This window comes from Acidocella sp. (assembly GCF_035535915.1).
Lineage (GTDB): Bacteria > Pseudomonadota > Alphaproteobacteria > Acetobacterales > Acetobacteraceae > Acidocella.
Window position 1 is genome coordinate 1 of record NZ_DATLPB010000063.1, and the last position, 57,295, is coordinate 57,295.

The window sequence follows — 57,295 nt, forward strand, 5'->3', positions numbered from 1 at the left end:
CAGCAAATCCGCCGCCGTACGTGCCGTCACGCCAGCCACAAAAAACTCAGCCAGACGATCTTGCTGTTTTTCCGTTAAACGACAGTACCTTAGGTCCATAAAACCATCCTAGATCCGCTCAGGATCTGGGACAGCCCCAAAAACTTTGCTATGCTGGGCCGTGGGCGTTGGCGCTGACAAAGCCCATGGCCCGGCATAACAAAAGTTTTTGCGGCGCTTTTTTCAAAAAGCGCCTGCTTTCTTTTCTTTACTTTTCCTTTCGCCCCAGTTCGAGCGCGCGGGCATAGACCTGTTTTTTCGGCAGGCCGGTGGCGGTTGCCACCGCTGCGGCCGCGTCCTTCAGGCTCATCTGACCGAGTGCGCTTTCGAGGGCATCGTCCAGCGTTTGCGCGGTGGCCGGCTCGGCGGTGGCGGGGCCGATCACCAGGGTAATTTCACCGCGCGGCGCTTCGGCGCTGTAATGGGCGGCCAAAGCGGGCAATGTGTCCCGCTTGACCTCCTCATAATGTTTGGAGAGTTCACGGCACACGGAAGCGGCGCGGGGGCCGAAAATTTCCGTGGCGTCGGCCAGGGTTTCGGCCAGGCGGTGCGGCGCCTCGTAGAAGACCAGGGTCGCGGACAGGCCGGCGGCCTCGGCGTTGCGCAGGCGCTCCAGAGCGGCCCGGCGCGGCCCGGCCTTGGGCGGCAGAAAGCCCACGAACAGGAAAGGCTGCGGCGGCAGGCCGGAGAGGGTGAGGGCGAGGACCGCGGCGTTTGGGCCGGGAATGCCGCTGACCGGCAGGCCAGCTTCAATGGCGGCGCGGACCAGACGGTAGCCGGGGTCGGAGACCAGCGGCGTGCCGGCATCGGAAATCAGCGCGTAATGGGCCCCGTCGCGCATCGCCGCCAGCAACTGGGGGATCCGCGCTTCCTCGTTATGCTCGTGCAGCGCGATCAGCTTCGTGCGTATGTCATAAGCGCGTAACAGAACGCTACTGGTCCTTGTATCTTCACATAAAATCGCGTCGGCGGCGGCTAGCGCCTCTTGCGCGCGGGGAGAAAAATCTTTGAGGTTGCCGATTGGAGTGGAAACCAGCACAAGAGCGGCCGCCGCCAATCGTGACCCCGCAGAGGAGGGCCTCATCGTTGATTCATGAGTCTTCGGTTCGTTCATCGTTTTATCGGCCAGCCTGGATTGTGCTCGGCACGCTGGCGCTTGCCGGCTGCGCAGGTCAAGGCCCGGCGCAGTTTCTGGGTGTGGCGCCGCCGAGCGGCGGCGTGGCCCATCCGGAAAACGCGGCGCCGGCGATCGGCAAAACCAGCGGCAATGTAGCATTGCTGGTGCCGCTGACCGGCCCGCTGGCGCCCTATGGCCAGGCCCTGGAAAATGCGGCGAAGCTCGTCTTCCCCGCAGATGCGTCGCCAAGCCTGGATGTGCGCGACACCGGCGGCACGCCGCAAGGCGCCGCGGCGGCGGCGCAGGCGGCCATCGCCGCGGGGGATGGGATCATCCTGGGGCCATTGACGTCGCCGGAGGCGCATGCCGTGGCGCCGATTGCCACGGGCGCCGGGGTGAACGTGCTGAGCTTCACCAATGACTCCAGCGTCGCCTCCCCCGGAATCTGGCCGCTGGGCATCTCGCCGCGACAGCAGGTGGACCGGGTGATGGAAGTGGCGGCGGGTCAAGGCCGCACGCAAATGGCGGCATTGCTGCCCGACACCGATTTCGGCCGGCAGCTGGGCAGCGACATCAGCGCGGAAAGCGCCCGCTTAAGCGAGCCGAGCCCGCAGATCGTGTTCTTCGACCAGGATTTCAACAGCGTGAATCATGCGGTGCGGGAGGTTTCCGACTTCTCCTCGCGCGGCGAGCAGATTGAAAACGAGATCCGGCAGGCGCGGAATCTGGACACCGCGGCCGGGCGGGAGCAGGCGCGCCAGCTCGAACACCAGCAGATCCCGCCGCCGCCGTTCAACACCCTGTTCATCGGCGCCACCCGTGCCGACACGCTGGCGGAGTTTGCGACGTTCCTGCCGTATTACGATGTGAACCAGCCGCAGGTGCAGTTTCTGGGGCCGGCTTTGTGGGCGCCGCTGGCGACGCAGATGGCGCATCAATCCGTGCTGCTGGGGGCCATGTATGCGGCGCCGGACCCGGCAGCCGCGGCGGCGTTCAATACGAAATATCAGGCGACCTATGGCGCGGCGGCGCCATCGATCGCCAATCTGGGCTTTGACGCCGCGGCGATCGCCAAACTGGCGGCCTCCCAGGGCAACTACACGACGTCTGTGCTGACCGCGCCGGCCGGCTTCACAGGTACCGACGGCACCTTGGTGTTGGCGCCGAATGGCCAGGTGCAGCGCGGGCTGGCGGTGTTCCAGGTGGCCCCCCAGACACCTGCCGTTGTCTCTCCTGCGCCCACGCAGCTTAGGCCGCCGGTCGGCTGATGGATGAGGGGCAGTTCGAGCGGGCCTGGCCGGCGACCTTTGCCAGCTTTCTTGCGCTAGGCGCGCTGCCCACGCTTGTCTTCGGGCTGCTGGTGGCGTTCGGAGAACTGCACTGGCTGCCCGGATTGATCGGCTGGGCCTTGTGCACCGTGGTGGCGGCGGGATTCGGCGCGCTGCTGGGGCGGGAAGTGCTGACGCTGACCCGCCTGGTCCGCGCCCTGCGCGGCAGTGAAGACGACGTGCAGAGGGCGGCGGACACCGCGCTGCTGGTGCCGGGCATCCGCGCGCTCGGCGAGGAGGCGATCCGTCTGGTGCATGCCGAGCATGCCGCGCGCGCGCGGATCATGGGCAGCGCCGCGGAGGACCGCGCGTTGGTGGAACGCCTGCCGGACCCGCTGTTGAAGCTGGATGCCGGCGGCAACCTGGTGTGGCGGAATGCCGGCGCGATGGCCGCGTTCGGCATGGAGACCGCGGCGTTGCTGCGGCACCCGGCGTTGCGCGAGGCGCTGATGGAGGCGCGCGACGGCCAGCCGGTGCGCAGCAAAATCGCCGTGTCGGCGCCCGTGCCGCGCGACCTGGACATAACCGTGATCCCGGTGGGCGGCCCGGTTTACGTGCTGCTCTCCGACCGCACGCGCGAGCGCAGCCTGGAGAAGATGCGCGCGGATTTCGTCGCCAATTCCAGCCATGAGCTGCGCACGCCGCTGGCCAGCCTGATCGGCTTCATCGAGACGTTGCGCGGGCCGGCGGCTGACGACCCGGCGGCACAGCAGCGGTTTCTCGGCATCATGGCCGAGCAGGCGGCGCGGATGCAACGCATGATCGCGGATCTGCTCAGCCTGTCGAAGATCGAAATTTCCGAGCATCAGCCGCCGGTGGAATTGCTGGAGCTGCGGCCGCTGCTGGAACGGATCGTCGCCGGGATGGAGCCGATGCTCAAGGAGAATTCCACGCGGATGGAGGTGGCTATTCCGCCCGATCTGCCGCTTGTGCCAGCCGATGCCGACCAGCTGGTGCAGGTTTTCACCAACCTGCTCGACAATGCCCTGAAATACGGCAAGCCCGGCGGTTGCATCCGGCTCGTCGCCACGCATGCGGCGAGCGATCCGCGCTTCGAGCCCGGCGGCGTTCTGGTCAGCGTCAGCGATGAGGGCATGGGCATCGCGCGCGAGCATATTCCCCGCCTGACCGAGCGATTCTACCGCGTGGATAAAGGCCGTTCGCGCGCCGTGGGGGGCACCGGGCTTGGCCTTGCCATTGTCAAGCACGTGGTCAACCGGCATCGCGGGCGGATGGTGATCGAAAGTGTCGAGGGCAAGGGCACGACCGTGACGGTGTGGCTGCCGTCGCGCGGCACCAAGCTGATCGGGATGAATTCGGCGGCATAAGGAAGTGGCCGCTTTTTGAAAAAAGCGGCGCAAAAACTTTTGTTATGCCGAGCCATGGGCATTGTCGCCGATACCGCCCATGGCCCAGAGTCATAAAGTTTTTTTGCTACTTTTTGTTCACAAAAAGTAGCGCTTTCTTTTTGCTTTTTACTGCTGCCCGGCTTCGTTCAGCTGCGGCGTGTCGCGCTGATGCCAGACCGGGTAAGCCGCCGGCACATCGCTCGCCTCATCGAGGTGCTTCATCTGGTCTTGGGTGAGAGTCCAGCCGACCGCGCCGATATTCTCGATCAACTGCGCCTCGTCACGCGCGCCGATGATCACGTTGCTCACCGTCGGGCGCTGCAGCAGCCAGTTGAGGGCGACTTGCGGAATGGTCTTGCCGGTTTCTTTTGCAACTTCGTCCAACGCATCGACGATCCGGAACAGCCGTTCCTCCTCGTAATGCGGGCCGGTGCCGGCGATGTCGTGCGCGCGGGTGCCGGGCTTGGCCGGCTGGCCGCGGCGGATTTTGCCGGTGAGCTTGCCCCAGCCGAGCGGGCTCCAGATCAGCGCGCCGATGCCCTGGTCGCGGCCGAGGGGCAGCAGTTCCCATTCATAATCGCGGTTCAGCAGCGAGTAATAGACCTGATGTGCGACATGGCGCGGATAGCCGTAGCGATCTGAGACGGCGACGGATTTCATCATATGCCAGCCGGAGAAATTCGAACCGCCGATATAGCGCAGCTTGCCGTCGCGCACGAGCTGGTCGAGCGTAGAGAGCGTCTCTTCGACCGGTGTGTTGTAATCCTGGGCATGCAACTGCAACAGGTCGATTGTCTCTACTTGCAGGCGCTTGAGGCTTTTTTCTACCGCCTTGATGAGATGCTGGCGCGACGAGCCGAAATCGTTGGCGCCGTCTCCGGTGGGGAAGGTGACCTTCGTGGAAATGAGCAGGTGTTCGCGCTTGCCCTTGATCGCCTGGCCGAGAATTTCCTCCGCCATGCCGTCGGAATAAATATCTGCTGTGTCGAACAGGGAGACACCATGGTCGAGGCATATATCGACCAGACGTTCCGCGCCCTTCACATCGGTCGAGCCCCAGGCTTTGAAAAATTCGTTAGAGCCGCCGAAGGTTGCGGTGCCAAAGCTCAATACCGGCACGCGCAGCCCGGAATGGCCAAGCCGACGATGTTCCATGTTCTGCTCCTGATAATTTCTTGTAACCTGCGAGATATGGTTGTTTGCGCCTCTTTCCAGAGCCGATGAGCGACGAAAAGGGCGGAGGGCGCCCGGGACCATTTCCGGCGCTGCTGTTTTGTTAGTTCTGTCGCCAGAATGAGAGGGCGGAGAGGAGGTCGGTGCCCGGACGTCCGCCGTGCCGCCCCTTATCAAAGTCATTGCTGGGCGGGGCGCGGGTCTGGTAGCAATGGGGCATTGCTTCGCGGCGCGTGGCGGAGCGAATGGTGGAACATGCCGGATCGGGAAAATTATATTTTTACCGAGACGCTGAAGGACGGGACCCGCGTCATTGTCCGGGCGGTGCGACCGGATGATGGCCCTAGAATTCGGCGTGCATTCGCAAATCTTGAGCCGGATACGATCTATCTTCGGTTTTTTAGCCATAAGTTGCAGATCACCGATCAGGAATTGAAACGCGTTACGGACGCCGATTTTCTCTACGATGTTGCGCTCGTGACAACGATCGGGACGGGTGATGCGGAAATCGTGATCGGCGGCGCGAGCTATGCGGCGCCACGCATGGAGGCCCCGCCGAGCACCGCGGAAATTGCATTCACGGTCGAAGAGGACTTCCAAAAACGCGGGGTGGGGGGACTGCTGCTCCGCCATCTCATCAGCATAGCCCGGCAGAACAAGCTGAAAGAATTGACCGCCGAGATTCTCGCCACGAACGGTCCCATGTTGGCGGTGCTGCGGCGGAGCGGTTTGAAGAGTAAAGTCCGGCGTGCGGCGGGCGTCGTTCATGTGACGCTGTTTCTTTAGCGCAACCCCGCCGAGAGCCTATGTCGTCCACTCTCATGCCGATCAGAATTACATTTCCGGTGTGATGCGGCGGCTCTATTGAGCCGGCGGCGCTCCTGAATGCCCCGCCGTGTAACCCTCCTGGTACGATTGCTGCTCACTGTTCTTGACGTGATTGTAAATCGCCCCGCCGGCGAGGCCGACGCCCGCGCCGATGAGGGTTCCGAGCCCCGCATTTCCGGCGACCGCCCCGAGGATGGCGCCGCCGGTGGCGCCCGCCGCCGTGCCGCCAAGGAGCCTGTTCTGGGTCGGCGTGAGATTCTCGCAGCCGGCCAGCATCAGGATGCAGATTGAGAGAGCGAGCAGTGCCTTCATCGCAACCACCTCCCTATAAGATCGTCTACTGGCTGCAGGGGTAGGTTGCAGCCAGGAACCCGGCGACTCCATCCGTAGCGGGCATCGACGTGCGTGAGGGGTCGGCTGACACCCATTGCACGAATTCGGAGAGCGCCCGGTTCCGCGAAACCCCCTTTGCGGGAAGACAGAACAATGGCTTGGCGCCGGGATTGACGGCGTCTTGCTCCTGCAGCACGCGCTCCACGCCCACGGCAAAGCCATGACAGAAATTCACCGCCGGCGCGGCCAACGGATCAGACGGTGCGGCGGTGCACAGGGCCACGAGCTGACCGGTGGTGCGGACCAGAAAATCGTCTGACGATACCGCGGCCATGCTGCGCATGGGGACGAGAGTGGCAAAGGGGAGTGACAGAAGAAAGACAAATTGACCCAGTTGTCGCATTGTTTAATCCTCCCTGATAATGTTACGACGCTGTGAATTTCGATGCAATCAGAAACTGTTGCGCGCGAAAAATTCTAACGTTTGTCCGAAGTGAAACGAATCTGATCAGTGACAGGTTTGAGCCGAGACTGAATTTTAGCCCCCTATGCTCCCGGGACCCTCTGAGATCCGACGTCTCTCCGCGTTGGACCGAGGGAGGTGTCGAGCTGATTTATCAAACCAAGGTTGTATACCGATATTGTGCCTATGGAATGTATGGAGCCGATCACGCGCCTGGATTCATACAATCTACAATGTGGTTGCGTATGGCGAAGAGCACGACATCCACAATCGAGTTCGCGCCGATTTTGCGCATGATCGCAAAGCGGTGCGTCTCAACGGTCTTCACCCCGATGCCGAGACGGCGGGCGACCTCCTTATTGGGCCGGCCTTCGGCAAGGAGTTGAAGGACCTCACGCTCGCGCCCGGTGAGCGAGGCGCCACGTTCAGGTGACGAAGGCATCTCCTGCGCCATGGCATGCAGATAGCCGCTGAGAATGGTTTCACTCACATGCGCGTTAAAATAGGGGCGATGGGCGGCGAGCGAGGCGACGGCTTCGATAAGAGTCTGCGCCGGGTCTGACTTCAGCAAATAGCCGCGCGCCCCTGCGGCCAACATGCTTCGAACCAAATGCTCGGAATCGTGCATGGTGAATACGAGGATTTCCGTGGCGGGACTGACCTTACGTATCTGCAGGGCGGCGTCGACCCCGTTGAGTTCCGGCATGCTGATATCAAGAATGGCGATATCCGGCTTCATCTCCTGGCAGAGGTTCACGACTTGGCGGCCGTTCTGCGCCTCACCGCAGAGCACCCAATGCGCGTGCCCATCGAGTATTTTCCGGAGCCCCTCGCGAACGATGTCGTGGTCATCGGCGATAAGAATACGGACCCGCCTGGGCACGTCCTGATGCGAACCGGATGGTCTTTCGTTCATGACATCGCCGTCCATGTTGCGCGTTGCCTGCCGGGTTCGGGAAAGTCGCACTGGTAGTGCGTTTGCGCGCGCCGGATTAATGGTGACGCCGCGATCGTTGGCCATTGATCTGGCTCCGTTTCAAGGCAAAGCGGTGTTCGCGGCTCCCGTTAAACCCGCGGCAGGAAATACCGCGCGCAAAATGGTGCCATGCTTGTTGCATTGGATCGACAGGCTGCCACCATACCGAACCGCCCGCGCGCGCATGCTGCCAATGCCTACGCCGGGTCGCGTTGAAAGTTTCTCTTTCATGGAGACTGCCGGGCATTGTCGTCCGTAATCCGCGATTTCCAGAACCAGCTTGTCATCATCTGGCTTCATGGTCACGACAGCCGCATCGCTGCCCGAGTGCCGGTATACGTTCGTCAATGCCTCTTGTACGATCAGAAGCACCCCTTGTTTCGCGTCGGGCGACATTGGCGGAAGCCCCACGGCAACGTCACAGGCGACCTGGATCCCCGTGCGCTCCACGAAGCCATTCAAAAACGAGCGGACGAGTTTGGCCAGCCCGGCATCGCCGAGGTCGGGCGGGTAGAGAAGGTAGCTGAATGCCCTGATCTCGCGGAGTGAGCGTTCAAGATGCTCCAATGCTTTCACACCGCATTCGGAAACGTTTCCCGATTTCACGATGTCACTGAGTGCCCTCTCGAGATAGAGTTTTGACGCCACAAGATGCTGTGCCGTGGTGTCGTGGATCATGCGGGCAATCCGCTGGCGTTCGGCATCCGTGACCTCGAGCAACGCCGAGGAAAGGCGGCTTATATCGCATTGCGCCTGGCGGAGATCGCTTATGTTTCGATGGATGATGGCAACGTGGCCGGGAAGATCTCGAATGCTGGAGGCATTCATCTGCAGCCAGAGTTCGCTACGCCCATCGGTGATTTTGTGCAGGATCGACAATGACTGACGTTCACCGGAAAATAGCTCGCGCAAGTTTTTTGCCGTGGCGGAAAGATTCGGTAATGACCCGTCGACAACGCCAAAGTGCCGCAGAAAAGCGTGATCATTATCGGTGTCTGACGCGTTTCGGGCGTCGACAAGGGTTGCCCAATGGGCGTTTTGCAGCACGATTCGGCTGGACTGATCGGCGATGGCGAATGGATCGGAAACGGCGTTGATGGCGCTCAAGACCGGAATTTCTGACTGTTCCGCAGGTGGCACTCTCCGAGGCCGTGGAGAGAGATAATGAGTTGCGGCATTGTCGCGAACCTGGATGACTGGCGTCCGTCGGAGCGACATTGGCCATGACCTCCGCTGAATATCGACTGCGGTAAGTTGTTGCCCCGAAATGAGTTCCGGTAATTGATCTATGTCAACTTCCTGCTACCCAGTTCGCCGCAACGAAGCTGGAGCATCACGGCGTTTTTACGAGCCTTTCGGCACTACCACTCGGGTGGACCGATGCCCATATTGTGCCAGAATCCAGTCGTCGGGATTGCGGGATTGGGCCGGCCCTCCGGTGGCAACAAATTTCCCCAATTGGTCCGCTGCCTCATCTCTTCGCTGGTGGCCGGGCTTACAAATCCTTGGTTATCCGCGATCTCCCACCCGCCGCCCAGAGCCCGGTAGATTTGGGCAACGCTGGATGCGCGCGTGCCCATCGCGGCCGCGAGGTTCGTTTCTGCTTGCAGCAGGTTCTGCTCGGTCGTCAGTACGGTCGTAAAATCCACAAGCCCTTCATGGTACTGAATGAGCGCCAGGTTCAGCGCGCCCTGCGTCGCCTTGACGCTGCGCCGCAGGAAATTTTCTTGCTGCCCTGCGAAGACAAAGCTCGCGATTGCGTTCTCGACCTCTTCCTGCGCCGTCAACACCGTGTTCTTGTAGTCGATCAGGCGTGCCTGCAGGCGCGCGTCCTGGACCCGGACATTGTTGGTAATTTGCCCGTAGTTGAGGATGTTCCAATGGAAGGAGGGACCGAACGAGAAGCTTACCGCCTTATAGGTGAAGAAGTCGGAGAGGCTTGCGGGGGGCGCATCGGTGGCCGCGAGGCCGACCGAGCCGAAGAGCGAAAATGCCGGGTAGAGATCTGCCTTGGCGATGCCGATCTGGGCGCTCTGCGCCGCGGCCAACAGTTCCGCCGCGCGAACGTCCGGGCGTCGGCGCAGAAGGTCGGCGGGCATGCCGACGACCACGTTATCGGGAGGCGTGGGCAGCCCTGATGACTCGTCCAGGATCGGGTCCAGGGTTTGCGGCGCCATCCCCAGCAGCACCAGCAGCGCGTTCTTTCCCTGTGCCAGCTGTGTCGCGAGTTGCGGCAATTGCGCCTCGGTCGAGGCCAGCACGTCCTGCGCCTGGTAGACGTCCAACCGCGTGGTGCTGCCCTCGTCGAAGCGAGTTTGCGCAATGCCGAGTGCGTGGCGCTGTGTTTTGATATTGGACTGGGCGATCGCGATCTGCGTTTGCAGAGTCCTGATCCCGATATAGGTGGTGGCGACGTTTCCGAGCAGACTCACCAAGACATCGTCATAGCCGGCGACCGAGGCGAGATAGGCGGCGGTCGCCGACTCCACGCCGCGCCGGAATTTTCCCCAGAAATCGAGCTCCCAGACCAGTTCAGGGCCCAAGGTCGCCCGCCAGAAATCTTCCGACGGCGCTGCCGCTGAGTAGATATCCTGGTGGCTGAGACGGTTGTAGCTCAGACTGCCGTTGATCGCCTGCACCTGCGGGTAGACATTGCCAGTGGCGATGCCGAGTTCCGCGCGCGCCTCAAGCACGCGAGCCCCAGCCGATTGCAGGGTGAGGTTCTGCGCATAGGCCAGCGCTTCAAGTTGGCGCAGGGCGGGGTCGTCGAAGACGTTCCACCAATTGCGAAGGTCGGGCTCCTTTGCCGACATTGGCTGTCCGCCCGCATCGAGATAGGCCGGGGCCACGGGGGTCTCGGGTGTTTTGAAGTTTGGGCCGACCAGCGTGCAGCCGGAACAGGAGGTGGCAATCGCGGCGGACGCCATGAGGAACTGGCGGCGCGTCACCAAACGGGTGCGTCTCAACCCGCGTGTCTGGACATGGTCCGTGCCCATGCTCTGGCGCCGGCCAACCGGCAATGCTGTCATCGTGATCTCCCCTGTCGACGGGCTGATCGACCCGCCGTTTTCGTGAAATCCGTCATTGAGCGGCCAGAAAGGAGCGGAATCTCACGAAACTGGCGACAAAAAAGAAGAGGCCAATCGCAAAAACAATAAGGAAATCCGTCCAGACCACCGTGAGTCCCGCGCCGCGGAACAGAATGGCTTGCGCGAAGGAGACGAAATGCGTGGAGGGAAAAATCTGCACCGCGGTCTGCATCCAGGGCGGCATGCTTTCAACGGGCGTGTTGCTCCCTGAAAGTAGGTTCATGGGTAACACGAGCAGGATGAACATGAGGCCAAGCTGAGGCATCGTGCGCGCGACGGTGCCGAGAAAAATCCCCAGTGACGTGGCAAAAAACAGATAGAGCAATGTTCCGAACAGAAACAAACCGACGGAACCCATGGCATGAAGGCCAATGACGCCGCGCAACATTCCATAAATGCAGGCGGCGGTAACCGTGATGATGATCAGTGCATTCGCCAGCACCTTGGACACCATGATCTCCGTTGGCCCCAAAGGCATCACCAGAAGATGTTCGAGCGTTCCATGCTCACGTTCGCGCAGCAACGCGGCACCGGATAGCAAAACCGAAAGCATCGTGATGTTGTTGAGCATACCCATTGTGCCGGTGAACCAGGATCCGATCAGCCCCTGATTGTAGGCGGCGCGAATCTGGACGGCGACGGACGGCCTTGCCGCGGGAGCGACGCTCTCGAGGAATTTGCTGACCTCGGTTTGGATGATGGTGTTGAGATAGCTGGCGCCGAGACCAGCCTGCATCATCGCCGTGGCGTCGACCAGCACCTGGACCGTTGCCGACCGATCGGCCCGTATGTCGGCTTCGAAATCGGGTGGAATATCGACGACGAAAGTGAAACGCGCACGATCCATCGCCGGATCGATTTCGTCACGCGCGAGGGCAACGGGGTTCTGAAAAAGCGGCGGCATGATCGCGTCGGTGATGCGATGCGCGAGGGCGGAGTGGTCCTCGTCGACCACCGCGATGGACGCATCGGCCAGTTCCTGCGATATGCCGGTGGCTTGGCTGTAGACGGCGAACGTAAATGAGTAAATCACGAAAATGACCATGAATGTGTCGCGCCGAAGGCTGATCATCTCCTTCCATGTCAGTTGCAGGATGTTCCGAATGCGCGACAACGCTATTTCTCCTGTTTTGGAAGAAGGGCCATCGCCAGAATCAGAAGGACCGGCCAGATCACCGCCATCCAGAAAATGAACGGCAGGACATCGATGAATGACAGGGATTTCGTGAACGCCCCGACGCTGACTTTCATGAAATAGGTGGTCGGAAATATCGTGCCGATCACGTAGCCAGTGCCTTTGAGCGTGGAGACTGGCTGGAGCATTCCGGAAAATTGTGTGGCCGGCAGCATCGTCGCGATGGCGGTTCCGAATACGGCGGCCATTTGTGTCGTGGTTATGCAGGATGAAAGGAGGCCGATTGCGGTGGTGGAGAATACATAGACAATGGCGCCGACCATAATCCCCAGCAGGCTCCCTTTCAGGGGAACGGCGAAGATCGTCACCGCCATGAGGACCATGACGAGGAAATTGACCAGCGCGAGAATGACGTAGGGGATCTGTTTTCCCAAAAGAAATTCGATTTTTGTAACGGGTGTCCCGTATAAATTGGTAATGGTGCCGAGCTCCTTTTCGCGAACTACGGACAAGGCCGTGAGAATGGAGGGTACGAAGATGAGCAGCAGCGCGATGGTCGATGGCACCATCGCATCGACGCTGCGGAAGGCCTGATTATAGCGGAATCGGGTTGCCACATCGACCGCCGGTGAATGGTGGCTGCCGCCATAGCCGGAGAGGTCCTGCAGGAATTGCTCGTTCAGCCGGGTGATGTAGGATATGATCGTGAGCGCAAAAAACACGTTGGATCCGTCAACGGTCGCGGCGACGTCGACCGGATGGGACTGTCGAATATTGCGTGAGAAATTTGGCGGTATCTCCACGGCGAACGTTATGGCGTGCGCGCGGAGCGCGCGGTCGAGGTCGGCTTGGCTGTGGAGTGGCGGCCGCTGGATGAAATAGGACGAGCCGGCATACCCGTCTATATACAGCCGGCTCTCCGGTGTCTGGTCGAAATCCAGCACGGCGTATTTGACGCGGTCCACATCCAACGTGATGCCGAAGCCGAAGACCAGCATGAGGATCAGCGTACCCGCAAGCGCGATCGTCAGACGGATCGGGTCGCGCGCGAGTTCCACGGCTTCACGCCAGCCATAGGCGAGAATGCGTTTGGGAGAGAAAACCGGATAATGGCGCGACGCGGTGTCCTCTGCCGCCTGAAAGGCGGAGGACGCTGAGGGAAGCGTTTCTTGCGCCCCGCCTTTTTGCATATAGGCGATGAAGGCATCTTCCAGCGTGGTTGCGTTCTGCTCCTGCTGAAGCTTTTCCGGCGTGTCACAGGCGATCACACGACCGGCATGCATGAATGAGATGCGGTCGCATCGTAAGGCCTCGGACATGAAATGCGTTGTGACAAAGATGGTTACGTGCTGATCCCTGGAGAGCGTAATCAGTTGCTTCCAGAACATGTCCCGCGCGACCGGATCGACCCCCGAGGTCGGCTCGTCGAGGATGAGGATTTGCGGCTCGTGCAGAACCGCGACGGCCAGTGAGAGCCGTTGCCGAACGCCGAGCGGCAGGGCATCCGGCAACTCGTCCAGATGGGGCAGCAATCCGAATTGTCGTGTGACGGTGTCCAGGCGCTTGGCGCCGCGGGCGCCGCGTATATCGAAAATCTCGGCGTGCAAATGGAGATTTTGTCGGACCGTAAGTTCACTGTACAGGGAAAAAGCCTGGGACATGTAACCGATGCGCCGCCTTGTTTCGATGTCTTTCGCCTCAAGCTTCTGCCCGAACAGCAGCGCTTCTCCTGAACTTGATGGCAGCAGGCCGGTCAGCATTTTCATCGTCGTGCTTTTGCCGCAGCCATTGGAGCCGAGGAAGCCGAAGATTTCTCCCTGGCGAATCGAGAATGACACTTTGTCGACGGCCGTGAATGTACCGAACCGGCGCGTCAGCTCATGCGCCTCAATCGCCACCGGTGCGTCGGCGGGAATGGGTTCCACCGCCGCTACGGCCTGCCGCAACGCTTCGGTGCGCTCTGTCGGAAGCAAAGCAATGAACGCGCGCTCCAGCGTGTCGGTGCCGGTTTTGGCTTTGAGTTCGGAAGGTGCGCCGTCCGCGAGAATTTTGCCGCCATCCATCATGACCACACGCTCGAACCGATCGGCTTCATCCATGTCCGACGTGGCGACCACGACCGTAAGGCCCGGGCGGGCGGCCATGATTCCACCGACGAGCTCCCAGAACTGGCGGCGTGACAGCGGGTCGACACCCGTCGTTGGTTCATCCAGGAGGAGAAGATCCGGATCGTGGACCAGCGCGCAGCACAGGCCGAGCTTCTGTTTCATGCCGCCGGACAATTTTCCCATGAAGCGGCTGGCAAATTGGGCGAGTCCGATGGCGCCGAGCAGCTTGGCGATCCTGGACTCGCGCTCCGCACGATCCTGGCCGAACAGGCGTCCGAAAAAATCGACGTTTTCCCGAACGGTCAAGGCAGTATAGAGGTTTTTTCCAAGCCCCTGCGGCATGTAGGCAATGCGCGGCATCACATTCCGCCTTTGGCGCGGATCGGTCATGTCGGCGTCGAGCGCCACGAGCTTTCCATGCTGGATTTTCTTCACGCCGGCGATCAAGGCCATGAGGGTGGATTTGCCGACACCATCCGGCCCGATCAGCGCCACGGTGGAGCCGGAGGAAACGGTCAGGCTGACATCATCCACCGCCATGATGTTCGCATACACATGTCGGATGGCCTGAATCTCGATCGCGGCAGAAGATGACGGCGGGGTCATTCGGTGGCGGCCTCTGCCGTGAGATCGGATTCCAGCCAATGCGGCCATTTTACGTTTGAATCGAGCTTTACATAGGCCACGCCGGTGACGCCGACTTTGATCTGGTTGATGTATTTCATGACCAAAGGTTCGGGGACGCTGAGCTTGACGCGGAACATCATGCGTTCCCGTTCGGTCTGAGTTTCAACTTGCTTGGGCGTGAACTGGCCGCGTGGCGACACGAACGAGACATAGCCCGGAATGGGGCGGCCGGGCATCGCGTCCACCACGATGCGGCCGGGGGCGCCCAGAGCCAGCCTGGCGGCTTGCGTGCTGGGCAAAAAGAACGTCATGTAGATGTCGCTGAGATCCACCAGCGTTCCGACTTGCCCGCCCGCCGGAAGGGTTTCACCGATATTGGCCGGGCGAAACAGCATACGGCCCAATTTCGGTGCAATGAGCGTCGAATCGTCGATCATATGTTGCAGGCGTTCCTGCTCGGATTTCGCCGCGACGACGGCGGCCTCCGCGGCAGCGGTGGCGGATTTTGCCGCGGCGAGGCGCTCGGTAGCGGAAATTTGCGCGGCTGTGAGCTGCTCGACACGTTGGCGACTGATCGCGTCTTTCGCAACCAGGATCTTGCCACGCGCCAGTTCGCTATTCGCGAGATCGAGCTCGGCCTGGCGGACCTGAATGGTTGCGCGGCTGGCCTCCACATCTTTTTGGCGTTGCTCCGCCAAGGCCGCCGCCGCGCGCTCGGACGCGGCCAGCTCGCTCGTGTCCATGCGCGCGAGAACCTGCCCTTTTTGGACAAGATCGCCTTCTTTGAAATCGATTTCCGCAATGCGGCCGGCGTATTTCGTCGAGATCGCGATCTCGTCGCCTTCGATTCTGCCGTTGCCGAACGCAATGCCGGGGGGAAGCCGGGATTGCAGTACTCTATAGTAATAATAGCCGCCGCCGCCGATAACGGCGACGGCGATTACCGCGAAAATGACAATACGTCGCCTGGTCATCCGGAACATCCGTTCATGGAATGTCTCGCCCTGACCGGATTTTAAGCGGCCGGCCGATGGCACGAACATCCGGCTGACCCCTGAGATGTGGCAGAGAGAATGCGGGGAAGCGGCCGTTGATTTACGCGAATCCCGCTTTTTTCTAAGGCCAATTTTCAGGGGCGCTCGGTATTGTGCCGGATGGTCAAGCGGGTGTGGTGACGATAATGCTGACCCTCCTCGACCTCTCGTTTTCCTCGGAATGCCGAAGCGGGAAGCAGGGATGGTCCCGGTCTGCGGGCATTTCGGGAAACCAAGGAAACCACGGGATAGTAAGGAAATTATGGAATGACGCTTGCGGACCGTCCTTTGCACGCGCCAGCCACGCAACCGCTCCCGTCACTTTCCGTTGGGGCGCCGGAATCGACGGGCGAGCCGGCGAACAAGATAGCGTGGATCGAATCGGCCTGGACCATGGCGATGTTCCCTGCCGAAATTGCCGCGCAAGCATTGGCCTATAGCCTGGATTCGTGGCAACGCTCCATTTTGTTCCTGGATATTCTGCGGCGGCGCGGCAATAGTTATTTCGAGCATAATGCACGACGGGCGCCCCACGTTCTGCATTACGGGTTTGAACTTGTGATGAACGGCCTTGAGCTGGAGCGTCCCGTCAATTACGGTCTGCTTCGCATGTTGGCGCCTGATGGGATGCAAAAAAGCGATCCACGCATGCGTCCTGTCGTCGTATTCGATCCGCGCGCGGGGCACGGGCCGGGCATTGGGGGCATGAAGTCCGACAGCGAAATCGGGGTGGCGCTGGCGGCCGGTCATCCGTGTTATTTTGTGGGTTTCCTCCCGGAGCCCGTGCGCGGCCAAACGGTCGAGGATGTATGCCGTGCCGAGGCGGCGTTCGTTCGTAAGGTGGTGGCGCTGCACCCGGAGGCGGATGGCAAACCCTTGCTGATCGGCAATTGTCAGGCCGGCTGGCAAATTGCCATGATGGCCGCCATGAATCCGGATCTCGTCGGACCCTTGATGCTCGCAGGTTCGCCGCTCTCTTATTGGGCCGGCGTCCGCGGGAAAAACCCGTTGCGGTATCTGGGAGGGTTGCTCGGCGGAACATGGAGCACGTCTCTCGTCGGAGATCTGGGACACGGCCTGTTCGACGGCGCCAATCTGGTCAGGAATTTCGAGGCGCTCGATCCGGCGAACACTTATTGGAAAAAGCCTTACAATGTCTACGCCAAAGCGGATACGGAAGGGCCGCGTTTCCTGGAGTTTGAAACCTGGTGGGGAAGCCCGGTACTGCTGACGGAAGGCGAGATGCAGAGCATTGCCGATGAGCTGTTCGTCGGTAACCGGCTCTCTTGCGCCGGCATTCGGACCGCGGAGGGCACCGCGGTGGATCTGCGTAACATCAAATCACCAATTATCGTGTTTTGCTCGTTCGGCGACAATATCACGCCGCCGCAACAGGCGCTGGATTGGATCCTGGATCTTTACGACCATGATGCCGATTTGGTCGCTGCCGGGCAAACCATCGTTTATGCGCTGCATCTGACCATTGGGCATCTCGGTATTTTTGTGTCGGCTAAGGTCGCGACGAAAGAGCATCAGGAACTGCAGCAGGCCATGGACCTGATCGATATATTGCCGCCAGGCCTGTATGAAGTGGTCTTTGAAGAGAAGACCGCGGACACGCCAAGCCAGGAGCTGGTTTCCGGGAAGTATGTCGTCCGTTTCGAGCCGCGCGGCCTGGCGGATATCCGCGCGCTGGGCGTGAACAACGCGGAGGATGATCTGCGTTTTGCCACGGTCGCGCGGGTCTCTGACGTGACACAAGGCGTGTATAAAACCTATGTCAGCCCCTTCGTGCGGGCATTCAGCAATGAATATACCGCGGAATGGCTGCGGCAGATGCACCCTTATCGCCTACGCTATGAGATGTTTTCAGACCGCAATCCGCTGCTGTGGCCGCTCGCCATGATGGCAGAAGATGTCACGGCCAACAGGGTTCGCATCGGTGCAAATATGTTTTCGCAAGGCGAGAGCGCGGTGTCGGACCACATGGTGAAAGCTCTCGATTTCTACCGCAATGTCAGGGACTCGTGCATCGAGGGCTGGTTTCTGTCGGTTTACGGCGCGGTACCGTTGCAGGCCTGGTTGGGGATGCGGGCAAATGCGTCGGAGGTGGGCCATCATGTAGCAGGTGCCCTGGCACGTCAAGAGCATCTCGCCGGCGCGGTGGCGGAACGCGAGGCGCGTTTCTACAAAGGCGGGGTGCGCGAGGCGGGTATCCGCGCGCTCGTTTATATCGGCTTGGGCCGTGAGGTGCCGTCATTTGATGAACGCGGCTTTGCAATCCTGCGGCAGGTCCGGGCGAACACGCCGGAGCCAGAGCGTAGTCCCCTGGCGGCATTTAAGGAGATGGTGCGGGAACAATTAGCGCTCCTGCGCGCCGACGAGGAGCGTGCGATGTCCGCGCTGCCGACATTGCTGCCACGCGACGTCGATGCGCGCAAAACGGCGTTCGAGCTAATTCGCCGCATCTCCCTGGCGCGCGGTGATTTAAGCGGCGAGGCGAAGCGGCGTCTGGCGCGGGTGGAGGCATTGTTCGAATTGTCGGAGCCCCCACCCGCCGCGGAGACCGGCGCGGTGCGAACGCTGGAATGACCGGTAACGGAGGGTCGAGAAACGCCGCCGGCGTTAGAAGGTGAGTGGCTTTCATTGAGGTGATGGCGATGAAAACGAACGGCGCGGCAACCACGCGCACTTTTGACGAAATCGCAGTCGGTGATTCGGCGAGTTTGACGCGCACGATCAGATATGAAGATATCGCGCAATTCTCCGTGCTTTTCGGCGATCTCAACCCTGCCGATCTTGGGTTGCCCGGCACATTGGCCATTCGCAATATGCTTGGGGGTGTGCTCGTTTCCGCCATATTGGGAACAAGGTTGCCCGGGCCGGGCACCGTGTATGTCGCGCAATCGTTGCAGTTCCTCCGACAGATCGCGATTGGCGACGCGCTGACGACGACGGTGACGGTGCGCGAGAAGGATGCGGCGACGAGAGCTGTGGTCCTGGACTGTGTGTGCGTCGATGGTGCGGAGTCCACAGTGATGATGGGCGTCGCCGAGGTGATTGCGCCGGCGGAAACGCCCGCCCTGCGCACAGGGGCGCGGAATGAGTTTTCGCCGCCCCGGCGGGAGAGATACGAGCAGCTTATGGCCCGTTGCCAGGGCCTCGCGCCGGCGCCGACCGCGGTTGTCTATCCCTGCAGCGAAGCGTCTCTTGTGGCGGCTGTCGAGGCCGCGAGCGCGGGTTTGATCCTGCCGATCCTGGTGGGGCCGGAGGCGAGGATCAGGGCCCTGGCCAGCCAGTCGGAGATCGATCTCGCCAAATGCGAACTGGTCGCTGCACCGCATAGCCAGGCGGCGGCGGAAACCGCGGTTGCTCTGGTGAAATCCGGCAAGGCGAAGCTCCTGATGAAAGGGAGCCTGCACACCGACGAAATTCTCGCGGAGATCGTCAGGAAGGACAGTGGACTCAGGACGGCCCGGCGCATCAGCCATTGCTTCATCATGGATATACCGCATTACGAGAAGCCATTGATCATCACCGATGCGGCGATCAATATCTACCCGACATTGGAAGATAAGATCGACATCATCCGCAACGCCGTCGATCTCGCGCATGCCTTTGGCCTCAGGAAGCCGCGTGTCGCCGTGCTGTCGGCGGTCGAGACCGTCAACCCGAAAATCATGTCGACTTTGGATGCCGCAGCCTTGAGCAAGATGGCCGATCGCGGCCAGATCGCCGATGCCATCATCGACGGCCCCTTGGCATTGGACAATGCGATGAGCGAAGAGGCCGCGAATATCAAAGGTCTTTCCTCCGCGGTTGCCGGGCGGGCGGATATCCTCGTCGTTCCGGATTTGGAGGCGGGGAACATCATCTACAAATATATGAGCGTCGTGAGCGGCGCCGACGGCGCCGGGATTGTGGTCGGCGCCAAAGTTCCCGTGATTCTCACGAGCCGGGCGGATTCGATCCGCACGCGGCTGGCCTCTTCGGCGGTGGCGGTTCTTTACGTGCATGCCACGCAGCCCAGCACGCTGACGGAGCGTTAAAATGGGTAATCTCCTCCTCGTGCTCAACGCCGGGTCGTCAAGTCTCAAATTCGGCGTGTTCTCCGAGGCCGACGGCGCGGTTGGCGACAGGGTGCTGAAAGGGCGACTCGAAGGCCTCGGCGTGCGTCCCCGGCTGGTGGCGATGAATGCGTCGGGCGGGGTGCTGGTCGACAGATCCTATGAGGCGGGGCAGGTGAAGGATCATGACCAGGCCATCGGCGTGCTCTCGGCGTGGCTGCAAAGCAGCGGGGATCACGGAGTGTTGGTCGCGGCCGGGCATCGCGTGGCCCATGGGGGCGTGCGCTTTGTCGATCCGGTTCTGATCGATGATGAAGTCCTGAGTGAACTCGACCGTCTGGCGCCGCTCGCCCCGCTGCATCAGCCGGCCAATATCGCCGGCATTCGCGCGCTGCGCGCACGGCGGCCGGAGCTGCCGCAAGTGGCGTGCTTCGACACCGCCTTTCATCGCCGCCATTCCGAGATTGCGGATCGCTTCGCGCTGCCGGAGGGACTCTATCGGGAAGGGGTCCGGCGGTACGGATTCCACGGTTTGTCCTATGATTATATCGCACGGCTTCTGCCGGTGGTCGCGCCTGAGATCGCGGCGCGCAAAGTGGTTGTGGCCCATCTCGGCAATGGCGCCAGCCTGTGCGGCATCGAAGGCGGGCGCAGCGTCGATACGACGATGGCTTTCAGCTCATTGGACGGCTTACCGATGGGCACGCGGTGCGGGGCGCTGGACCCGGGTGTGCTGATCTATCTGCTGCGTGACAAGGGGATGTCGATCGCCGCGGTGGAGACGCTGCTTTACACGCAATGCGGCCTGCTCGGTTTGTCCGGTGTGAGCAGCGACATGCGCGATTTAGAGGCGAGTGCCGCGCCGTCTGCAAAATTGGCGCTGGACTATTATGTTTACCATGTCTGCCGGCAGATCGCTTCGCTTGCCGGCGCGATGGTCGGAATTGACGCCATCGTTTTCACAGCGGGCATCGGCGAGAAGTCGAGAAAAATCCGCAGGCAGGTCTGCGGCAGATTGGCGTGGCTTGGCATAGAGCTGGACGATGCGGCCAATGAAGCCGATGGCCCGCGCATCAGCCGCGCGGAGTCTCGCGTGTCGGTCTGGGTCGTTCCGACCGACGAGGAAGCCGCGATTGCCGGGTACACGGCGGAGTTCCTCCGGGCGGCGCGCCCGGGCCACGCACACTGAGTGTGAACGGAAGGGCAGAACCTATGGCAACGAGCAGCGAACCGGCGGCGGGGGGGCACATTTTAGCCGGCAAGAAGGGGCTGATTACGGGCATCGCGAATGATCAATCGATCGCCTATGGCTGTGCCAAAGCGTTTCGGCGCCTGGGCGCGGAGATCGCCGTGACATACCTCAACGACAAGGCGCGGCCGCATGTGGAGCCGCTGGCGCAGGCATTGGATGCGGCGCTGGTGCTGCCGCTGGATGTCGAGGTCGAGGGCGCGTTGGAGAGCGTGTTCACCGCCATCGCCGGGAAATGGGGGCGCCTGGATTTTTTGCTGCATTCGATCGCCTTCGCGCCGAAAGAGGATTTGCATAGTCCGTTGCTGGCCTGTTCGCGGAAGGGGTTTGCGCAGGCGATGGACATCTCGTGTCATTCCTTCATCAGGATGGCGTATCTTGCCAAGCCGCTGATGACACAAGGCGGCGCGCTGTTCACGATGAGCTTCTACGGCGCACATCGTGTGGTGGAGCATTACAACCTGATGGGCCCGGTGAAAGCGGCGCTTGAGGCATCGGCGAAATATCTGGCCGCTGAACTCGCACCCAGCCGGATCCGGGTTTACGTGATTTCCCCGGGACCTTTGCGGACACGCGCGGCCTCGGGGATCACGGCCTTTGACGACATGCTGGCCGATGCCGCAACACGCGCGCCGGCCGGCGAACTGGTGACGATTGACGATGTCGGCATCGCGACCGCGGCGCTCGCGGGCGACGGCGCCAAGCTGATCACGGGTCAGATCATTTATGTCGACGGCGGCCTGCATATCGTGGGATGATGGGCAACAATGCGTGGTTCGCGGCGGCACGAACATTATTGTTCTGGATCGGTAGCGAAATTCCGCGTGAGCCTGATGCCCACGGCCACGGGCCGCTTGAACGATTTTCGTGGAATGGCGGAGGGAAACATGATGCTGCGCCGGCTCGTCGGTTGGGCTCTGCTGGTTGTGCTGGGGGGAGGGGCCGTTGGGACGGCATGGGCGCAGCCCCCGGCGCAAACGGCGACGCCGGCGCAAGCCATGCCCACCGCGACGCCGACACAAGCCACAGCTTTCGCGACGCCGGACGAAGCCGCCGCCGGCCTTGTCGCGGCCGCGCGGGCCGGCAATGTGGCAGAGATGCACGACGTGCTCGGCCCCAATAGCGTTGCGCTGCTATACTCCGGCGATCCGGTGGCCGACGAGCAGGCGCGGGAAAAATTCGTCGCCGCCTATGATGCCAAGCACGCGCTCACGCAAGGGGCCGGCGGCCGCATGGTGCTGACCGTCGGCGCGAATGACTGGCCGTTGCCGATCCCGATCGTGAAGGAGGGCGGGCAGTGGCATTTCGATAGTCTGCAAGGCGTGCAGGATCTGATCGATCGCCGCATCGGGCGCAACGAGATCGCCGCGATCCGGACGGCGCTGGCCTATGTCGACGCACAAAAATTGTATTTCACGATGATGCGCACACAAGGCGCGGGGATGTATGCGCAGCGCCTCGTCAGTAGGCCGGGGCAGCATGACGGGCTTTATTGGCCCGCCGTCGCCGGCGCGCCCGAGAGCCCGCTGGAGCCGCTCGTCGAACAGGCGGTGGAAGAGGGCTATCCCGGCGCGGACAGAGGCGGCAAGAAGCTGCCCTATCAAGGCTATTATTTCGACATCCTCACCGGGCAGGGCGACAGCGCGCCCGGCGGCGCGCTGAACTATGTGGTCGATGGCCGCATGACCCGGGGTTTCGCCTTGATCGCCTGGCCGGCGATTTATGGCGCCTCCGGCATCATGACCTTCGAGGTCAACCAGGACGACGTGGTGTTCCAGAAGGATCTCGGGCCGGCCACGGCGGCGCGGGTGCGGGCGATAACATTGTTCAATCCCGATTTGAGCTGGACGCGGGTCGATCTCGTCGGCCCGTAGTCCGATGCCATCATCTTTGTGATGGCTGGGAAAAAGGAGCGTAGAAGATGGGCAAGACCGCGCGTTCCGGGCTGCCATCTGGTTCGCCGCCCGGCGGCTTTCTGGGCCGGCTCTGGTCGCGGCCGCGCGCGGCGGGCGCAGGCGGTGCGCCCTGGATCAGCGGCGCGGCGCGGCCGATCCTGGCCGCCCTTCTCTCGCTGTTGCTGGTGATGCCGCCCGAAGGCACGTGGGGCGCGGAGACCGCGCCGGGACCGGTACCGGGCGCGGCCGCCGGCTCGGCGGCGCAGGGTGCGACGAAATTCAGCCCCGAGCAGCTCGACGCCATGCTGGCGCCGATCGCGTTGTATCCGGACGATCTGCTCGTGCAGACGCTGATGGCGGCGACCTATCCGCTGCAGATCGTCGACGCCGCGCGCTGGCTGGAGAGCGATGGCAACAAGGCGCTGAAAGGCGATGCGCTGGCGCAGGCCCTCGCGCCGCTGCCCTGGGACCCGAGCGTGAAGTCGCTGGTGCCATTCCCGCAGGTGCTGGAGCAGCTCAACCAGCATCTCGATTGGACGCAGCAGGTCGGTTACGCGATGGCGACGCAGCAGGAGGATGTGCTCGATTCCGTGCAGCGTCTGCGCCGGCAGGCGCAGCAGGCCGGCCATTTGGAAACGACCGCGCAGCAGGTTGTTTCAACCCAGGCGACGGTCGACGATCAGGGGCAGCCGACGCCCGACCCCGCCATCGTGATCCAGCCGGCCGACCCGCAGGTGGTTTATGTGCCGGCCTATAACCCCGCGGTGGTCTATGGCGCGTGGCCGTATCCCGCGTATCCGCCCGTGTATTACCCGCCGCCCGCCTATTACCCCGGCGCTGCGCTGGCGAGCGGGATCGCCTTTGCGGCCGGCGTCGCAGTCGTCGGGTCGCTTTGGGGCTGGGCAGGCGCGGGTTGGGGCCATGGCGGTTGCTGTGGCGGTGGCAGCATCAACGTCAACACCACGCGCTACAACAACATTACCCGAAACAACGTCAATCGGGGCAATTTCAGCGGCACCAGTTGGCGCGCCCCATCGGGCGCCGGGAGTGGCCGTGCCGTGCGCCCGCCCGGCGGGCCGGTGAAGGCGCCGGCGCGGATCCAGGGCTTGCCGACGAACGCCGTGGGGCGCCCGCGCGTCTCCGTGCCCAGCGGCGCGGTGAACCGGCCGAATATCGGCACGGGCGCGGGGACGCGGCAGACCCGGCCCGGCGGCGCGCAAAATGGGGGCGGTGTTGCCAATGGCAGCCGGCCGAATGCGGGGGGCGCCAGGACAGGGCAGAACCGGCCGGCGAGTGGGGGGATGAGCGGGACGCGGAGCGGCACGGCGAACCGCGGCGGCGGCACGGGGGGGCAACGCGTGCAGCAGCGGCCAGCCCAGCGTACCGGCGCAACGGGCGCGTTCGGCGGCATGAATGACGGCGCGCGGGCCGGGCAGTTCCAACAGCGCGGCGCGCAAAGCCGCGCCATGCAGAGAAGCGGCGCCAGGGGCGGCGGGGCCAGAGGAGGAGGTGGCAGAGGAGGCGGGGGCAGGCGGCGCTGAAAGCGACCCCCACCGTGCGCGATGCCCGCGATCCGGCCGCGCTCAGCCCCTATGGACGAATCGGGGGGCGGCATCGCGCCGATGCCGCCCCCCGATGTGCGTGGTGTTCGTGCCTTAGAGCGCGATGATTTAAGGTCATCGCGCTCTAACTTATTTTATCTAGAGGCGGATTCAGATTTTAGAGCGGATCGCTACGAGATTCGACCTAGAATCATCCGGCTTTAGTGGACGGCGCACACACCGTTGGCGTCAGCCGTGCCGCTGGGGGGGCTTGGCGGCCCCATGATCACTTGCAAAGCCGGCTCATCCTGCGTGGGGAACGGCTTGGTGCCGGCCGGGTAGCAATTGGCGGCGAGCAGATAGGCCAGCACATCGGCGTATTGCGTGTCCGACAGCGAGCCCGGATTGCTGAGTGGCATGTTCTGCGTCGCGATCGTGCGGATGATCGACACGCTGTATTTGTCGCTGATGGCGGTCTTTTGGAAATCCTTGCCGGCGAGGGCCGGGGCGGCAACGCCTTGCAGGTTTGCGCCGTGGCAGCTGGCGCAGTCCTGGGCATAGACTTGCGCACCCGCGCTGGCCTGCGCCGCCGTGTAGAGGGCAGGGGCATTGCCGCCGGACGTGTCCGCGGCTTCGATCAGCAGCGGTGACGGGCCGGAACTGGTGAAGACGGCCGGGGAAACATGGGTGGGGGACAAGGCGGTCTCCGGCATGGTCTGCTGTGCCTCGGCATGCGTGGCGCCGCACATCTGCACCACTTGCGGCGCCGCCGCAGTGTAGAACACCAACATGCCATTATGCAGACGGATTTTCGCGCCGCCTGGATTGTCGATGCCGGCCCCGCCAATGCTGGAGAGCGGCACCGCGCGGTAGGACAGATAGCCCTGATACAGGCCGAACCCAGCATGCCGCGGCGCCATGCAGCCATTCTCGACGGCGGCCCCGTCGGTGACGGCGAGGGCGGTGTTGGCGAGCGCGCCGGAGATGCCGCCCAGTGAATCATACTCGCTGGCGCGGCCTTTGGCGACCTCGAGATCGGTCAGCGCCCGCGAAGCCGAGAGCTCATACGAGTCGAGATCATGCGCGTTGTTGGCGTCTTGCAGCGCGCTGACAGCCGCCTGGGCGTTGACCAGAACGCCGTGCAGCTCGGGCACCCAGGGCGGGCTGCTGGCGCGGTCCAGCAACTGGTTCACGTGGCCGATCGCGCCGACCTCGTCGCCCGGATTGGCCGCCTGGGTGCTGAAGGAGGAATCCTGGCTGCCGACCAGGGCGTTGATCGCGCTGGACGAAGCGGTCTTGTACGCTGCCGGGCCGGCGGTGGCGGCGTCTTCCGCGTGCATGATCGTGGTGATGGCGGCTTGGATGTCGGCAAGAGCCGCGACCGCCTGGGCGTGGTCGGCTTCATAGCTGCCAGGTGTCGCGGCCCGTGCCGGTGCGGGAATCACCGCCGCAGTGGCGGCGGCGATCCCGATCGCGGTGAGGAGCGCGTGAAGGCTAGGGCGGGGCGCCCGCATCTCCGCGTTCAGTCGCATCATGGTGGTCCTTGCTGTTAGTGTGAAACGGCAAACAATGTCAGCATGGTGCCGGCATTGGTGGTGGGAATTTCCGGCACTTGCTGGTTGCCGGCCGGGCCGGAGGCCACCGCCACGTAGTCAGTGCCGTCCTGGTTGAACAGAATCGGCGGGGCGATAATCGGCGAGCCGGTGTTGTAGGTCCACAGCTTGTCGCCGGATTTCGCGTCATACGCCACGAAATCATTGTTCAGCAGCCCGGTGAAGACCAGGCCGCTGCCCGTGCTCAGCGCCCCGCCCGCCATCGGCAGCTTGTCATGGTCGCGCCAGGCGAACACACCGGTGTCGATATCGATCGCGTTCATCTGTCCAGTGTTCGGGCCGACGAAGGTGGGAAACGCGCCGCCGAGATAGAACTGGCCGGCAATGTAGACGACCTGCTTGGTCGCGCGCCAGAAACCGCATTCATTGCTGCTGGGCAAATAGAGGAGGTTCGTCTGCGGATCGTAGCTGCCGCCATTGAACTCGACGCCGCCATTGGTGTTCGGGCAGGCGTAGTTGCCTTTCAGTGAAGGTTCGGAGTTTTGGTTGTATTGCATGCTGATTTGCAGATGGTTCACGAGCTGGCCGGTCTGCGAGTTCAGCAGCCAGAAATTGCCCGCCTTGTCACCATCGGCCACCAGATTCATGCTCTGGCCATGCACCTTCCCGGTGAACAGCAGCGGGGGCATCACCGGGTCCCAGTCATGCGTGTCATGCGCGATGAATTGGTGATACCACGCGAGCTTGGGTTTGGCGCCGGAAATATCCAACGCGATTAATGAGTCGGAATAAAGGTTGGAACCGAGGCGCGCCGGGCCGTTGAAATCCGGCTGCGGGTTGCCGCCATTCGCGTAGAGGATGCCGGTCTTCGGATCGAGGGCCATCTGCGTCCATACCGCCGCACCGCCTTGTTTCCAGGAATCGCCGGACCAGGTGTTGTGGCCCTTCTGGCCGACGCCCGGCACCGTGTCGAACTGCCAGAGGCGCTTGCCGGTTTCCGGATCGAAGGCGGAGATATTGCCGACGCCGCCCCAGTCGCCGTTGGAGACGCCAAGCAGCAGCTCATCCTTGCCGGTGGTCGGATTGTGGTACGGCATCGGCACCGCAGTGTAGAACGAATTCGTGGGGTCCGCCACGGCGAGCACATCGAACACGGTCTTACCGGTCTCGGCATCAAGCGCGACCAGATGTCCGTCCAGTGTGCCGATATAAACCTTGCCGTCGAGCAAGGCGACGCCGCGATTGGCGGCGAAGGCGATGACATGCGGGTTGTCCTGGAATTCCCATTTCAGTTTCCCGGTCTTCACATCGACCGCATAGACATGGTCATGCGCGGAAGTGATGAAGATGGTACCGTTCCAGACCATCGGCGTGGCTTCGATCGGCCCGTTATCATCGATCTTGAATGTCCAGGCCGGCTTCAGGCTTTTGACATTGTCGGGCGTGATCGTGGTGTCGGCAACGTAACGGTTATTGTCGTAACCTTTGCCGGTCAGGATCCAGCTGCTGTTGTCGGCATGCGCCTGAGTATAATTCTTGATGGTCGGCGTTGTGCCGGACGCATCCTGCGCGTGGGCCGGCGCGGCGCCGGCGAGCCCCACCGCGATCGCCAGGGCGGCGACGCCGGAGAGAATTTCGACACGACCGCCGCGGCGGGACTGCTTCATATTTGCCAACGTTGTTACTCCTGGATCGTTATTTTTTTTGACAAAACGGCATGTTAGGGAGGCGCTGCCGCTGTGCACGGCAACCTGTCATTTGAAGCTTTGCCGCCGGATGGCGACAGGTAATTAGCAATGTTTTCTATGATGAGGACGTGATTTATGTAACAGTCCGATAAAGCGGAGATCTTTTAGAGTCAAGCGGCCAAGCCGCTTTCGCATCATCGGCGAGACGCCGCGCACAGCGCGAAAAGCTGGCGGCCGACCGTTCAACATAATGAACCTATGGCAAAAGCGAATGATATCCATCGGATTGCCAGGCCACTTCATTCGCGCTTTAACGTTTCTCCATAAAGGAAACGCCGATGTCCGGTAACGTGACATATTTCGGATACGCGACTCATGAGGTGCGCAATCAGCCGCCCGAGCGGGTGGGGTTCAATGCGTTTACGACGGACCCGGCCTTAGGCGCCGCGGTTCGGGTTTTTGGCGCCGGGTGGGCGCAGGAGCGGCTGCATGAGGCGGGCACCCTGGTAGGGTCGGCGCATGTGCAGGCGCTGGCGCGGGATGCCAACCGCTTTACGCCAGAATTGCAGACGCATGACCGTTTCGGCAGCCGTATCGATTGGGTTCAGTTTCATCCGGCCTGGCACGAATTGATGGGCATGGTACGCCGTGCCGGGCTGCATGCACTGGGCTGGACCGAGACGCGCCAGGGCGCGCATGTGGCGCGGGCCGCTTTGGCGTATCTTTGGGCGCAGGGCGAGTCCGGCGTAGGGTGTCCGGCGGTGATGACCTTCGCCTCGCGCGCGGCCTTGCGGCACGCGCCGGACATTCTGGCGGAATATGAAACAAAAATTCTCTCGCCGCATTATGATCCGCGCCCGCTGCCGCCGGCGCAGAAACAGGCGCTCGGCGTCGCCATGGCGATGACCGAGAAGCAAAGCGGCTCGGATTTGCGACAGACAGAGACGGTGGCTGAGGCCGGGGCGGGAGGCTACCGTCTGACCGGGCACAAATGGTTCTTCTCCGTGCCAACGAGTGATCTGTTTCTCACTCTGGCCCGGACGCCAAGCGGCATTTCCTGCTTTCTGGCCCAAGGTTGGCGCGACGATGGCAGCCGCAATTTCCTGCAATTGCAAAGACTGAAGGAGAAATGCGGCAACCGCTCTAACGCCGCGGCAGAGGTGGAGTTCCGAGGCCTGGAAGCCAGGCTCGTCGGCGAGGAGGGCAAGGGCATCGCGACGCTGCTGGAGATGGCGCATTTGACACGCATTGAATGCGCGGTGGCCTCGGCGGGATTGATCCGCCAGGCGGTGGCCGAGGCGATGCATCATGCCCGCCATCGCCGGGCGTTCCAACGGCGGCTGGTCGAGCTGCCTTTGATGCGCAACGTGCTCGCGGACCTGGTGCTGGAATCAGAGGCAGCGTTGTGGCTCTCGATGCGTGCCGCTGCGGCTCTGGATGCCAGCGCGCGCGATGAAAAAGAACGACGCTTAAACCGGATTCTCGCGCCGGTTGCAAAATACTGGGTCTGCAAACGCGCCCCCTCGGTGGCGGCGGAGGCGCTGGAGTGCCTCGGCGGCAATGGCTATATCGAAGAGCACGTGCTGGCGCGGCTGTATCGTGACGCGCCGCTGAACGGCCTGTGGGAAGGTTCCGGGAATGTCATTTGCCTTGATGTGCTGCGGGCGCTGCAGCGGATGCCAGAGGCTGACGCTCTGCTGCGACAGGAGCTGGCCGGCGTGCATCCGCGGATCGATGCGTGGTTGCGGCACAGACCGGCGGCAACCGAAGAGACGGCGCGCGCGTTGACGGAAACCCTTGCGTTGGCCTTCGCTGCGGCGTTGCTGTGCCGTTACGCGCCAGGGCCGCTCGCGGAAGCATTCGTGCAAACAAGGCTGGCCGGCGGCGGACGGCATTTTGGCGCTTTGCCAGCCGGGATGCCGTTTGAGGAGATTTTGAATCGTTTTTCCCGTGAGGCAGCGTGAGGGAAGAAAGTGGCCGCTTTTTGAAAGAAGCGGCGCAAAAACTTTTGTTAAATTGGGCCCGTGGCGCTGACACTGCATGGGCTCAAAATAACAAAGTTTTTTTGCTGCTTTTTGTTCACAAAAAGTAGCGCTTGCTTTTGTTTTTTTGCCACTGCTTTTAATGTTAGGAACGTCTTCATGCGCCATTATAATATCGCCGCAATTCCTGCCGACGGCATTGGACCGGAAGTGATCTCCGCCGGCGTGGCGGTGCTGACAAGTCTGCAGCAGCGTATGGGGGATTTGTCTCTGCATTTCACCCATTTCGATTGGGGATCGGATTATTATAAAAAGCACGGCGTGATGATGCCGAAGGACGGCCTCGCGACCTTGAAGGGGTTCGATGCGATTTTTTTCGGTGCGGTGGGGGCGCCGGATGTTCCGGACCATGTGACGCTGTGGGGGTTGCGGCTGCCGATCTGCCAGGGGTTTGACCAATACGCGAATGTGCGGCCGACCAGAATTCTGCCGGGTATCTCATCGCCGCTCAGCAATGTGGGGCCCGGCGATCTCGATTGGGTGATCGTGCGGGAAAATTCCGAAGGCGAATATGCCGGCAATGGCGGCCGGACGCATCGCGGCATGCCGGAAGAGGTGGGCACCGAGGTCGCCATTTTCACGCGGGTCGGCGTGACCCGCATCATGCGTTACGCGTTCAAGCTCGCGCAGTCGCGGCCGCGCAAACAATTGACGGTGGTGACAAAATCGAACGCGCAGCGGTTCGGGATGGTGATGTGGGATGAGATCGCCGCGGAGGTCGCCGCAGAGTTTCCCGATGTCACCTGGGATAAGATGCTGGTCGATGCGATGACCGTGCGCATGACGCTGAAGCCGAAGAGCCTCGACACGATCGTGGCGACCAATCTGCATGCCGACATTCTCTCCGATCTGGCCGGCGCGTTGGCGGGCAGCATCGGCGTGGCGCCGACGGCGAATATCGACCCGGAGCGGCGTTTCCCTTCGATGTTCGAGCCGATCCATGGGTCGGCGTTCGACATCACGGGCAAGGGCATCGCCAATCCGGTCGCCACGTTCTGGACCGCTTCGGAGATGCTGAGACATCTCGGCGAGGAGGACGCCGCGCAGCGGCTGATGGCGGCCGTGGAACGTGTCACCAAGGCCGGCGTTCTGACGCCGGATGTGGGGGGCACGGCGACGACGGAACAAGTGACAAATGCCGTGATCGACGCGATCCACAGCGCAAATCGTTAGAAAGGAAGCGCTTCTTTTTGTGAACAAAAAGAAGCAAAAAAACTTTGTTAACTTTGGGCCGTGCTGGTTTCAACGCCGCCGGCCCAGCGTAAAGAAAAGTTTTTGCGCCGCTTTTTTCAAAAAGCGGCCACTTCCTTTACCTCGAGCGCGCTGCCTCTTCATATTGCGGCGCGGAAACCGGCTCCAGCCACGTGGCGCTGGCGCCGTCGAGTGCCTCCTGCATGGCCAGATGCGTCATCGCGTGGCCAGGCGCCGCGCCGTGCCAGTGCTTCTCGCCGGGCGGGATCCAGACCACGTCGCCGGGACGGATGATGTGCGCGGGCTGTCCCTCTTTTTGGACAAGCCCAAGGCCGTCGAGGACGTACAGCGTCTGGCCCAACGGGTGGGTGTGCCAGTTGGTACGCGCGCCCGGGTCGAAGCGAACCCGCACGGCGCGCAACCGGGCTGGATGCGGTGCTTCCACGAGCGGCTCCTGCCAGACCGTTCCGGTAAAATATTCGGCGGGCGCGCGTTTGGTCGGCAAAGCGTCGGTCGAGCGTATCTCCATAAATCCCTCCGTTGGTGGTGAATTCAGGTAAAAAAGGTCTGCCGGGGGCGCATTGCCCCCATGCGTTCAGCCGCGGCCGATGAAGGGCATGTTCGTCGCCATGACGGTTACGAATTGCACATTTGCGTCAGGCGGCATGCTGGCCATGAAAAGCAGCGTGCGGCCGACATCGGCCACATCCATGCGCGGCTCCTGCATCATGCGGCCATCGGGCTGCAATACGCCGGTCGTCATGCGCTCGGTCATCGGCGTGGCGGCGTTGCCGATATCGATCTGTCCGCAGGCGATGTTGAATTTCCGGCCATCGAGGGAGATGGATTTGGTCAACCCGGTGACCGCATGCTTGGTGGTGGTATAGGCGGCGGCATGCGGCCGCGGCGCGTGCGCGGAGATCGATCCGTTATTGACGATGCGGCCGCCCTGCGGCGTCTGGTCGCGCATCATCCGGAACGCGGCGTTAGCACAAAGGAACATGCCGTCGAGATTGACTTCCCGCACGCTTTTCCATTGTTCCCAGGTCATGTCGCCGAAATTTGTCGCCGGTACATTGCCGCCGGCATTGTTGAACAGCAGGTCAAGGCGGCCGTACGCCGCATGCACCCGTTCGAATAACTGCCCCACTTCGTCCGGGTCGGTCACATCGGTGGGCACGACCAGAGCGGTGCCTGACGGGCTCATTGCGGCGGTGGCTTCAAGCGCTTCCTGCCGCCTGCCCGCCAGAGCGACGTGCCAGCCGGCCCCCAGCAACGCCAGCGCGGCGGCACGGCCGACACCGGTTCCAGCCCCCGTGACGATCGCGATCTGCTTCGACATCTCATCCTCCCCTGTCCCTTATGGCAGCAGATTGGCTTGGCTTTGGAGGAGCGGGAAGCCTGAATGCGGTGAAAAACTGCATGGGTGGCTTGCAAGAAACTGCAGGCCACGGCCGCAAGACATATTGCGGTAAGCGGATATGAGCCATGACGCGGAACCGGCTGCGCGCCGCGGAGGAACGGCTCATTTATAAGTTGTAAAGACAAGGAGAGTGCGTGTTGTGAGACGCAATGGGTATTTGGCTCTGCTGTTCGGGGCGCTATTGTTCGCGCCACTGACGCCGGCCCATGCGACGCCGTCGACGGTCGCCGCGAGCGGGCAGATGATGGACGAGCCGCCGATCGGCCGTTGGATGACGCCGGACCGTGACGCGGTGATTCAAATCGCCCCTTGTGGCACGGAATTGTGCGGCCAGATCGTCGGCATGGTGCTGCAGCCGACTGACCCCGTGCCGAGGGATTGGACAGGCGCCAGCCTGTGCGGCTTGACCATCATTCACGCAGCGGCAGAACGCGAGGGTGATGGGCGCGTGTTGTGGCGCGGGAGCATCATCAACCCCCACGATGGCGCGGCCTATCACGCGCAACTCACGGTCGGGGCGGATCACCGATTGCATTTGCGTGGTTATGTCGCTCTGCCGGTTTTCGGGCTCACGCAGCGCTGGACCGCCTATAACGGACCCGATGCCACGATGGATTGCCGGCTGAGCCCGACACCCAGGCCGATGATGACGTCCGCGTCCTCCTGAGACGGCGTGGCGCGCTTTGGACGTGCCGGGAGAAGTTTTCGCGCGCGGTAAAAAAACCGCCATATTCGACTTTTCTGTGTGCGCTTTTGGTGCTTTGATCAGGCGGGACAAGTCCTGCCTGAGAAGAGTAATGACATGCGGGGATGAAAGGATGGCAATGCGTGGTTAGAGCCATATGCGTTACGCTGGAATCGATAGGCCAGCATAACGCATATGGCTTTCTTTCGCCGCGAAGAAGCCATGCCGACAGCCGGAGGAAAGCACCAAGATGACCGATCAAATCAAACTGGAGAGTGGTACGACACTGCCAAAAGACCATGAACGTGCGACCCTGTTGGGGCGGATATGGTTGCCCTCGGTGGAAGGGCCCGCGGTTGTGGCGTTGCGTGATGGCCAGGTCTGGGACGTGACGAAAACTTTTCCGACGGTCCGGGATGTTTGCGAGCAAGCCAATCCGGCGGCCGCGCTGGCCGCTGCACGAGGGGAAGTTTGCGGCACGGTTGAGGAGATTTTGCGCAACACGCCGCCTGCGCAGCGGAATGTTAAGGCACCCTGGTTCATTGCGCCGCTCGACTTGCAGGCGATCAAGGCGGCGGGCGTGACGTTCGCGATCTCGATGCTCGAGCGGGTGATCGAAGAGCGCGCGCGCGGCAACCCGGATGCGGCCGCTGAGATCCGCGCGGAGATCACCGGGATCGTCGGCAATGAGCTGCACAAGCTCAAGCCGGGCTCGCCGGAAGCGCAGCGTTTGAAAGCGCATCTGATAGAGCGCGGCGCCTGGAGCCAGTATCTGGAAGTCGGCATCGGGCCGGATGCGGAAATCTTCTCCAAGGCGCCGCCGATGGCGGCGGTCGGCACCGGTGCCGATGCCGGGCTGCATCGCATGTCCAGCTGGAACAATCCGGAGCCGGAGGTCGTGGTGGTTGTGTCTTCGGCCGGTAAGATCGTCGGCGCGACTCTGGGCAATGACGTGAATTTGCGCGATGTCGAGGGCCGCTCGGCGCTGCTGCTGTCGAAGGCCAAGGATAACAACGCAAGCTGCGCGATCGGTCCGTTCATCCGCTTGTTCGACCAGGGATTTTCGCTCGACGATGTGCGGCGCATGGAAGTGACGCTGGTGGTCGAGGGAAGTGACGGTTTCCGTATGAAAGGGCTTTCGAACCTGGCGATGATCAGTCGCGATCCTGAGGATCTGGTCACGCAAATGATCGGCCGGCACCATCAATACCCCGATGGCGCGGTGTTGTTTCTCGGCACCTTGTTCGCGCCGGTGGAAGACCGTGACGCGCCGGGCAAGGGATTTACCCATAAGATCGATGACATCGTAACGGTGGCGACGCCGCAACTCGGTGCTCTGGTGAATCGCATGCGCTATTCCGATGAATGCCCGCCTTGGGATTTCGGCGCGGGCCATTTGATGCGCAATCTCGCGCGGCGGGGCGTGTTGTCGTGAGGTTCGTCTAACCATATTTGCCGGAAAGGGGAAACGTCGTTGAACCACGAACAAAAAATCATTCAGCCGGGGGGCGTGCCGGTGTTGCCGCTGCCCAAAAATCACTTCAAGCACGCGATTGCGGCGGGGCGGCAGCAGATCGGGCTCTGGTGCTCTCTGCCGAGCGCCTACACGGCGGAAGTTGTCGCACCTTCCGGCTTTGACTGGCTGCTGTTCGACACCGAGCATACGCCCAGCAGCGTCACCACGGTGATGTCGCAGTTGCAGGCCGCCGCGCCGTACGACGTGTCTCCCGCCGTGCGCGCGACGGTCAACGATACGGCGCAGATCAAGCAGCTTCTCGATATCGGCACGCAGACCGTGTTCATTCCTTATGTGCAAACGCCTGAGGAAGCGCATGCCGCTGTGCTGGCCATGCGTTATCCGCCTGAGGGCGTGCGCGGGGTCGCGGGCACGACGCGCGCCAACCGCTTCGGCCGGGTGCAAAATTATCATCAACTGGCGGCGCAGGAGCTTTGCCTCATTTTGCAGGTGGAAACGCAGAAATCGCTCGATCATCTGGAAGAGATCGCCAAGATGGACGGCGTCGACGGTGTTTTCATCGGTCCGGCCGATCTTTCTGCGAGCCTGGGCTATGCGGGCAACCAGGGGCACCCGGAGGTAAAAAAAATTATCGAAGATACCATCCGCCGGGTTCGCGCCTGCGGCAAACCGGTGGGGATTTTGACTGGCGACAAGGCGTTCGCGCGGCACTGCATCGAAGTGGGCACCGTGTTCACGGCGGTGGGCGCCGATGTCGGGATTCTCGCCCGTGGTGCTGAGGCTTTGGCGCAGGAATTTCAGGGGCGGTAGAAAGGAGGGGAGGAAGCGCTACTTTTTGTGAACAAAAAGTAGCAAAAAAACTTTATTATGCTGGGTCATGGGCGTTGTCGCTGACACAGTCTCAGGCCCAGCATAACAAAGTTTTTGCGCCGCTTTTGATCGAAAAAGCGGCCTCTTTCTTTTACTTGATGGCGACCGGCTGTTTGACCAGCGCCAGGCAGAGCAGGGCGGAGACCGTTCCGATGATGGCCGCTGTCAACAAGGCCGGCACGAAGGAATGCGTGGCCTGCACGATGAAGCCGGTGGTCATGGGCGCCAGCGCGCCGCCCAGATAGCCGCCGAAATTCATCATGCCGCCGAGCGAGCCGACAAAACGCTGCGGCGCGCCGACCGAGACCATCGCCCACTGCCCGGACATCGCGAAAAATCCGAGGAACATCGCCAAAGTCATGGCGGCGATGGCGAGATTGTTGTCGCTCACTTCCGCGGCGACGGCCGTGAACAATGCCATGCCGATCAACCCGCTCACTGCCGCCATTTTGCAGGCCGTCAGCGGAGTGACACGCCGCCCGGCAGCCAGCCGGTCGATCACCAGGCCGCCGGTAATGCTGCCGACCGTGCCGCCAAAAAACGGAATGGCGGCGATCAGGCCGGTGTGCGGGATGCTCATATGGCGCTGGATTTCCAGATAGCCCGGCAGCCAGGCGGTGTAGAGCCAGATCAGGTAAATCGTGCCGAAGAAGCCGAGGATCATCCCCCAGCTGGTGCGGTGACCGAACAGCTTGCGCCAATCGGCGGGCGTGGCCGGGAGCGGTTTGCTGTCCGTTTGCGCAAGGTAACGCGCATCGCTCGTCTCAAAACCTTGTTGTTTGGGCGAACGATAGAAAGAAAGCCAGATGCCCGCGGCGGCGATGCCGGCGAACCCCATGATGACGAACATGGTGCGCCATCCAAAAGACGTCATGAGCAGGGTGATCAACGGCGCCGCGATAGCCGGGCCGATCGAGGATGAAAGCAGGAACACGCCGGTCGGCAGGCCGCGATCCTGCGGGCTGAAGCAGTCCCGCACGACGCGGGCGCTGATGGGAAATTGCGGCGACTCACCCGCGCCGAGCAGCATGCGCAGGGCGCAGAACGATCCGAACCCTCGGGAAAAACCACAGAGCAGTTGCGCCACGGACCAGACGATCTGTGCCGCGCCGAGCAGGCGACGAGGGCCGAGGCGATCGACAAAAAAGCCAACCGGCAACTGGCAGAAAGCATAAGCCCAGAGAAAGGATGACAGCAGCAATCCCATCTGCGCGACGGAAAGGCCGAGATCATGGCGGATCAGTGGATTGGCGACGGAGAGCGTGGAACGGTCGAGCATGTTGATCATACCGCTCATCACCAGAAGGCCCAGGGAAACGATCTGAAACCTGCGTAAACGTCGCGAAGGCCGGGATTGTTCGGTGTCCGTATAAGGTATGTCAGCGATTGTTGTTTGCTGTTCCAGCATGGGCGGATCCTCTGTTTTTTGTCCTCACCTCGTGGGAGACGGGTTCGGTTTTTTCTTGTTGGGCGAGCAAGACCAAGCAAGCGAGACTTAGAAAGTAAGCGCTACTTTTTGTGAACAAAAAGTAGCAAAAAAACTTTATTATGCTGGGTCATGGGCGTTGGCGCTGACACAGCCCACGACCCAGCATAGTAAAAGTTTTTGCGCCGCTTTTTTCAAAAAGCGGCTACTTCCTCCTACCCTAACGCGGCTGATGCGGCGGATCGATCCCGGTTTCAGTATCAATCGATGCGAATTCTGAATTCGTTTTTGGCAGCACGCTGGCGCGGAACGTGGCCAAAGCCGGGTTGTCATTGTCCCGGCGCCAGATCAAATGAAGCTCCGCCCGCGTGGTCGGCACCGGCTCAAGCGCGCGCAGCACCACACCGCGCACATTCAGGAAACGGGCGGAGTCCGGCACCAGCGCCACGCCCATGCCGGTGCTGACCAGCGCCAGAACGGTGTGGATTTGGCTGGCGTGCTGGACGAAATGGGGCATGGCGTCGGCGGCGCGGAACAGGCTGAACACCAGGTCGTGAAAATAGCGCGCGTCCAGCGGCGCGTACATCACGAAGGGCAGGGAGGTGAGATCCGGCAAAGACGGCGCCGGGCCTTGGGCGAGGGCATGGTGTTCCGGCACGGCCAGCAGCAGAGTCTCGCGGGCCACGCAGACCAGTTCCATGCCGCGCCGTTCCACGGGCAGGCGGATCAAGCCGGCATCCTGCGCGCCGGTGGCCAAAGCTTCCATTTGCTCGGTGGTGCGCATTTCCCGCAGCACGAAGGCTACGTTCGGCATTTTCCGTGTGGCCATGGCGAGCAGTTCGGGCAGCACGGCGTAGCTGGCGCCGGCGGTGAAGCCCAGCGTGATGGAGCCGGCTTCTCCCCGCGCGGCGCGCTTGGCCGACCAGGCGGCGCGTTGCGCGAGGCGCAGCATCTGCCGCGCCTCGGGCAGGAAGGCCCGCCCCGCAGGTGTGAGCTGCACCGAGCGGCTGGAGCGCTTGAAAAGCTGCGTGCCCAGTTCGTGTTCGAGCATTTGGATCTGCCGGCTCAAGGGCGGCTGCGTCATGTTCAGGCGCTGGGCGGCGCGCCCGAAATGCAGATCCTCGGCAACGGCAACAAAGCAACGAAGCTGGGTGAACTCGAACATTATTACCGATTTTATATCAATTAATGCTGTTTATGGCTTGGACGCGTAAAGATGAGCCGATTAGATCTCGCTGACAATAACCGGCCGTCATAGGGCCAGGCAGAGGGAGCCGAAATGCGATGGCAGTGAACGAGACTCAGGCCACCAGGAAAACCGCTGCTGAACTCCGCAGTGCCCGCTGGTTCGGCCCGGCCGATCTGCGCGCCTTCGGGCACCGCTCGCGGGCGATGCAGATGGGCTATTCGCCGGAGGAATGGACCGGCAAGCCGGTGATCGCCATCCTCAATACCTGGTCCGACCTGCAGCCCTGCCACGCGCATTTCAAGCAGCGTGTGGAGGATGTGAAGCGCGGCGTGCTGATGGCCGGCGGCTTTCCCGTGGAGTTACCGGCGCTGTCGCTCTCGGAGACCTATCTCAAGCCCAGCAGTATGCTGTACCGCAACATGTTGGCCATGGAGGCCGAGGAACTGTTGCGCGCGCATCCCGTCGATGGGGTGGTGCTGATGGGCGGTTGCGACAAGACCACGCCGGGCTTGCTGCTCGGCGCCACCAGCGCGGATCTTCCCGCCATTTACCTGCCGGCGGGGCCGATGCTGCGCGGCAACTGGCAGGGCAAAGTGCTCGGCTCCGGCTCGGATTCCTGGAAATATTGGGATGAGCTGCGCGCCGGCACGATTACTGAAAAAGACTGGCTCGGGGTCGAGAGTGGCATCGCCCGTTCCTATGGCACCTGCATGACCATGGGCACCGCCAGCACCATGACGGCGATTGCCGAGGCGGTAGGGATGAGCTTCTCCGGCGCGTCTTCCATCCCGGCGGCGGATGCCAACCATATTCGCATGGCCTCTGCCTGTGGCCGGCGCATCGTCGAGATGGTGTGGGAGGATCTGCGCCCCAGCCGCATTCAGAGTCGAAAGGCCTTCGAGAATGGCATCGCCGTGGCCATGGCGATGGGCTGTTCCACCAACGCCATCATTCATCTCATCGCCATGGCGCGCCGCGCCGGCGTGCCGATCGGCCTCGATGATTTCGAAACATATAGCCGGCGCGTGCCGGTGATCGGCAATATCCGCCCCAGCGGCGCGACCTATCTCATGGAGGATTTCTATTATGCCGGCGGCCTGCGCGGGCTGATGCATAATATCCGCGCGCATCTGCATCTCGACGCGCTCACCGTCTCCGGCCGCACCTTGGGCGAAGAGCTGGAAGGTGCTGCCGTTTACAATGACGATGTGATTCGGCTGGTGGAGAATCCCGTATACGAGCAAGGCGCGCTCGCGGTGTTGAAGGGCAACCTCGCGCCCGAGGGCTGCGTGATCAAGCCTAGCGCCTGCGATCCGCGCTTTCTGCGCCATACCGGCCCGGCCCTGGTGTTCGACAGCTATGCGGAGATGAAAGCGGCGATCGACGACGAAAATCTCGACGTTACCGCCGACCATGTTCTGGTGCTGCGCAACGCCGGGCCGCAAGGCGGGCCCGGCATGCCGGAATGGGGCATGCTGCCGATCCCGAAAAAACTTCTCAAACAGGGGATTCGCGACATGCTGCGCCTGTCGGACGCACGCATGTCCGGCACCAGTTACGGCGCCTGCGTGCTGCATGTGGCGCCGGAAAGCTATATCGGCGGGCCGCTGGCGTTGCTGCGCACCGGAGATCTCATCAGTGTGGATGTCGCGGCGCGAACCATCAACATGGATGTGCCCGAGGCGGAAATCGCCCGCCGCCGCGCCGCCTGGGTGCCGCCGCCGCGACACTATGAACGCGGCTATGGCTGGATGTTCACGCAGCACATCGCCCAGGCGCATGAAGGTTGCGACTTCGATTTTCTGACCACGGCTTTTGGCGCGCCGGTCGGCGAGCCGGCGATTTACTAGAAGGAAGCGCTTCTTTTTTGAAAAAAAGAAGCAAAAAACTTTTTTAAACTGGGCCCGTGCAGTTTCAACGCCTCAGGCCCAGCATAATAAAAGTTTTTGCGCCGCTTTTTTCAAAAAGCGGCTGCTTACTTAACTTGAAGGGGCAATGATGCGCGAGCGAACCGGCGGACAAATCCTCATCGACCAGTTGGAAATCCAGGGCGTGACGCATGTGTTCTGCGTGCCGGGCGAGAGTTATCTGGCGGCGCTGGATGCGATGTATGAGTCGACGCTGGAGCTGACCATCTGCCGCCAGGAAGGCGGGGCGGCGATGATGGCGGAGGCGCAGGGCAAGCTCACCGGGCGCCCGGGCATTTGTTTTGTCACGCGCGGGCCGGGGGCCACCAATGCCAGCCCTGGCGTGCACATTGCCGCGCAGGATTCCACGCCGATGATTCTGTTTGTCGGCCAGGTGGGGCGCTCGATGCGTGGGCGCGAAGCGTTCCAGGAACTCGATTATCGCGCCGTGTTCGGCAGCATCGCCAAATGGGTGACGGAGATCGACGATGCCGCGCGTTTGCCTGAACTTATCGCCCGTGCCTTCCATGTCGCCATGAGCGGCCGGCCGGGCCCGGTGGTGATCGCGTTGCCGGAGGATATGCTGCGCGAGACGGCCGAATGCGCGGATGCCGCCCCGGTGCGCATTCATGAGGCGGTTCCGGCCGTGGCGGATCTCGATGCGCTCGACGCGATGTTGGCCGAAGCGCGCCGACCGTTGGTCATTGCCGGCGGCAGCCGTTGGGATGAAGCGGCGGTACGGGATCTGGCGGATGTCGCGGCGCGTTACGAGTTGCCTGTGTGCGTCTCGTTCCGTCGGCAATCTCTGTTTCCCGCGACGTCGCCGTTTTATGCGGGGGATATGGGGGTGGGCGCGAACCCCGCCTTGGTCGCGGCGGCGCGCGAGAGCGATTTGATCATCCTGCTCGGCACCAGGCTCTCGGAGGCGGCGAGCCAGGGTTATACGCTGCTGGACATTCCCCGTCCGGCGCAGACGCTGGTGCATATCCATCCCGGCGCGGAGGAACTCGGCCGCGTGTATCAGGCTGACCTCGCGTTAAATGTGTCGCCGCGCGCCTTTCTGGAGGAAATGCGGGGCAGGGGGCCGCGCGTGGCGCCGGAGCGCGCCGCACATGTCGCCCGGTTGCGCGAAGCGTATCTTGCCTGGAGCGGCAAGCCGACCGTCTTGTCGGGTTCGTTCAATCTCGGTGAAATCGTTGCGGGCTTGAGCAAAATTCTGCCCGATGATGCGATCATCACCAACGGCGCCGGCAATTACGCCGCCTGGATCAACCGCTTCTACCCATTCCGCGCCTTTGGCAGCCTGGTGGCGCCCACCTCCGGCTCGATGGGCTATGGCGTGCCCGCCGCCGTCGGCGCGCTGCGGCTCGATCCGTCTCGCATGGTTGTCGCGTTCGCGGGTGACGGATGTTTTTTGATGAATGGCCAGGAATTCGCGACGGCGGTGCAATATGGCCTGCAACTGATCGTGATCATCGTCGATAACGGAATGTACGGCACGATCCGCATGCATCAGGAGCGAGACTATCCCGAACGGGTTGTCGGCACGGCACTGCAAAACCCGGATTTCTGTGCTTATGCCAAGGCTTTTGGCGGGCATGGCGAGCGGGTGGAAAGCACCGCGGCATTTTGGCCCGCCTTCGAACGGGCCATTGCGGCGGGAAAACCGACGATTCTCCATTGCCTGGTCGACCCGGAAGCGCTGACGCCGGCACGCTCGCTCTCCGCCATCCGCGCCGCGGCGCGGAAGTAGAAGGAAGCACTTCTTTTTTGAAAAAAAGAAGCAAAAAACTTTTTTAAACTGGGCACGTGCAGTTTCAACGCCTCGGGCCCAGCGTAACAAAAGTTTTTGCGCCGCTTTTTTCAAAAAGCGGCTGCTTTCTTAGCGCCAGTGGCGGCCAAGGAACGCGGCCACCGCGTCGAGCGCGTGGCGCGCGGCTGGTAGATCTTTCACAGAATTTTGGAAGACGTGGTGCAGCCCTTCGAAAATATCGAGCTGCACCACGCCGCCCTTTTTCTCAGCCGCCTGCGCATAGCGCCTGGCGTCGTCGAGCAGCAATTCGTCGCCGCCGACCTGGATGAGCAAGGGCGGCAGGATTTCGGGCAGGTTGTAAAGCGGCGACGCCCTTCCATCCTTCGGATCGGCGCCGGCGAGATAGGCAGCGGCAGGCCCGGTCAGCATCTCCGGCTGGAAGATGGGGTCGTTTATGTCGGGGCTGGTGAACGAGGCGCCGGTCATCGTCAGATCGAGCCAGGGCGAGAAGACCGCGATGGACGCGATCGCCGGTGTGGTCGCCGTATCGCCCAGCACGCTGAGGGCCAGGGCGCCGCCGGCGGAGTCACCGACCAGCGCGACCTGGGAAATGCCCTGGCGGCCCAGCCAGCGGCGAATGGAGGCGGCGGCCTCGGGCGCGGCGGGGAATACGTGCTCCGGCGCCAGCGGATAGTCGGCCACGAACGCCGCCACCCCGGCGCGGACCGCCACCTGGCTGGCGAGGCCGCGATAGGCCTGGGCCGAGCCCAGCATGTAGGCGCCGCCGTGCAGGAAGGGGATCGCCCGGTCCGCCGGGGCGCCGGCCGGCCGTACCCACCAGCCGCTCACGCCGTCGCGGTCGATGGCGTCCAGGGTGACGCCATCGGCGATCGGTGCGCCGGCGATCAGCTTGTCGTAGGTCTCGCGCTGCGTGCCGGTGGAATTCTGGAACAGAAGGTGGATTTCGGTGAGCACGGCTTGCTCGATGGGGCGCTCATCGTCGGGCAGAACGTGCCGCGTCTCAAAGGGGGGCGTCTTGGTGGCGATGGTCACGGAATTTACCTCTGGTTTGGAACCGGAAAAGTCCGGCTTCGTCTGACGGCAGAAGTATCCATTTCTATCTGGACCAGAAGTCTGGAGCCTGGAATAGAATCCATTCCCAATAGGAAGTATTGGAGACCCTTCAATGGACCGGCTCGACGCGATGCGCCTCTTCGTCCGTGTGGTCGAGCGCGGCAGCTTCTCGGCCGTGGCCCGGGAAGCAGGGATCGGCCAGTCGGCAGTCAGCAAACAGATCGCCGCTCTCGAAGCCCATCTGGGAGCGCAACTCATGCGCCGCACCTCGCGGCGCATGACCCTCACCGATGCCGGCCAAATCTTCTACGAATCCGCTCTGCGGCTGGTCGAGGAATTCGACGCGGCGGAGTCCCTGGTTGGCCGTGGCCAGTCCGCGCCATCCGGGCTGGTCCGGGTGACCGTCGCCCCGGTGTTCGGGCGGCTTTACATCGTGCCGCGGCTCCCGGCGTTTTTCGCGCGCTATCCGGACATCTCCATCGAACTCACCGGGTCCGGGCGCGCCATCAATTTGATCGAGGAGGGCGTCGATCTGGCGATCCGCAATGGTGAACTCGTCGATTCGAGCATGATCGTACGTCGCATCGCCCTGGCGCCGTTCGCGACCGTCGCCACGCCGGCCTATCTCGCAATCCGCGGCGTGCCGCGGACCCCCGCTGAACTCGACGCCCATGCCTGCCTGATGTTCGCCCCGAACCATGAGCCGCTGCCATGGGAGTTCCGGGACGGATCGGCGTCCATTCTGCATTGCCCAAAGGCGAATTTCCGCACTGAAGATGCCGAACAGATCCGCGCCGCGGTGCTCGCCGACCTTGGCCTGGCCCACGGCCCGGCCTGGGTGTTCGCGCCCGAAATTGCGTCCGGCGCGCTCCGAGCCGTGCTGGCCGACTACGCTCCTGGCCCGCTGGCCATCAGCGCGGTCCATCCCGCCGGCCGGCGTCTGCCCACCAAGGTCAGGGTGTTCATCGATTTCCTGGTGGAGACTCTGGCGGGCGATCCCGCGCTGACGGGCCTACCCCGGCAATAACTTGGCAGCGGCGGCTTTTGCCGAACCGCGACGCCGCTTTGGCGGCAATCCGCCTATTCCAGGCGGATGCAGGTTTGGTTTATAGAGGAATATAATGATTTCGATACGACCAGGAACCGGACAAGATCCGAAAGTTCGCTGGAGCGGGCGAAGGGATTCGAACCCTCGACCCCAACCTTGGCAAGGTTGTGCTCTACCCCTGAGCTACGCCCGCAAAGCGTGAGGGGGGTATTATCCAAGCTGGAAAGAGATTGCAAGTCCCCATTGTCGCGGGGTGTGAGGGGCGGGCAGGTTGCTATATATATCTTTGGAAACCCATACGGATCACCGCAGATGAACAGTCTCCTTAGCTCCATGAACGACCCGATTCCGGCCAACGCGGCTGGTATGATCATTGACGGCACCCAGGCGAATTTCATGGCCGAGGTGGTCGAGGCCTCCCGACAGGTTCCGGTGCTGGTCGATTTCTGGGCCACCTGGTGCGGTCCCTGCAAAACGCTCACCCCGACGCTGGAAAAGGTGGTGCGCGCCCAAGGCGGGCGCGTGCGGCTGGTGAAGATCGACATCGACCAGAATCGCGAACTGGTGGCCCAGCTTTCGCGCATGGGCCTGCCGATGCAGTCGGTGCCGACGGTGGTGGCGTTCTGGCAGGGCCAGCTGGCCGACACGTTCTCCGGCGCGCTGCCCGAGAGCGAGGTGAAGCGTTTCGTCGAAGCCTTGCTCAAACTGGCTGGCTCCAGTGCGCCTGGCGCAGACCTGGTCGCCGAGGGCAAGGCGCTGCTGGAGCAGGGCCAGGCTGAAGCGGCGGCGCAGTGCTTCGCCGCCGCCGTGCAGCAGGACCGCGATAAGGCGGAAGCCTGGGGCGGCCTGGTGCGCGCGCTCATCGCCATGGGCGACGAAGAACAGGCAGAGGAGGTGCTGCGGGAAGTGCCGGCGCCGCTTACCGAGCATGCGGAGGTTGCCGGCGCCCGATCGGCTCTGGCCCTGCTGGCCGAGGGGCGCAAGGCGCAAGCGGCGCGGGCGGGACTCGAAGCGCGGCTGACCACGAACCCGGATGATTTCCAGGCCCGTTACGACCTTGCCACCGCGCTGAATGCATCCGACGCCCGGGAAGAGGCCGCCGATGCGCTGCTGGAGATCGTGCGCCGCAACCGCGCCTGGAATGACGATGCCGCGCGCCTGCAGTTGCTGAAATTTTTCGAGGCCTGGGGGTTTGACGACGCGGCGACGATGGCGGCCCGCCGCAAGCTTTCGGCCCTTCTGTTCAGCTGAGCGATGCGCGGTTTCCATCCCCAGTTCGCTGATCTGCCTGAGGATTTTCCCGTCTTTCCGTTGAACGGCGCGCTTTTGCTGCCCGGTGGCCGGCTGCCGTTGAACGTGTTCGAGCCGCGCTATCTGGCGCTGGTGGAGGATGCTCTCGGGGCCGGCCGGATGTTCGGGATGGTCCAGCCGGATAAGCGTCTGGCCCGGGGTGATACCGGCCCTGGCCTGTACCGCACCGGCTGCCTGGGCCGCATTTCCTCCTTCAGCGAAACCGATGACGGACGCTTCCTGATCACGTTGACCGGGCTGGTCCGTTTCACCATCATCGAGGAAATCGAGCCGCTGCGCGGCTATCGCCGGGTACGGGCGGCGCTGGGTGGCTATGCGGCGGATCTGCTCGAGCCGGGGGAAACAAAGCTGCCGTTCGAGCGTGACGATCTGCTTAAGGCGTTGCGCCGTTATTTCTCCCACGCCGGGGTGGACGCCAATTGGGAGGCGATCGCCGCCATGCCCGATTCGGCGCTGATCGTCTCGCTGTGCATGGCCTGCCCCTTTGCGCCGGAGGAAAAACAAGCTTTGCTGGAAGCCAAGGACGAGAGCGACCGGGCGCGCGCCTTGCTGGCGCTCCTGGAAATCAATGCCTTCGAAGACGGCCACGACGAAGACGACGAACCGAAAGCAAGCTGACATGAGTACCGAACAAGACATGCCGGAGCCGAACGTTCCGGTGGACCCGCGCCTTCTGGAAATTCTGGTTTGCCCGCTCACCCGCGGCCCGCTGGTGTACGACCGAAGCCGCAACGAGCTGATCAGCCAGAAAGCGGGATTGGCCTACCCGATTCGCAACGGCATCCCGATCATGCTGGCCGATGAGGCGCGCAGTCTCGAATCGTGAACACACCGACGGACATCAAGCTCCACCGCGCCGACAACATCCTGGAGGTCAGCTTCACGGACGGTTCGGTGTTCCGGCTGACGGCGGAATATCTGCGCACGCAAAGCCCGAGCGCCGAAGTGCAAGGCCATGGGCCGGGCGAGGGGCAGCTCGTGTTCGGCAAGAAACATGTCGCCATCACGGGACTCGTGCCGACCGGCAACTACGCGGTGCGGCTGAAATTCAGCGACGGGCACGATACCGGCATTTTCACCTGGGATTATCTCTACGCTCTGGGCCAGGAATTCAGCCGGCGATGGCCTGAATATCTGCAGAAATTGGAGGCCGCGGGACGGCACCGGGAATAAGCATGGACAGCGAGGCCGAACCGGAGATTTCCAGGGGGCGGATGCGGCTCATAGCGGTCATCGTCGCGACCGCCTTGTTCATGCAAAACCTCGATTCCACCATCATCGCCACAGCCCTTCCGGCGATGGCGCGCAGCTTTCATGCCGACCCGCTGCATATGAGCGTGGCACTGACCTCGTATTTGATCAGCCTGTCGGTGTTCATCCCGGCCAGCGGCTGGGTGGCCGACCATTTTGGCGCGCGCCAGGTGTTCCGCGCCGCCATCATCGTCTTCACTCTGGGTTCGGTGCTGTGCGGCATCGCCCCCGATCTGCTCGCCCTGGTGCTGGCGCGCATCCTGCAAGGGCTGGGCGGCGCCATGATGCTTCCGGTCGGACGGCTGGTGCTGCTGCGTTCGGTCTCGCGGTCGCAGATGATCGCGGCGATGTCCTGGGTGACCATGCCGGCGCTGGTCGGCCCGATTCTCGGCCCGCCGCTCGGCGGCTTCATCGTCACGTATTTTTCCTGGCGCTGGGTGTTCGACATCAACGTGCCCATCGGCGTGCTCGGCGTCATCGCCGTGGGGCTGTTCATCACCGATGTGCGCGAGGCTGATCGCGGCGGCCGCCTCGATTTCACCGGCCTGATCCTCACCGGATTTTCCATGGCGGCGTTGATGGCCGGGTTCGAGACGATCGGCCGCCACCTTGTGCCGCTCAGCTGGACGCTCGCCAGCCTCGGCACGGGCCTGGCCGCGCTCATCCTGTATATTTTGCACGCGCGCCGCGCCGTGCACCCGATCCTCGATTTGTCGCTGCTGAGCGTTCAGACCTTCGCCAGCTCCGTGATCGCCGGCAGCCTGTTCCGCATCGCCGTCGGCGCCATGCCGTTTCTGCTGCCGCTGATGCTGCAGCTCAGTTTCGGCGAATCGCCGCTGCAGAGCGGCCTTGTCACCTTCGCGGCCGCCGCCGGCGCGCTGACCATGAAGCCCGCCGCCCAGCCGTTGCTGCGCCGTTTCGGTTTCCGCACCGTGCTGGTCGTCAACGGCGTGCTGGCGTCGGCCTTCATCATCGCCTGCGCGGCGTTCCAGCCGGACTGGCCGATTCTGGTGCTGGACGCGGTGCTCCTGGTCGGCGGTTTTTTCCGTTCGCTGCAATTCACCGCCTACAACACCATCGCGTATGGCGACATTCCGCGCGCGCGCATGTCGGCGGCCACTTCGCTCTACGCCACCATCCAGCAGCTTACGCTCACTTTGGGCATTGTCGTCGGCGCGGCGGTGCTGGAGATCGCCAGCGCCTGGTCGCATCACGCCACGGCAACGCGCGACGACTACGCGCTGGCCTTCCTCGTCGTCGGCGGCATTTCCTTAGGCGCGGTGCCGTTCTGTGCTCGCCTGCACCCCAATGCGGGCGAGGAACTCAGCGGACATCACGTGGCGTTGGAAGCGGCGGGTGACGCGGAGAAAAAGGAAGTGCTACTTTTTGTGAACAAAAAGTAGCAAAAAAACTTTATTTATGCTGGGCCTTGGGCGTTGGCGCTGACATAGCCTGAGGCCCAGCAAAGCAAAAGTTTTTGGTGCCGCTTTTTTCAAAAAGCGGCTGCTTTCTTACACGATCCCGCGCCGGGTTATGAAGTCGCCGAACCCTTCATTACCTTGCCGCGTCTGGGCGTAATCGGCGAAGAGCGGCGCCAGCGTGGCGAGGATCGTTTCTTCGTCGGCGTCTTCCTTATAGATGCGGTTCAGCCGCGAGCCGTCGGCGTTGCCGCCTAGGTGCAAATTGTAGCGGCCCGGATTGCGGCCGACGAAGCCGATTTCGGCGAGGTAGGGGCGGGCGCAGCCATTCGGGCAGCCGGTCATGCGCACCGTGATCGGCTGTTGGGCGAGGCCGTGTTCCGCCAACAGCGCGTCGAGCTTGGTGATCAGTCCCGGCAGATAGCGTTCGGCGTCGGTCAGGGCCAGGGCGCAGGTCGGCAAGGCCACGCAGGCGATTGCCGCCTCGCGCAGCACCGAGCCGCGTAGCTTCACGCCGTGGGCGGCGAGAATTTTCTCGATCTCGGCGCGCGCCGCATCATCGGCCTTGGCGACGATGATGTTCTGGTTCGGGGTGAGGATGAACGCGACATCGAGCGTTTCGGCGATCCGCTTCAGTGCCGCCTTCAGCTTCCATTCGCCGACATTGGCAACGCGCCCGTTTTCCACGAACAGGGTCAGATGGTGCAGCCCGTCTTCGCTGGTATGCCAGCCCATGCGGTCGCCGTTGCCGGCGAATTTGAACGGCCGGGCCGGCTCCAGCTTCACCTTCAGGCGGGAATTGATTTCATTGACGATGAAATCCAGGCCGCGATCGACGACCGTGTATTTCAGCCGTGCGCGGCGGCGGTTGGCGCGGTTGCCGTAATCGCGCTGCGTCGTCACCACGGCCTCGGCCACGTCGACGGCGTTCTCGACCTTGCAGAAGCCGATCACTTCGCCGACGCGCGGGAAGGTTTCCGCATCGCCATGGGTGGCGCCCATGCCGCCGCCGATCAGCACGTTGTAGCCGACCACGTCGCCGTTCTCGACGATGGCGATGTAGGAGAGGTCGTGGGCGAACACGTCCACGTCGTTCTGCGGCGGCACTGCCACGGCGATCTTGAATTTGCGCGGCAGGTAGGTGGCGCCGTAGATCGGCTCGACCTCCGGTTCCTTCGTGACCTTCTCATCATCGATGAAAATCTCGCGCCAGGCGCCGCTGCGCGGCAGCAGGTCGGTGGAGATGTCGCGCGCGGTCTTTTCCGCCTGCGCATAGGCGCGGCCGGCGAATTCGTTGGGCGTGCACATCACGTTGCGGTTCACGTCACCGCAGGCGGCGATGGTGTCGAGCAGCACGCTGTCGATCTGCCGCAAGGCGGGGCGCAGATTGGTCTTGATCACGCCATGGAACTGGATCGACTGGCGCGTGGTGATGCGCAGCGTCTGGTTGCCGCGCTCGTCCGACAGCCGGTCCATCGCCAGATATTGCGCGCGGCTCAGCACGCCGCCGGGGACGCGCAACCGGGCCATGAAGCTGTAGGCCTTGTCGAGCTTGCGCTTGGCGCGCTCGGGCCGCAGGTCGCGGTCGTCCTGCAGATAGATGCCGTGAAACTTGATGAGCTGCTGGTCGTCTTCGGACAGCGCCCCGCTCTCGACCACGTTCAGCCCCTCGGCGAGGCCGCCGCGCAGGAAGCGGCTGTTGGTCTTGATCGTTTCGTTGTGGGAGAGCTTCGGCGTATCGGTGGTCTTGTCAGTCATTGGTGTCTTCCCGAAAAGGAGGGCGTCAGGCCATGGAGGCCGCGGCCCGGCGCGGCAGGTGGATGCCGCATTCCGTCTTGTCGCGCCCGGCCCAGCGGCCCGAGCGTTTATCGCCGCCAAGCGGCAGCGCGGTACAGGTGGCGCAGCCGAGCGAGGTGTAACCCTGGGCCTGCAGCGGGTGGCGCGGCAGGTCATGGCGTTGGAAATAGGCCTCGATCATCGCATCGTCCCAGTGCGCCAGCGGGTTCACGGTGGTGCGCCCGTCCGGCCCGGTCTCGACCAGGTTCAACTGGCTCCGCGCGCCGCCCTGGGCGCGCTTGCGCCCGGTGATCCAGGCCTCGAACCCTTCCAGCGCCGCGTCGAGCGGGTTGGTCTTGCGGATCGCGCAGCACAGATCGGCGTCTTTTTCCCAGAGGCGTCCGTCCGGGTCCCAGGCGGCGAGCTGCGCGCCGCTCGGGCGCACGCTGCGCACGTCGGTCAGGCCGAGATAGGCGACCAGCCTGTCACGGTAGGCCAGGGTCTCGGGAAAGAGCTTTCCGGTGTCGAGGAAAATGACCGGCACCGTCCGGTCGATTTCCGAGATCATGTGGAGCATGATGGCGGATTCGGTGCCGAAGGACGACACCAAAGCGATCTTGCCCGTGAATTGTTCGCCCACCGCCTGCGCCAGCACGCTCTCGGCGGAAGCGGATTCGACAATTTCCAGCATCAATACACGTCCTTTTTGTAGCGCCCGGCGCTGATCAGCGCGTCGAGGGCGGCTTGGCCCGCTTTTTCATCGCGGCCGTCGGCAAGGATGCGGTTCAGGGTGGCGTCGACATCGCGCGCCATGTGCTTGGCGTCGCCGCACAGATAGAGGGTTGCGCCCTGGTCGAGCTGCTGGCGCACCCGCTCACGCTGTTCCCACAGCACGTGCTGCACGTAACGCTTCTCGGGCTGGTCGCGCGAAGAGGCGAGGTCGAGCCGCCCGAGCACGCCGGATTTCAGCCAGTCCTGGATCTCCAGCTGGTAGAGGAAGTCGTACAGGAAGTGGCGATGGCCGAAGATCGCCCAGGCCTGGGTGCCGGCATTGGTCGCTTCGAGTTCCTGGAGGAAGCCGCGATAGGGCGCCACGCCGGTGCCGGCGCCGATCATGATGATCGGGGTTTCGGCGTTTTGCGGCAGGCGGAAATGCGGGTTCGGGCGCACGAAGATCTTCGCGCTGCCGCCGGCACGCAGGCGGTCGGTGATCATGCCGGAAGCCACGCCGAGCCGTGCCCGCCCGGCGGCCTCATAGGCCAGGCGCGCGACGGTGAGATGCGCTTCCTCGCCGACCAGTTTCTGTGACGAGGCGACCGAATAATAACGTGGCGCCAGCGGCCGCAGCAGAGACGTGAAGGCGTCCGCCCCCAGCCGGTGCGGGAAAGCCTCCAGCAGGTCGATCCATTGCCGTCCGGCCAGGAACGCGGCGCGCTCGGCCTCATTCTCGGCCAGGGACGCGGCCTGGGCATCGCCGGTCAGCGCCGCGTAGTCTTTCATCTGCTTGGCCGTCAGCGTGCTGATGTCGTAGCGCGCCGTCAGCGCCTCGTGCAGCGCGGCATCACCCTCAAGGCCCACGGCGCGGGCCATGGCGCCGACCAGCGCCGGATCGTTTTCCGGCACGAAGCCGATCGCATCGCCCGGCTCGTAGGTGATGCCGGAGCCGGCCAGCGAGAGCTCGATATGGACGGTCTCGGAGTCCGCGCGGTCCGAGGTGAGCTTGTGATGCGCCGTGATCTCGGCGGCGAAGGGGGACGATTTCGACGCGGCTTCCGCCGCCGGCTTGTGGAAATCCACATGGATGACCGAGCCGGCGAGGGCGGCGTCGGCATTTTTCGGCGCCAGCGTTTCGAGCGTGGCGGCGAGCCAGGTTTTGGCGCCGGCCTCATAATCGAGGTCGAGATCGATGCGCGCAGCGGCGCGCGTGGCGCCCAGGGCTTCGAGCCGCGCGTCGACCTGCCGGCCGCTTTCGCAGAACTGCGCATAGGAGGAGTCGCCCAGGGCCAGGACGGCAAATTTCACGCCATCGAGACGCGGCGCGGCGTCGCCCATCAGCGCGCGGAAGAAAGGCGCGGCGCGTTGCGGCGGTTCGCCGTCACCCCAGGTGGAAATGATGGCGATGATCGTGCCGGCATCTTTCAGGCTTTGCACGTCGGCATCGGCCACATCCTGCACGCGCGCGGCGAAGCCGAGCTTGGCCGCGTCCTGCTTCGCCTTGGCGGCCAGCGCTTCGGAATTGCCGGATTCGGTTGCGTACAGCACGAGCAGTTTTGGCTTCGGCCCGGCGACGGCGGCAGCGGCGGGCTGCTTGCCTTCCGCGGCATCCATCCCGGCGAGAAAACCGGCGAGCCAGGCGCGCTGCACCGAAGACGAGGCGCCGATGACCTTGTCGAGGGCGGCGATCTGTTCGGGGGCGAAGGGCGCCGTGTGGGGGAGGGCGATCAGCTTGGACATGTCCGAATAACCTTGGGCAGGGGAAAAGGGATTAATTCTGGGGCGGCAGGGAGAGCCAGCAGCGCTCCGCGACGAGGACCTCGATCCGGCGGGCGGCTTCTTGCATGCTCACGCCCTCGTCCTGCCAGCGCCGCCGGAGTGCTGCGACTTCGCTCACCCGTTCGTCCCATTCGGGACCGAAGCCGGTTTCGAGCGTGCGCCGGATGGTCCCGGCGAGGCCCGGCGCCTTGCCGTTGGTGGAGACGGTCAGCAGCAGGTCGCCGCGGCGCAGCTCCGCCACGGAATGAAAATCGCAATGCTCCGGCACGTCTTCGACATTCACCAGCACGCGCAGGCGGCGGGCAAGGGTGGCGAGCTCAGCGGCGGCTGCCGGCGCGACATCGACGATCCAGAGAACATGCAGCGCCTGCAGTGCCGCCTCGTCCGGCAGCGCGGGGCGCAGGAACGTGCCGGCTTCGGCGGCGAGCTCGGCGCTCGGCGCATCCGCGAACAGCAAAATTTCCGTGGCGCCGCCCTGGCGCAGGGCGCGCAGCCGGCGCAGCGCCAAGGAACCGTTTCCTGCAACGGCAAGTTTTACAGCGTTTGGATCGAGGGCCAGGGGAATCATAGCCTCTAAGAAAAGGATTTTTTCTTTTTGATCAACGCCTCGCCAAAAATAAACAAATTTTACTGGTGACGGCGCATTCGAGAAAAAGTCATCCCCTTTTTCGGCGTTTTGTCAAAAGCGTGAGGTTATCCCATTTATCTCTATGGATTGAGTAGTTTTTGTAAAACGCACCGTGCAATGTCACACGGTAAGCTCGGCCGGCAATTCCATGATGAACGAGGTGCCGTCCGGTCCGGTCTGCGCCAGCTGCAGGTCGCCGCCATGTGCGCGCACCAGATCGCGGGCGATGGTCAGGCCCAGCCCGGTGCTGCCGTGGCGCCCGGAACCGGTGAACGGCTTGAACAGGTTTTCCTGCACGCGGGACGGCAGGCCGGGCCCGTTATCCCTGATGTTCAGCCGCGTCATGCCATTTTCGCCCGCGACGGAAATGGTCACGCGGTTGGCCCCGGCCTCCACCGCGTTGCGCAGCAAATTCACCAGCACACGGTAGATCTGCTCCCGGTCCAGGGCCAGCACCAGGGTCTCGGGCACGTTGTTTTCGATCGTGACGTTGGCCTCGTCGGGGCGGAGCGCCTGCGCGGTCTCGTCGATCAGGTCGTGCAGCACCACCGAGGAGCGGATGATCGCGGGCGGACCTTCGCGGGCGAAATCCACGGTGCGGCTCACCAGCTGGGCGGCGCGCTCCACCGCGGGGATCAGCGTGCGCGCGGCACTCCTGATGGTCGGGTCCTCGGTTTCCTGCAGCCGGTCGGCCACCAGCAGCGCCGAGCTGAGGATGTTGCGCAGATCATGGCTGATCTTGGCCACGGCGGTGCCCACCGCGGCGAGCCGCGCATTGCGCCACAAGGCAGCGCGCATTTCATCCTGCAGTAATTTCAGCTCACCCGCGGCACGGGAAATTTCATCCTCTCCCCGGCTCGCCAGCCAAACGAGGTCGTTCTGCCCGTCCTGTTCCGGGGCATGCCGGAAGCCGACGATGCTGGCGGTGAGAATCCGCATCGGGCGGACCAGCAATCGGTCAAGCAGGGTGAACACCAGCGAGCCGGTCACCAGCGCGATGATCAGCGAGAGAACCAGGATATGCAGGGCATAACTGCGCAAGTGCCGTGCCAGCTTGGTGCCGCTTACGGTGATGTCGAGCATTGCCTTGTTTTGCAGCGGGCTTGCGGCGACGACCCGCAGCCAGTGAGGGCCGAGCCCGATGACCGCCCGCTGGGCCTCCCAGATGCTGGCGGCCAGCGGTTCTGTCGCCAGGTCGATGGTCGCATCCGGCGCCGGGACGGGCTGGTCCTGGCGCATGACCACGATCAACCGCCCCGGCTCGGCCAGCCGGATGGACGAGGTGTCCGAGAGTCTCAGCAGCGCATCCGCGGTTTTCGGATCCAGCGCGCCGGGGCTTACGGCTGCGGGGAACGCCGCCAGATGCGCTTCCGTCACATGTTGCCACAGCCAGGCTTGGCGGTCCCGGCCCAGGCTCGGCATAAGAATCAAGATTTCCACCAGCAGGATGATGCCGACCGTCAGCCACAGCACCCGGGCGGACAGGCTACGGCCGAACAACTTGCGTCTGACGTTGCGAAGCGGGCTCATCGGTTTCGGCTGTCACGCCACCGTGAGGCGAGCGGCGGCCTCACGGCCGGCGATGAAGAGATCATCGAGAAAAGAGCGTTCCACATTCATTTTCGAGGTCAAAGGATGTTGGGAAAGCGCGGCGTCGGCGGAGATGTCCAGCAGGCGCGTGTATGACGGCAAGAGCGCCAGTTCGGCGTCGAGCGGCGCCTGGAAGGCGATTTCATGCAGTCGGTGCAAAATATCGACGGTGCTGCTTGGTACGCCCCGGCGCGCGCGCGGCTGGGCGCGGATCAGCACCAGCTGGCTTGGGGCCGGGGTGAGCACGGGCGCCAAAGGCGGGTTGCAGGAATATCCGCCATCCCAATAGGCGCGGCCATCGATGGTCACCGTGGGAAACATCATGGGAATGCAGGCCGAGGCCAGGAGCGTGTCCACGCTGATCTCGGCATTGGTGAAGACCCGCGCCTCCCCCGATTCGACGTCGGTCGCGCCGACATAGAGCCTCGGCGCCGCGGCGTCGCGGATGGCGTCGAGATCGAGCAGGTCGGCGAGCAAGGGGCCCAGGGGATTTTGCCCGAACGGGTTGAGCTGGCCGGGGCTGAACAGACGCAGCGCGTTGGTGATGCCCGCCCAGGCCAGGTCGTTGCCGAGCCCGCCCCACATCCAGTCGAGCGCGCTGTTCAGATTGCTGAAAATATGGGCGTCGGCGACCCGCTGCCAGAGCTGCGTGACCGCCGCGCGCGCGCCGTTCGGGCCATTATGGACATAGCCCTGAACCGCCATGGCGGCGATCAGCGCGCCCGACGAGACGCCGGTAGCCGCCGAGAATGTCAGGCCATTTTCGAGCAATCGGTCAAGCGCGCCCCAGGTGAACGCGCCGTGGGCACCGCCGCCCTGAAGGGCCAGAACGTTGCGAGGCCGGGTCGATGTGAAAAACGACATGTGCTCAGGCTGCACGTTCCGGGAAGGCAGAGCAATATCCTAAGGGGTCATTCCGGCAGGCTATCTCTGGCCTAGGGCGGAATTTAATGTCGACGGCCTGCGCCCGGAAGGTGATTTCAACCAAAAGGCGTGGCGCCCATGCCTTGGCGCAAGAGTTCGCGGCTTCTTCCGGCCCACCGACATCGCTTTGCATTGACGGAGGAGGGCAGGCGCTTCTATATGCGCCCCACACAAGGCTGAATCGGGGACGGTTCGGCGCATTACGTTTTTATCTTTGTTTTTCGCCGGAGTTCATATCGTGAAACGGACCTATCAACCTTCCAAACTCGTCCGCAAGCGCCGGCATGGTTTTCGCGCCCGTATGGCAACGGTTGGCGGCCGCAAGGTGATCGCCAACCGCCGTGCCAAGGGTCGCGCCAAACTTTCTGCCTGATCTGGTATCGGCGCGGTTCGAACCATCGTCATGGCCGCAAGAACTCCCCCGGAGACCTTTCGGTGCCGTGCGGAGTTCTTGCGGCTCGCGGCGCGGGGGCGCAAGCTCAGCCGTCCGGGGTTTTTGATGCAGGCGCTTGCCCAGCCGGGTGAGGCGCCGGTGCGCGTCGGCTACACGGCGACCAAGAAGATCGGCAATGCGGTGCTGCGCAACCGTGCCCGCCGCCGCCTGCGTGAGGCGGTGCGGCTCACGTTTGCGGAGCGGCCGATTTACGGCGTCGAGCTGGTCCTGGTCTGCCGCAAGGAGACCGCGACGTTGCCCTTCGCCACGCTCCGCGCCGGCCTTGAATCGGCCCTGGCCGAATTGCGCACATGAGCCCGGCTGCCTTGGCCCTGTCCGGTGCGATCCGCGTTTACGAGCTGACGCTGCGGCCCGTGATCGGCGCCAATTGTCGTTTTTACCCGTCTTGCAGCGCCTATGCGCGCGAGGCCATTTGTACGCATGGCGCCGGGCGCGGCGCGCTGCTTGCCGGAAGACGGATTTTACGCTGCCATCCCTGGCATCCGGGCGGTTTCGACCCGGTGCCGCCGCTCAAGGATTCGTAAAGCCCCATGGACCAAAAGCGCCTGATGCTCGCCATCGCCCTGTCACTCGGCATTTTGCTGGTGTTTCAGTTCGCGATCGAACGTTTCCTGCCGCATCCTCCGCCTCCGCCGCCGACGCCGGCCCAGGTGCAGGCGAACAATGCGGGCGCGCCGCAGGCCGCGGGAAGCAGCGTGCCGGGCGCCGCGGCGACCGCGCCGGCCGGCCCGCGCCTGGTCATCGACGCGCCGAAAATGTCCGGTAGCATCGGTCTGACCGGCGCGGTGTTCGACGATGTGGTGCTCAAGGATTATCGCCAGACGCTCGCCAAGGATTCGCCGCTGGTGCAGCTGCTGGGCCGTCGTGGCAGCGCCACGCCTTCATACGCGCAATTCGGCTGGACGCCGGTCGGCAACGTCAAGGTGCCGACCGATTCGACAATCTGGACGCCGTCGGGCAACGATCTGACCCCGCAGAGCCCGGTCACACTGAGCTGGGATAACGGCGCGGGCCTGACCTTCCAACTGCTGGTCTCGGTCGACGATCATTACATGTTCACGGTGCGCCAGCAGGTGGTCAACCATACCGGCGCGCCGGTGCAGCTCTTCCCGTGGTCCCGCGTGGTGCGCGACTATAAGCCGGAGGAGCAGAGCTCCTATATTCTGTTCGAAGGTCCGCTCGGCGTGTTCAACGGCACGCTGCACCAGCAATCATATAATTCGATCAAGAATAACGGCGAGCACAGCGCCGGCGGTCAGGCCTACTCCGAGACCAGCGACGGTGGCTGGATCGGCATCACCGATAAATATTGGCTCACGGCCTTGGCCCCGGCGCAGACCACGCAGCAGACCGGCTCGATGAGCTATGGCACCGCCGCCGACGGTGACGGCCACGCCTATCAGACCTCGTTCATCAGCGCGACACCGCTCACCATTGCCGCCGGTGCCACCGGCGGCCTGCAGACGCATCTGTTCACCGGCGCCAAGGTGGTGAAGCTGCTGGATGCTTATGGGCGCGAATACAACATTCCGAGCCTCGATAAGTCGGTGGATTTCGGCTACCTGTATTTCATCACCAAGCCGATCTTCTTTTGCCTCGACTGGCTGAATTCGCTCACCGGCAATTTCGGTCTGGCGATCATCATCTTCACCGTCGGCGTGAAACTGCTGTTCTTCCCGCTGGCCAGCTATTCCTACCGTTCGATGGGGCGGATGAAGCTGGTGCAGCCGAAGATCCAGGCGATCCGCGAGCGGTTGAAGGATGATCCGGCGA

At 63.0% G+C, this 57,295-nt stretch carries 49 protein-coding genes, 1 tRNA gene and 1 pseudogene (1 of these 51 cut by a window edge); 26 read left to right on the plus strand and 25 right to left on the minus strand.

Annotated elements, in window-relative coordinates:
* Both VNC39_RS07060 and rsmI read right to left on the minus strand, forming a co-directional pair.
* Nucleotides 1-99 (minus strand): annotated as a pseudogene (locus VNC39_RS07060) (IS1595 family transposase); the annotation flags it as partial.
* A 148-nt stretch (nt 100-247) separates the two neighbouring features.
* Nucleotides 248-1,153, minus strand: coding sequence for a 16S rRNA (cytidine(1402)-2'-O)-methyltransferase (gene rsmI, locus VNC39_RS07065; RefSeq protein ID WP_408840323.1), 906 nt, complete (start codon nt 1,151-1,153; stop codon nt 248-250).
* Between rsmI and VNC39_RS07070 the strand changes: the two genes are divergently transcribed.
* Complete coding sequence (locus VNC39_RS07070; protein ID WP_325397571.1) at nt 1,126-2,424, plus strand: penicillin-binding protein activator; 1,299 nt, start codon at nt 1,126-1,128, stop codon at nt 2,422-2,424. The two genes, rsmI and VNC39_RS07070, sit on opposite strands and share 28 nt — an antisense overlap.
* Nucleotides 2,424-3,812, plus strand: a complete 1,389-nt coding sequence (locus VNC39_RS07075; RefSeq protein WP_325397573.1) for an ATP-binding protein — start codon at nt 2,424-2,426, stop codon at nt 3,810-3,812. The genes VNC39_RS07070 and VNC39_RS07075 overlap by 1 nt, the downstream gene beginning before the upstream one ends.
* 147 nt (nt 3,813-3,959) lie before the next feature.
* Here the strand turns inward: VNC39_RS07075 and VNC39_RS07080 are convergent, their stop codons facing one another.
* Nucleotides 3,960-4,988: an aldo/keto reductase gene (locus tag VNC39_RS07080; RefSeq protein ID WP_325397575.1), complete on the minus strand. Its 1,029-nt coding sequence runs from the start codon at nt 4,986-4,988 to the stop codon at nt 3,960-3,962.
* A gap of 273 nt (nt 4,989-5,261) precedes the next feature.
* Between VNC39_RS07080 and VNC39_RS07085 the strand changes: the two genes are divergently transcribed.
* Nucleotides 5,262-5,792 carry a GNAT family N-acetyltransferase gene (locus VNC39_RS07085; RefSeq protein ID WP_325397577.1) on the plus strand — a complete coding sequence of 177 codons (531 nt, stop codon included), beginning with the start codon at nt 5,262-5,264 and terminating at the stop codon, nt 5,790-5,792.
* A 75-nt stretch (nt 5,793-5,867) separates the two neighbouring features.
* Here the strand turns inward: VNC39_RS07085 and VNC39_RS07090 are convergent, their stop codons facing one another.
* From VNC39_RS07090 to VNC39_RS07125, 8 genes are all read right to left on the minus strand, one after another.
* Entirely contained in the window at nt 5,868-6,146 is a 279-nt protein-coding gene (locus VNC39_RS07090; protein ID WP_325397579.1) for a glycine zipper domain-containing protein, read from the minus strand.
* 25 nt (nt 6,147-6,171) lie between these two features.
* Nucleotides 6,172-6,570, minus strand: a complete 399-nt coding sequence (locus VNC39_RS07095; RefSeq protein ID WP_325397581.1) for a Rap1a/Tai family immunity protein — start codon at nt 6,568-6,570, stop codon at nt 6,172-6,174.
* Nucleotides 6,571-6,835: 265 nt separating this feature from the next.
* On the minus strand, nt 6,836-7,651 hold the full coding sequence (locus VNC39_RS07100) for a response regulator transcription factor (protein WP_325397583.1): 816 nt from the start codon (nt 7,649-7,651) through the stop codon (nt 6,836-6,838).
* Between the two features lie 15 nt (nt 7,652-7,666).
* Nucleotides 7,667-8,713 (minus strand): sensor histidine kinase, encoded by a 1,047-nt coding sequence (locus VNC39_RS07105; RefSeq protein WP_325397585.1) that lies wholly within the window; start codon nt 8,711-8,713, stop codon nt 7,667-7,669.
* Between the two features lie 254 nt (nt 8,714-8,967).
* The gene (locus VNC39_RS07110) at nt 8,968-10,572 is read right to left on the minus strand and encodes an efflux transporter outer membrane subunit (RefSeq protein ID WP_325397587.1); all 1,605 of its coding nucleotides are present in this window, start codon (nt 10,570-10,572) and stop codon (nt 8,968-8,970) included.
* A 115-nt stretch (nt 10,573-10,687) separates the two neighbouring features.
* Nucleotides 10,688-11,809: an ABC transporter permease gene (locus VNC39_RS07115; protein ID WP_325397589.1), complete on the minus strand. Its 1,122-nt coding sequence runs from the start codon at nt 11,807-11,809 to the stop codon at nt 10,688-10,690.
* Between the two features lie 2 nt (nt 11,810-11,811).
* Nucleotides 11,812-14,544 (minus strand): ribosome-associated ATPase/putative transporter RbbA, encoded by a 2,733-nt coding sequence (rbbA, locus tag VNC39_RS07120; RefSeq protein ID WP_325397591.1) that lies wholly within the window; start codon nt 14,542-14,544, stop codon nt 11,812-11,814.
* Nucleotides 14,541-15,893, minus strand: coding sequence for an HlyD family secretion protein (locus VNC39_RS07125; protein WP_325397593.1), 1,353 nt, complete (start codon nt 15,891-15,893; stop codon nt 14,541-14,543). Before VNC39_RS07125 ends, rbbA begins: the two co-directional genes overlap by 4 nt.
* On the opposite strand from VNC39_RS07125, the gene VNC39_RS07130 reads away from it, so the two are divergent.
* The 6 genes from VNC39_RS07130 to VNC39_RS07155 all read left to right on the plus strand — a co-directional run bounded on the left by VNC39_RS07130 (nt 15,867) and on the right by VNC39_RS07155 (nt 24,351).
* Nucleotides 15,867-18,191 (plus strand): DUF3141 domain-containing protein, encoded by a 2,325-nt coding sequence (locus VNC39_RS07130; RefSeq protein ID WP_325397595.1) that lies wholly within the window; start codon nt 15,867-15,869, stop codon nt 18,189-18,191. The two genes, VNC39_RS07125 and VNC39_RS07130, sit on opposite strands and share 27 nt — an antisense overlap.
* A 68-nt stretch (nt 18,192-18,259) precedes the next feature.
* A complete protein-coding gene (locus VNC39_RS07135; protein WP_325397597.1) occupies nt 18,260-19,648 on the plus strand; it encodes a bifunctional enoyl-CoA hydratase/phosphate acetyltransferase in 1,389 nt (462 codons plus the stop codon).
* Nucleotide 19,649: 1 nt separating this feature from the next.
* Nucleotides 19,650-20,855, plus strand: a complete 1,206-nt coding sequence (locus VNC39_RS07140; RefSeq protein WP_325397599.1) for an acetate/propionate family kinase — start codon at nt 19,650-19,652, stop codon at nt 20,853-20,855.
* A 23-nt stretch (nt 20,856-20,878) separates the two neighbouring features.
* Entirely contained in the window at nt 20,879-21,673 is a 795-nt protein-coding gene (gene fabI / locus VNC39_RS07145) for an enoyl-ACP reductase FabI (RefSeq protein ID WP_325397601.1), read from the plus strand.
* A 129-nt stretch (nt 21,674-21,802) separates the two neighbouring features.
* Nucleotides 21,803-22,789, plus strand: coding sequence for a DUF2950 domain-containing protein (locus tag VNC39_RS07150; RefSeq protein ID WP_325397603.1), 987 nt, complete (start codon nt 21,803-21,805; stop codon nt 22,787-22,789).
* 47 nt (nt 22,790-22,836) lie between these two features.
* The gene (locus VNC39_RS07155) at nt 22,837-24,351 is read left to right on the plus strand and encodes a DUF3300 domain-containing protein (RefSeq protein ID WP_325397605.1); all 1,515 of its coding nucleotides are present in this window, start codon (nt 22,837-22,839) and stop codon (nt 24,349-24,351) included.
* 221 nt (nt 24,352-24,572) lie between these two features.
* On the opposite strand, the gene VNC39_RS07160 is transcribed toward VNC39_RS07155, so the two are convergent.
* Entirely contained in the window at nt 24,573-25,886 is a 1,314-nt protein-coding gene (locus tag VNC39_RS07160; RefSeq protein ID WP_325397607.1) for a c-type cytochrome, read from the minus strand.
* Between the two features lie 14 nt (nt 25,887-25,900).
* Complete coding sequence (locus tag VNC39_RS07165; protein WP_325397856.1) at nt 25,901-27,571, minus strand: pyrroloquinoline quinone-dependent dehydrogenase; 1,671 nt, start codon at nt 27,569-27,571, stop codon at nt 25,901-25,903.
* A gap of 359 nt (nt 27,572-27,930) precedes the next feature.
* On the opposite strand from VNC39_RS07165, the gene VNC39_RS07170 reads away from it, so the two are divergent.
* Complete coding sequence (locus tag VNC39_RS07170; protein ID WP_325397609.1) at nt 27,931-29,556, plus strand: acyl-CoA dehydrogenase family protein; 1,626 nt, start codon at nt 27,931-27,933, stop codon at nt 29,554-29,556.
* 177 nt (nt 29,557-29,733) lie between these two features.
* On the plus strand, nt 29,734-30,807 hold the full coding sequence (locus VNC39_RS07175; RefSeq protein ID WP_325397611.1) for a tartrate dehydrogenase: 1,074 nt from the start codon (nt 29,734-29,736) through the stop codon (nt 30,805-30,807).
* 136 nt (nt 30,808-30,943) lie between these two features.
* Here VNC39_RS07175 and VNC39_RS07180 read toward each other — a convergent pair whose 3' ends face one another.
* Nucleotides 30,944-31,354: a (R)-mandelonitrile lyase gene (locus VNC39_RS07180; RefSeq protein ID WP_325397613.1), complete on the minus strand. Its 411-nt coding sequence runs from the start codon at nt 31,352-31,354 to the stop codon at nt 30,944-30,946.
* A gap of 66 nt (nt 31,355-31,420) precedes the next feature.
* Complete coding sequence (locus tag VNC39_RS07185; protein ID WP_325397615.1) at nt 31,421-32,167, minus strand: SDR family oxidoreductase; 747 nt, start codon at nt 32,165-32,167, stop codon at nt 31,421-31,423.
* Between the two features lie 220 nt (nt 32,168-32,387).
* On the opposite strand from VNC39_RS07185, the gene VNC39_RS07190 reads away from it, so the two are divergent.
* The 3 genes from VNC39_RS07190 (at nt 32,388) to VNC39_RS07200 (ending at nt 35,220) form a co-directional block, all read left to right on the plus strand.
* Nucleotides 32,388-32,915, plus strand: a complete 528-nt coding sequence (locus VNC39_RS07190) for a DUF2147 domain-containing protein (protein WP_325397617.1) — start codon at nt 32,388-32,390, stop codon at nt 32,913-32,915.
* Nucleotides 32,916-33,183: 268 nt separating this feature from the next.
* Nucleotides 33,184-34,368, plus strand: a complete 1,185-nt coding sequence (locus VNC39_RS07195; protein ID WP_325397619.1) for a fumarylacetoacetate hydrolase family protein — start codon at nt 33,184-33,186, stop codon at nt 34,366-34,368.
* Between the two features lie 39 nt (nt 34,369-34,407).
* Nucleotides 34,408-35,220 (plus strand): aldolase/citrate lyase family protein, encoded by an 813-nt coding sequence (locus VNC39_RS07200; protein ID WP_325397621.1) that lies wholly within the window; start codon nt 34,408-34,410, stop codon nt 35,218-35,220.
* A gap of 151 nt (nt 35,221-35,371) precedes the next feature.
* On the opposite strand, the gene VNC39_RS07205 is transcribed toward VNC39_RS07200, so the two are convergent.
* Both VNC39_RS07205 and VNC39_RS07210 read right to left on the minus strand, forming a co-directional pair.
* Nucleotides 35,372-36,577, minus strand: coding sequence for an MFS transporter (locus tag VNC39_RS07205; RefSeq protein WP_325397623.1), 1,206 nt, complete (start codon nt 36,575-36,577; stop codon nt 35,372-35,374).
* 349 nt (nt 36,578-36,926) lie between these two features.
* Nucleotides 36,927-37,871 (minus strand): LysR family transcriptional regulator, encoded by a 945-nt coding sequence (locus VNC39_RS07210; protein WP_325397625.1) that lies wholly within the window; start codon nt 37,869-37,871, stop codon nt 36,927-36,929.
* A 119-nt stretch (nt 37,872-37,990) separates the two neighbouring features.
* On the opposite strand from VNC39_RS07210, the gene araD reads away from it, so the two are divergent.
* Both araD and VNC39_RS07220 read left to right on the plus strand, forming a co-directional pair.
* Entirely contained in the window at nt 37,991-39,745 is a 1,755-nt protein-coding gene (gene araD, locus VNC39_RS07215; protein WP_325397627.1) for an L-arabinonate dehydratase, read from the plus strand.
* 148 nt (nt 39,746-39,893) lie between these two features.
* On the plus strand, nt 39,894-41,555 hold the full coding sequence (locus VNC39_RS07220) for a thiamine pyrophosphate-binding protein (RefSeq protein ID WP_325397629.1): 1,662 nt from the start codon (nt 39,894-39,896) through the stop codon (nt 41,553-41,555).
* Between the two features lie 129 nt (nt 41,556-41,684).
* On the opposite strand, the gene VNC39_RS07225 is transcribed toward VNC39_RS07220, so the two are convergent.
* Nucleotides 41,685-42,608 (minus strand): alpha/beta hydrolase fold domain-containing protein, encoded by a 924-nt coding sequence (locus VNC39_RS07225; RefSeq protein ID WP_325397631.1) that lies wholly within the window; start codon nt 42,606-42,608, stop codon nt 41,685-41,687.
* 133 nt (nt 42,609-42,741) lie between these two features.
* On the opposite strand from VNC39_RS07225, the gene VNC39_RS07230 reads away from it, so the two are divergent.
* The gene (locus tag VNC39_RS07230; protein ID WP_325397633.1) at nt 42,742-43,656 is read left to right on the plus strand and encodes a LysR family transcriptional regulator; all 915 of its coding nucleotides are present in this window, start codon (nt 42,742-42,744) and stop codon (nt 43,654-43,656) included.
* A gap of 139 nt (nt 43,657-43,795) precedes the next feature.
* Here VNC39_RS07230 and VNC39_RS07235 read toward each other — a convergent pair.
* Nucleotides 43,796-43,870 (minus strand) — tRNA-Gly (locus VNC39_RS07235).
* A gap of 119 nt (nt 43,871-43,989) precedes the next feature.
* Between VNC39_RS07235 and VNC39_RS07240 the strand changes: the two genes are divergently transcribed.
* The 5 genes from VNC39_RS07240 to VNC39_RS07260 are packed head-to-tail and all read left to right on the plus strand — an operon-like array spanning nt 43,990 to nt 47,642.
* On the plus strand, nt 43,990-44,928 hold the full coding sequence (locus tag VNC39_RS07240; protein WP_325397635.1) for a tetratricopeptide repeat protein: 939 nt from the start codon (nt 43,990-43,992) through the stop codon (nt 44,926-44,928).
* Between the two features lie 3 nt (nt 44,929-44,931).
* Nucleotides 44,932-45,606, plus strand: a complete 675-nt coding sequence (locus tag VNC39_RS07245) for an LON peptidase substrate-binding domain-containing protein (protein WP_325397637.1) — start codon at nt 44,932-44,934, stop codon at nt 45,604-45,606.
* A 1-nt stretch (nt 45,607) separates the two neighbouring features.
* Nucleotides 45,608-45,814: a Trm112 family protein gene (locus tag VNC39_RS07250; RefSeq protein WP_408840335.1), complete on the plus strand. Its 207-nt coding sequence runs from the start codon at nt 45,608-45,610 to the stop codon at nt 45,812-45,814.
* A complete protein-coding gene (locus tag VNC39_RS07255; protein WP_325397639.1) occupies nt 45,811-46,161 on the plus strand; it encodes a DUF971 domain-containing protein in 351 nt (116 codons plus the stop codon). Before VNC39_RS07250 ends, VNC39_RS07255 begins: the two co-directional genes overlap by 4 nt.
* Nucleotides 46,162-46,163: 2 nt before the next feature.
* Nucleotides 46,164-47,642, plus strand: coding sequence for a DHA2 family efflux MFS transporter permease subunit (locus VNC39_RS07260; protein ID WP_325397641.1), 1,479 nt, complete (start codon nt 46,164-46,166; stop codon nt 47,640-47,642).
* A gap of 108 nt (nt 47,643-47,750) precedes the next feature.
* Here VNC39_RS07260 and VNC39_RS07265 read toward each other — a convergent pair whose 3' ends face one another.
* The 6 genes from VNC39_RS07265 to VNC39_RS07290 all read right to left on the minus strand — a co-directional run bounded on the left by VNC39_RS07265 (nt 47,751) and on the right by VNC39_RS07290 (nt 55,008).
* On the minus strand, nt 47,751-49,415 hold the full coding sequence (locus tag VNC39_RS07265) for an NADPH-dependent assimilatory sulfite reductase hemoprotein subunit (protein WP_325397643.1): 1,665 nt from the start codon (nt 49,413-49,415) through the stop codon (nt 47,751-47,753).
* Between the two features lie 25 nt (nt 49,416-49,440).
* Nucleotides 49,441-50,124, minus strand: coding sequence for a phosphoadenylyl-sulfate reductase (locus VNC39_RS07270; protein WP_325397645.1), 684 nt, complete (start codon nt 50,122-50,124; stop codon nt 49,441-49,443).
* Nucleotides 50,124-51,887 carry a diflavin oxidoreductase gene (locus VNC39_RS07275; protein ID WP_325397647.1) on the minus strand — a complete coding sequence of 588 codons (1,764 nt, stop codon included), beginning with the start codon at nt 51,885-51,887 and terminating at the stop codon, nt 50,124-50,126. The genes VNC39_RS07270 and VNC39_RS07275 overlap by 1 nt, the downstream gene beginning before the upstream one ends.
* 31 nt (nt 51,888-51,918) lie before the next feature.
* Nucleotides 51,919-52,494 carry a precorrin-2 dehydrogenase/sirohydrochlorin ferrochelatase family protein gene (locus VNC39_RS07280; RefSeq protein WP_325397649.1) on the minus strand — a complete coding sequence of 192 codons (576 nt, stop codon included), beginning with the start codon at nt 52,492-52,494 and terminating at the stop codon, nt 51,919-51,921.
* 180 nt (nt 52,495-52,674) lie between these two features.
* Complete coding sequence (locus tag VNC39_RS07285) at nt 52,675-54,084, minus strand: sensor histidine kinase (protein WP_325397651.1); 1,410 nt, start codon at nt 54,082-54,084, stop codon at nt 52,675-52,677.
* Nucleotides 54,085-54,096: 12 nt separating this feature from the next.
* Nucleotides 54,097-55,008 carry a patatin-like phospholipase family protein gene (locus VNC39_RS07290; RefSeq protein WP_325397653.1) on the minus strand — a complete coding sequence of 304 codons (912 nt, stop codon included), beginning with the start codon at nt 55,006-55,008 and terminating at the stop codon, nt 54,097-54,099.
* Between the two features lie 298 nt (nt 55,009-55,306).
* On the opposite strand from VNC39_RS07290, the gene rpmH reads away from it, so the two are divergent.
* The 4 genes in view from rpmH to yidC are tightly spaced (at most 30 nt apart) and all read left to right on the plus strand, a layout consistent with a single transcriptional unit that may run on beyond the window.
* A complete protein-coding gene (gene rpmH / locus VNC39_RS07295; RefSeq protein ID WP_284259385.1) occupies nt 55,307-55,441 on the plus strand; it encodes a 50S ribosomal protein L34 in 135 nt (44 codons plus the stop codon).
* A 30-nt stretch (nt 55,442-55,471) separates the two neighbouring features.
* Complete coding sequence (rnpA, locus tag VNC39_RS07300) at nt 55,472-55,816, plus strand: ribonuclease P protein component (protein ID WP_325397659.1); 345 nt, start codon at nt 55,472-55,474, stop codon at nt 55,814-55,816.
* Entirely contained in the window at nt 55,813-56,046 is a 234-nt protein-coding gene (yidD, locus tag VNC39_RS07305) for a membrane protein insertion efficiency factor YidD (RefSeq protein WP_325397661.1), read from the plus strand. Before rnpA ends, yidD begins: the two co-directional genes overlap by 4 nt.
* A gap of 6 nt (nt 56,047-56,052) precedes the next feature.
* Nucleotides 56,053-57,295 carry the 5' portion of a membrane protein insertase YidC gene (gene yidC, locus VNC39_RS07310; protein ID WP_325397663.1) on the plus strand. It continues 503 nt past the right edge of the window, so only the first 1,243 of its 1,746 coding nucleotides appear in the window; it begins with the start codon at nt 56,053-56,055; its stop codon lies off the right edge, out of view.

What these genes read in the sequence shown, in the direction of transcription:
- rsmI (WP_408840323.1), bottom strand. Translation starts at nt 1,153, where the DNA reads ATGAACGAACCGAAGACTCATGAATCAACGATGAGGCCCTCCTCTGCG.
- VNC39_RS07075 (WP_325397573.1), top strand. Translation starts at nt 2,424, where the DNA reads ATGGATGAGGGGCAGTTCGAGCGGGCCTGGCCGGCGACCTTTGCCAGC.
- VNC39_RS07080 (WP_325397575.1), bottom strand. Translation starts at nt 4,988, where the DNA reads ATGGAACATCGTCGGCTTGGCCATTCCGGGCTGCGCGTGCCGGTATTG.
- VNC39_RS07085 (WP_325397577.1), top strand. Translation starts at nt 5,262, where the DNA reads ATGCCGGATCGGGAAAATTATATTTTTACCGAGACGCTGAAGGACGGG.
- VNC39_RS07090 (WP_325397579.1), bottom strand. Translation starts at nt 6,146, where the DNA reads ATGAAGGCACTGCTCGCTCTCTCAATCTGCATCCTGATGCTGGCCGGC.
- VNC39_RS07095 (WP_325397581.1), bottom strand. Translation starts at nt 6,570, where the DNA reads ATGCGACAACTGGGTCAATTTGTCTTTCTTCTGTCACTCCCCTTTGCC.
- VNC39_RS07100 (WP_325397583.1), bottom strand. Translation starts at nt 7,651, where the DNA reads ATGGCCAACGATCGCGGCGTCACCATTAATCCGGCGCGCGCAAACGCA.
- rbbA (WP_325397591.1), bottom strand. Translation starts at nt 14,544, where the DNA reads ATGACCCCGCCGTCATCTTCTGCCGCGATCGAGATTCAGGCCATCCGA.
- VNC39_RS07130 (WP_325397595.1), top strand. Translation starts at nt 15,867, where the DNA reads ATGACGCTTGCGGACCGTCCTTTGCACGCGCCAGCCACGCAACCGCTC.
- VNC39_RS07135 (WP_325397597.1), top strand. Translation starts at nt 18,260, where the DNA reads ATGAAAACGAACGGCGCGGCAACCACGCGCACTTTTGACGAAATCGCA.
- VNC39_RS07140 (WP_325397599.1), top strand. Translation starts at nt 19,650, where the DNA reads ATGGGTAATCTCCTCCTCGTGCTCAACGCCGGGTCGTCAAGTCTCAAA.
- fabI (WP_325397601.1), top strand. Translation starts at nt 20,879, where the DNA reads ATGGCAACGAGCAGCGAACCGGCGGCGGGGGGGCACATTTTAGCCGGC.
- VNC39_RS07150 (WP_325397603.1), top strand. Translation starts at nt 21,803, where the DNA reads ATGATGCTGCGCCGGCTCGTCGGTTGGGCTCTGCTGGTTGTGCTGGGG.
- VNC39_RS07155 (WP_325397605.1), top strand. Translation starts at nt 22,837, where the DNA reads ATGGGCAAGACCGCGCGTTCCGGGCTGCCATCTGGTTCGCCGCCCGGC.
- VNC39_RS07160 (WP_325397607.1), bottom strand. Translation starts at nt 25,886, where the DNA reads ATGATGCGACTGAACGCGGAGATGCGGGCGCCCCGCCCTAGCCTTCAC.
- VNC39_RS07165 (WP_325397856.1), bottom strand. Translation starts at nt 27,571, where the DNA reads ATGAAGCAGTCCCGCCGCGGCGGTCGTGTCGAAATTCTCTCCGGCGTC.
- VNC39_RS07170 (WP_325397609.1), top strand. Translation starts at nt 27,931, where the DNA reads ATGTCCGGTAACGTGACATATTTCGGATACGCGACTCATGAGGTGCGC.
- VNC39_RS07175 (WP_325397611.1), top strand. Translation starts at nt 29,734, where the DNA reads ATGCGCCATTATAATATCGCCGCAATTCCTGCCGACGGCATTGGACCG.
- VNC39_RS07180 (WP_325397613.1), bottom strand. Translation starts at nt 31,354, where the DNA reads ATGGAGATACGCTCGACCGACGCTTTGCCGACCAAACGCGCGCCCGCC.
- VNC39_RS07185 (WP_325397615.1), bottom strand. Translation starts at nt 32,167, where the DNA reads ATGTCGAAGCAGATCGCGATCGTCACGGGGGCTGGAACCGGTGTCGGC.
- VNC39_RS07195 (WP_325397619.1), top strand. Translation starts at nt 33,184, where the DNA reads ATGACCGATCAAATCAAACTGGAGAGTGGTACGACACTGCCAAAAGAC.
- VNC39_RS07205 (WP_325397623.1), bottom strand. Translation starts at nt 36,577, where the DNA reads ATGAGCGGTATGATCAACATGCTCGACCGTTCCACGCTCTCCGTCGCC.
- VNC39_RS07210 (WP_325397625.1), bottom strand. Translation starts at nt 37,871, where the DNA reads ATGTTCGAGTTCACCCAGCTTCGTTGCTTTGTTGCCGTTGCCGAGGAT.
- araD (WP_325397627.1), top strand. Translation starts at nt 37,991, where the DNA reads ATGGCAGTGAACGAGACTCAGGCCACCAGGAAAACCGCTGCTGAACTC.
- VNC39_RS07220 (WP_325397629.1), top strand. Translation starts at nt 39,894, where the DNA reads ATGCGCGAGCGAACCGGCGGACAAATCCTCATCGACCAGTTGGAAATC.
- VNC39_RS07230 (WP_325397633.1), top strand. Translation starts at nt 42,742, where the DNA reads ATGGACCGGCTCGACGCGATGCGCCTCTTCGTCCGTGTGGTCGAGCGC.
- VNC39_RS07240 (WP_325397635.1), top strand. Translation starts at nt 43,990, where the DNA reads ATGAACAGTCTCCTTAGCTCCATGAACGACCCGATTCCGGCCAACGCG.
- VNC39_RS07245 (WP_325397637.1), top strand. Translation starts at nt 44,932, where the DNA reads ATGCGCGGTTTCCATCCCCAGTTCGCTGATCTGCCTGAGGATTTTCCC.
- VNC39_RS07250 (WP_408840335.1), top strand. Translation starts at nt 45,608, where the DNA reads ATGAGTACCGAACAAGACATGCCGGAGCCGAACGTTCCGGTGGACCCG.
- VNC39_RS07260 (WP_325397641.1), top strand. Translation starts at nt 46,164, where the DNA reads ATGGACAGCGAGGCCGAACCGGAGATTTCCAGGGGGCGGATGCGGCTC.
- VNC39_RS07265 (WP_325397643.1), bottom strand. Translation starts at nt 49,415, where the DNA reads ATGACTGACAAGACCACCGATACGCCGAAGCTCTCCCACAACGAAACG.
- VNC39_RS07270 (WP_325397645.1), bottom strand. Translation starts at nt 50,124, where the DNA reads ATGCTGGAAATTGTCGAATCCGCTTCCGCCGAGAGCGTGCTGGCGCAG.
- VNC39_RS07275 (WP_325397647.1), bottom strand. Translation starts at nt 51,887, where the DNA reads ATGTCCAAGCTGATCGCCCTCCCCCACACGGCGCCCTTCGCCCCCGAA.
- VNC39_RS07280 (WP_325397649.1), bottom strand. Translation starts at nt 52,494, where the DNA reads ATGATTCCCCTGGCCCTCGATCCAAACGCTGTAAAACTTGCCGTTGCA.
- VNC39_RS07285 (WP_325397651.1), bottom strand. Translation starts at nt 54,084, where the DNA reads ATGAGCCCGCTTCGCAACGTCAGACGCAAGTTGTTCGGCCGTAGCCTG.
- VNC39_RS07290 (WP_325397653.1), bottom strand. Translation starts at nt 55,008, where the DNA reads ATGTCGTTTTTCACATCGACCCGGCCTCGCAACGTTCTGGCCCTTCAG.
- rnpA (WP_325397659.1), top strand. Translation starts at nt 55,472, where the DNA reads ATGGCCGCAAGAACTCCCCCGGAGACCTTTCGGTGCCGTGCGGAGTTC.
- yidD (WP_325397661.1), top strand. Translation starts at nt 55,813, where the DNA reads ATGAGCCCGGCTGCCTTGGCCCTGTCCGGTGCGATCCGCGTTTACGAG.